At 69.7% G+C, this 57377-nt stretch carries 50 protein-coding genes (1 of these 50 running past the window's edge); 27 read left to right on the top strand and 23 right to left on the bottom strand.

Features of this window, described 5'->3' with window-relative positions; genetic code table 11:
- The 5 genes in view from CIK71_RS07020 to CIK71_RS07000 are tightly spaced (at most 1 nt apart) and all read right to left on the bottom strand, a layout consistent with a single transcriptional unit that may run on beyond the window.
- Positions 1-1026 carry the 5' portion of an acyl-CoA dehydrogenase family protein gene (locus CIK71_RS07020; protein WP_096164481.1) on the bottom strand. It extends 270 nt beyond the left edge of the window, so 1026 of the gene's 1296 nt are visible here — the first part of the coding sequence; its start codon is at positions 1024-1026; the stop codon falls past the left edge of the window.
- On the bottom strand, positions 1023-2645 hold the full coding sequence (locus CIK71_RS07015) for a dipeptide ABC transporter ATP-binding protein (protein ID WP_217990147.1): 1623 nt from the start codon (positions 2643-2645) through the stop codon (positions 1023-1025). Before CIK71_RS07015 ends, CIK71_RS07020 begins: the two co-directional genes overlap by 4 nt.
- Entirely contained in the window at positions 2642-3532 is an 891-nt protein-coding gene (locus tag CIK71_RS17860) for an ABC transporter permease (protein ID WP_096197000.1), read from the bottom strand. Before CIK71_RS17860 ends, CIK71_RS07015 begins: the two co-directional genes overlap by 4 nt.
- Complete coding sequence (locus CIK71_RS07005; protein WP_096164479.1) at positions 3529-4650, bottom strand: ABC transporter permease; 1122 nt, start codon at positions 4648-4650, stop codon at positions 3529-3531. Before CIK71_RS07005 ends, CIK71_RS17860 begins: the two co-directional genes overlap by 4 nt.
- Position 4651: 1 nt before the next feature.
- On the bottom strand, positions 4652-6307 hold the full coding sequence (locus CIK71_RS07000; RefSeq protein ID WP_241964079.1) for an ABC transporter substrate-binding protein: 1656 nt from the start codon (positions 6305-6307) through the stop codon (positions 4652-4654).
- Between the two features lie 191 nt (positions 6308-6498).
- Between CIK71_RS07000 and CIK71_RS06995 the strand changes: the two genes are divergently transcribed.
- The 15 genes from CIK71_RS06995 to CIK71_RS06925 all read left to right on the top strand — a co-directional run bounded on the left by CIK71_RS06995 (position 6499) and on the right by CIK71_RS06925 (position 24939).
- A complete protein-coding gene (locus CIK71_RS06995) occupies positions 6499-7872 on the top strand; it encodes an NtaA/DmoA family FMN-dependent monooxygenase (RefSeq protein WP_096164491.1) in 1374 nt (457 codons plus the stop codon).
- 160 nt (positions 7873-8032) lie between these two features.
- A complete protein-coding gene (locus CIK71_RS06990) occupies positions 8033-9013 on the top strand; it encodes a helix-turn-helix domain-containing protein (protein ID WP_096164478.1) in 981 nt (326 codons plus the stop codon).
- 299 nt (positions 9014-9312) lie between these two features.
- A complete protein-coding gene (locus CIK71_RS06985; RefSeq protein ID WP_096164477.1) occupies positions 9313-10350 on the top strand; it encodes an iron-siderophore ABC transporter substrate-binding protein in 1038 nt (345 codons plus the stop codon).
- Positions 10351-10383: 33 nt separating this feature from the next.
- On the top strand, positions 10384-11430 hold the full coding sequence (locus CIK71_RS06980) for a FecCD family ABC transporter permease (protein WP_096164476.1): 1047 nt from the start codon (positions 10384-10386) through the stop codon (positions 11428-11430).
- Entirely contained in the window at positions 11427-12542 is a 1116-nt protein-coding gene (locus CIK71_RS06975) for a FecCD family ABC transporter permease (protein WP_096164475.1), read from the top strand. Before CIK71_RS06980 ends, CIK71_RS06975 begins: the two co-directional genes overlap by 4 nt.
- Entirely contained in the window at positions 12539-13360 is an 822-nt protein-coding gene (locus tag CIK71_RS06970; protein WP_096164474.1) for an ABC transporter ATP-binding protein, read from the top strand. The genes CIK71_RS06975 and CIK71_RS06970 overlap by 4 nt, the downstream gene beginning before the upstream one ends.
- Positions 13361-13535: 175 nt before the next feature.
- Positions 13536-14492, top strand: a complete 957-nt coding sequence (locus CIK71_RS06965; protein ID WP_096164473.1) for an ATP-grasp domain-containing protein — start codon at positions 13536-13538, stop codon at positions 14490-14492.
- Between the two features lie 246 nt (positions 14493-14738).
- On the top strand, positions 14739-15845 hold the full coding sequence (locus tag CIK71_RS06960; protein WP_096164472.1) for a baeRF2 domain-containing protein: 1107 nt from the start codon (positions 14739-14741) through the stop codon (positions 15843-15845).
- Between the two features lie 124 nt (positions 15846-15969).
- Positions 15970-16296: a plasmid stabilization protein gene (locus CIK71_RS06955; protein ID WP_096164471.1), complete on the top strand. Its 327-nt coding sequence runs from the start codon at positions 15970-15972 to the stop codon at positions 16294-16296.
- Positions 16297-16571: 275 nt separating this feature from the next.
- On the top strand, positions 16572-17954 hold the full coding sequence (locus CIK71_RS06950) for a TerC family protein (protein WP_096164470.1): 1383 nt from the start codon (positions 16572-16574) through the stop codon (positions 17952-17954).
- Positions 17955-18244: 290 nt separating this feature from the next.
- Positions 18245-19153 carry a macrolide 2'-phosphotransferase gene (locus CIK71_RS06945; protein WP_096164469.1) on the top strand — a complete coding sequence of 303 codons (909 nt, stop codon included), beginning with the start codon at positions 18245-18247 and terminating at the stop codon, positions 19151-19153.
- A 306-nt stretch (positions 19154-19459) separates the two neighbouring features.
- Complete coding sequence (locus CIK71_RS06940; RefSeq protein ID WP_096164468.1) at positions 19460-20470, top strand: transglycosylase family protein; 1011 nt, start codon at positions 19460-19462, stop codon at positions 20468-20470.
- A gap of 615 nt (positions 20471-21085) precedes the next feature.
- Positions 21086-22555, top strand: a complete 1470-nt coding sequence (locus CIK71_RS06935) for an MFS transporter (RefSeq protein ID WP_096164467.1) — start codon at positions 21086-21088, stop codon at positions 22553-22555.
- Positions 22556-22722: 167 nt separating this feature from the next.
- Positions 22723-23904, top strand: coding sequence for a Gfo/Idh/MocA family protein (locus CIK71_RS06930; protein WP_096164466.1), 1182 nt, complete (start codon positions 22723-22725; stop codon positions 23902-23904).
- Positions 23905-24090: 186 nt separating this feature from the next.
- Complete coding sequence (locus CIK71_RS06925; RefSeq protein ID WP_096164465.1) at positions 24091-24939, top strand: sugar phosphate isomerase/epimerase family protein; 849 nt, start codon at positions 24091-24093, stop codon at positions 24937-24939.
- A gap of 130 nt (positions 24940-25069) precedes the next feature.
- Here the strand turns inward: CIK71_RS06925 and CIK71_RS06920 are convergent, their stop codons facing one another.
- Positions 25070-25489, bottom strand: a complete 420-nt coding sequence (locus CIK71_RS06920) for a nuclear transport factor 2-like protein (RefSeq protein ID WP_141393695.1) — start codon at positions 25487-25489, stop codon at positions 25070-25072.
- Between the two features lie 141 nt (positions 25490-25630).
- On the opposite strand from CIK71_RS06920, the gene CIK71_RS06915 reads away from it, so the two are divergent.
- From CIK71_RS06915 to CIK71_RS06905, 3 genes are all read left to right on the top strand, one after another.
- Positions 25631-26416 carry a SurA N-terminal domain-containing protein gene (locus CIK71_RS06915; RefSeq protein ID WP_096164463.1) on the top strand — a complete coding sequence of 262 codons (786 nt, stop codon included), beginning with the start codon at positions 25631-25633 and terminating at the stop codon, positions 26414-26416.
- 118 nt (positions 26417-26534) lie between these two features.
- The gene (locus CIK71_RS06910) at positions 26535-27983 is read left to right on the top strand and encodes an MDR family MFS transporter (protein WP_096164462.1); all 1449 of its coding nucleotides are present in this window, start codon (positions 26535-26537) and stop codon (positions 27981-27983) included.
- Positions 27984-28178: 195 nt separating this feature from the next.
- Positions 28179-28499: a putative quinol monooxygenase gene (locus CIK71_RS06905; protein WP_096164490.1), complete on the top strand. Its 321-nt coding sequence runs from the start codon at positions 28179-28181 to the stop codon at positions 28497-28499.
- Positions 28500-28565: 66 nt separating this feature from the next.
- Here CIK71_RS06905 and CIK71_RS06900 read toward each other — a convergent pair whose 3' ends face one another.
- The 4 genes from CIK71_RS06900 to CIK71_RS06885 all read right to left on the bottom strand — a co-directional run bounded on the left by CIK71_RS06900 (position 28566) and on the right by CIK71_RS06885 (position 31124).
- Positions 28566-28784 carry a hypervirulence associated TUDOR domain-containing protein gene (locus CIK71_RS06900; RefSeq protein WP_096164461.1) on the bottom strand — a complete coding sequence of 73 codons (219 nt, stop codon included), beginning with the start codon at positions 28782-28784 and terminating at the stop codon, positions 28566-28568.
- Positions 28785-28822: 38 nt separating this feature from the next.
- The gene (locus CIK71_RS06895; RefSeq protein ID WP_096164460.1) at positions 28823-29125 is read right to left on the bottom strand and encodes a DUF3072 domain-containing protein; all 303 of its coding nucleotides are present in this window, start codon (positions 29123-29125) and stop codon (positions 28823-28825) included.
- Between the two features lie 88 nt (positions 29126-29213).
- On the bottom strand, positions 29214-29891 hold the full coding sequence (locus CIK71_RS06890; RefSeq protein WP_096164459.1) for an HhH-GDP family DNA glycosylase: 678 nt from the start codon (positions 29889-29891) through the stop codon (positions 29214-29216).
- Between the two features lie 168 nt (positions 29892-30059).
- Entirely contained in the window at positions 30060-31124 is a 1065-nt protein-coding gene (locus CIK71_RS06885; RefSeq protein ID WP_245857364.1) for a tellurite resistance/C4-dicarboxylate transporter family protein, read from the bottom strand.
- Positions 31125-31498: 374 nt separating this feature from the next.
- Between CIK71_RS06885 and betT the strand changes: the two genes are divergently transcribed.
- From betT to CIK71_RS06870, 3 genes are read left to right on the top strand one after another with little or no spacing between them, the layout of a single operon-like run.
- Entirely contained in the window at positions 31499-33751 is a 2253-nt protein-coding gene (betT, locus tag CIK71_RS06880) for a choline BCCT transporter BetT (RefSeq protein WP_096164458.1), read from the top strand.
- Complete coding sequence (locus CIK71_RS06875) at positions 33744-35228, top strand: aldehyde dehydrogenase family protein (RefSeq protein WP_096164457.1); 1485 nt, start codon at positions 33744-33746, stop codon at positions 35226-35228. Before betT ends, CIK71_RS06875 begins: the two co-directional genes overlap by 8 nt.
- 46 nt (positions 35229-35274) lie before the next feature.
- The gene (locus CIK71_RS06870; protein WP_096164456.1) at positions 35275-36867 is read left to right on the top strand and encodes a GMC family oxidoreductase; all 1593 of its coding nucleotides are present in this window, start codon (positions 35275-35277) and stop codon (positions 36865-36867) included.
- Between the two features lie 133 nt (positions 36868-37000).
- On the opposite strand, the gene CIK71_RS06865 is transcribed toward CIK71_RS06870, so the two are convergent.
- Entirely contained in the window at positions 37001-37915 is a 915-nt protein-coding gene (locus tag CIK71_RS06865; RefSeq protein WP_096164455.1) for an NADP-dependent oxidoreductase, read from the bottom strand.
- Between the two features lie 122 nt (positions 37916-38037).
- On the opposite strand from CIK71_RS06865, the gene CIK71_RS06860 reads away from it, so the two are divergent.
- Positions 38038-38919, top strand: coding sequence for an SDR family oxidoreductase (locus tag CIK71_RS06860; protein WP_096164454.1), 882 nt, complete (start codon positions 38038-38040; stop codon positions 38917-38919).
- Between the two features lie 209 nt (positions 38920-39128).
- Here the strand turns inward: CIK71_RS06860 and betC are convergent, their stop codons facing one another.
- The 6 genes from betC to CIK71_RS06830 form a co-directional block, all read right to left on the bottom strand.
- On the bottom strand, positions 39129-40691 hold the full coding sequence (gene betC / locus CIK71_RS06855) for a choline-sulfatase (protein ID WP_096164453.1): 1563 nt from the start codon (positions 40689-40691) through the stop codon (positions 39129-39131).
- Between the two features lie 82 nt (positions 40692-40773).
- Complete coding sequence (locus tag CIK71_RS06850) at positions 40774-42777, bottom strand: BCCT family transporter (RefSeq protein ID WP_096164452.1); 2004 nt, start codon at positions 42775-42777, stop codon at positions 40774-40776.
- Positions 42778-43027: 250 nt separating this feature from the next.
- Positions 43028-45028 (bottom strand): TRAP transporter permease, encoded by a 2001-nt coding sequence (locus CIK71_RS06845; protein WP_096164451.1) that lies wholly within the window; start codon positions 45026-45028, stop codon positions 43028-43030.
- A gap of 1 nt (position 45029) precedes the next feature.
- Positions 45030-46022: a TAXI family TRAP transporter solute-binding subunit gene (locus tag CIK71_RS06840; protein WP_096164450.1), complete on the bottom strand. Its 993-nt coding sequence runs from the start codon at positions 46020-46022 to the stop codon at positions 45030-45032.
- Between the two features lie 224 nt (positions 46023-46246).
- A complete protein-coding gene (locus CIK71_RS06835) occupies positions 46247-47914 on the bottom strand; it encodes an ABC-F family ATP-binding cassette domain-containing protein (protein WP_096164449.1) in 1668 nt (555 codons plus the stop codon).
- Positions 47915-47976: 62 nt separating this feature from the next.
- On the bottom strand, positions 47977-48291 hold the full coding sequence (locus tag CIK71_RS06830) for a 4a-hydroxytetrahydrobiopterin dehydratase (RefSeq protein ID WP_096164448.1): 315 nt from the start codon (positions 48289-48291) through the stop codon (positions 47977-47979).
- Positions 48292-48503: 212 nt separating this feature from the next.
- On the opposite strand from CIK71_RS06830, the gene CIK71_RS18160 reads away from it, so the two are divergent.
- The 4 genes from CIK71_RS18160 (at position 48504) to CIK71_RS06815 (ending at position 50535) form a co-directional block, all read left to right on the top strand.
- Positions 48504-48626, top strand: a complete 123-nt coding sequence (locus tag CIK71_RS18160; protein ID WP_257007929.1) for a hypothetical protein — start codon at positions 48504-48506, stop codon at positions 48624-48626.
- Between the two features lie 79 nt (positions 48627-48705).
- Positions 48706-49281: a 1-acyl-sn-glycerol-3-phosphate acyltransferase gene (locus tag CIK71_RS06825; RefSeq protein WP_096164447.1), complete on the top strand. Its 576-nt coding sequence runs from the start codon at positions 48706-48708 to the stop codon at positions 49279-49281.
- A gap of 30 nt (positions 49282-49311) precedes the next feature.
- Complete coding sequence (gene arfB / locus CIK71_RS06820) at positions 49312-49752, top strand: alternative ribosome rescue aminoacyl-tRNA hydrolase ArfB (protein ID WP_096164446.1); 441 nt, start codon at positions 49312-49314, stop codon at positions 49750-49752.
- A gap of 21 nt (positions 49753-49773) precedes the next feature.
- Positions 49774-50535, top strand: a complete 762-nt coding sequence (locus CIK71_RS06815) for a helix-turn-helix transcriptional regulator (protein WP_245857362.1) — start codon at positions 49774-49776, stop codon at positions 50533-50535.
- 4 nt (positions 50536-50539) lie between these two features.
- Here the strand turns inward: CIK71_RS06815 and CIK71_RS17680 are convergent, their stop codons facing one another.
- Positions 50540-50698, bottom strand: coding sequence for a hypothetical protein (locus tag CIK71_RS17680; protein WP_176485574.1), 159 nt, complete (start codon positions 50696-50698; stop codon positions 50540-50542).
- An 83-nt stretch (positions 50699-50781) separates the two neighbouring features.
- Between CIK71_RS17680 and CIK71_RS06810 the strand changes: the two genes are divergently transcribed.
- Positions 50782-51579 (top strand): VOC family protein, encoded by a 798-nt coding sequence (locus CIK71_RS06810; protein ID WP_096164445.1) that lies wholly within the window; start codon positions 50782-50784, stop codon positions 51577-51579.
- 96 nt (positions 51580-51675) lie between these two features.
- On the opposite strand, the gene CIK71_RS06805 is transcribed toward CIK71_RS06810, so the two are convergent.
- The 5 genes from CIK71_RS06805 to CIK71_RS06785 form a co-directional block, all read right to left on the bottom strand.
- On the bottom strand, positions 51676-52632 hold the full coding sequence (locus CIK71_RS06805) for an ABC transporter permease (protein WP_241964076.1): 957 nt from the start codon (positions 52630-52632) through the stop codon (positions 51676-51678).
- Complete coding sequence (locus CIK71_RS06800) at positions 52632-53567, bottom strand: ABC transporter permease (RefSeq protein WP_096164444.1); 936 nt, start codon at positions 53565-53567, stop codon at positions 52632-52634. The genes CIK71_RS06805 and CIK71_RS06800 overlap by 1 nt, the downstream gene beginning before the upstream one ends.
- The gene (locus CIK71_RS06795) at positions 53564-54703 is read right to left on the bottom strand and encodes an ABC transporter ATP-binding protein (protein ID WP_096164443.1); all 1140 of its coding nucleotides are present in this window, start codon (positions 54701-54703) and stop codon (positions 53564-53566) included. The genes CIK71_RS06800 and CIK71_RS06795 overlap by 4 nt, the downstream gene beginning before the upstream one ends.
- A 49-nt stretch (positions 54704-54752) precedes the next feature.
- Positions 54753-55985, bottom strand: a complete 1233-nt coding sequence (locus tag CIK71_RS06790; protein ID WP_096164442.1) for an extracellular solute-binding protein — start codon at positions 55983-55985, stop codon at positions 54753-54755.
- Positions 55986-56065: 80 nt separating this feature from the next.
- The gene (locus CIK71_RS06785; RefSeq protein ID WP_096164441.1) at positions 56066-57064 is read right to left on the bottom strand and encodes a LacI family DNA-binding transcriptional regulator; all 999 of its coding nucleotides are present in this window, start codon (positions 57062-57064) and stop codon (positions 56066-56068) included.
- Between the last annotated feature and the right edge of the window lie 313 nt (positions 57065-57377).

Genomic DNA, 57377 nt, shown 5'->3' with positions numbered 1-57377 from the left:
CTCGGCCGCATCGGTGAGGCGTTCATGGTCCTCGGTGCCGACTGCGGCCTGCGCGGCTGCGAGGGCCCGCGCCGCGGCGAGGACCGCGTCCTGGGCCGAGGCCACCTTCGCCGAGAGACGTCCTACCACCTGCTGGACCAGCGGATCGGCTGCTGCGCTCGCGCCGCTGCCCTGGGAGTAGACCCGGGTGCGGGAGCGGACGAAGTCGATCCCGTCGCGCAGCGCCGCCCGCCCGGCGCCCGCGAGAGAGGCCAGGAGCACCAGCTGGAGGAAGGAGGTCTGCGTGGTCGGGGCTCCGTCTCCGCGTCCCTCGAGCACCCGCACGTGGGTGGCCGGCACGCTGACGTCGGTGAACAGGGTGGATCCGCTGCCGGTGAGGATCTGCCCGAAGCCGTCCCAGTCGTCGCGGATGTCCACGCCCGCAGCGGTGCTGCCCACGGTGACGCGGGCACGACCGCCGTCCGGGGTGCGGGCCGAGACGTTGATCCAGTCCGCGAAGATCGAGCCGGTCGAGTAGTGCTTCTCGCCCGAGAGGCGGTACTCGCCGTCCGTCGCGGTCACGGTGGTCGCGAGGTCGCCGACGACGGCGGAGCTGCGCTCATGGCTGGCGTTGCCGAACACCGCTCCCTGCGCGATCCGCGTGAACCAGTCGGCGGGGTCGCCCTCCTCGATGCCGATGAGGAAGTCGTTGACGAAGGCGAAGTGCGCCCGCAGCAGCTGCGGGAGGTTCGAATCCGCCTCGCCGAGGTCGATGAGCAGCCGGAAGAACGTCTCGATGTCCGCGCCGGAGCCACCGTACGAGGTGGGCACCGTGAGAGCGGTGAAGCCGGCCTCGGCGAGCGCCCGCACCTCCTCGTGGGGCAGGCGCCGGGTGCGGTCGCGCTCGACCGCGCCCTCGGCGATGTGCGCGAGGACCGGGGCGAAGCGCTCCCTCAGCTCGGCATAGGGAGGAGCTGCGGGGGACTCCGCGTGCATCGGTGCGGTGGGGGATGCGGTGTCGGCGGACACGGCGGAAGCGAAGGTCATGCGATCTCCTCGAGTCGTGGGCTGGGCAGCGCGGAGACGAGCTGCCGGGTGTAGTCGTGCTGAGGGGCGAAGAAGACGTCGTCGGCGCTTCCGGATTCCACGATGCGCCCGCCCTGCATCACGAGGACGCGGTCGCTGAGGTGGTGGATGACGCCGAGATCGTGGGAGATGAACAGGTAGGCGGTGCCCAGAGTGCGCTGGAGGTCCACGAGCAGGTCGAGGACCTGCGCCTGGATCGATACGTCCAGCGCGGAGACCGGCTCGTCCAGGACGAGGATCTCCGGGCCGGTCGCGAGCGCCCGGGCGATCGACACGCGCTGACGCTGCCCGCCCGAGAGGGACAGCGGATGCCGGACCGCGTGGGCACCGGTGAGGCCGACGGAGTCCAGCAGCTCCTCGACACGGCTCGCGTGCTGCGCACGGGGGACGTCGCCGGGGAGGGCGTCGGCGATGATCCGGCCGACGGTCCACCGCGGGTCGAAGGATCCCAGGGAGTCCTGGTGGACGACGGAGATCCGCCGTCGTCGCCCGCGACGGCGCCGTTCGGGCAGCCCGGACCAGGGCCGGCCGTCGAGCAGGACCTGACCGGCCGATGGCGCGGTGAGGGCCAGGGACATCCAGGCGGTGGTCGACTTGCCCGAGCCCGACTCCCCCACGATCCCGAGGGTCTCCCCGGCGTGGAGGTCGAAGGAGACGTCGTCGACCACGGTGCGGTGGCGACCGTCGGGCCCGCGATAGCGCTTGGTGACCCCCTGGACCGACAGCACCGGGCCCGCTTCAGCGGGGCGCGGGATCGCTGCGGACCGGATCTGCAGCGGCTGCGGCGGGGTGTCCGACAGTCGCTCCCCGCGGGAGTGCGCCGACGGGACGGCGGAGAGGAGACGCTGGGTGTACTCGTGCTGCGGATGCGTGAGGACCTCGTGGGTGGGGCCCTGCTCCACCACCCGACCGTGCTTCATGACCAGCACGTGATCGGCCAGGCGCTCCACCACTGCGAGGTCGTGGCTGATCAGGATGATCGAGCGGCCCTGCGCGAGGCTGTCCTCCAGCAGCGAGAGGATCTCGGCCTGCACGGTGACGTCGAGCGCCGTGGTGGGCTCGTCGGCGATGAGGATCTCGGGGTCCAGGGCGAGCGCGGCGGCGATCAGCGCACGCTGGCGCAGCCCGCCGGACAGCTCGCTGGGCCGCTGACGTGCCCGCAGCTCGGGCTCGGGGATCCCGGCGGCGGCGAGGAGATCCTGCACCCGACCGGGGCGCTCGGCGCGCGGGACGCCGTGCAGCCGCAGCGGTTCGGCGACCTCGGCGCCGACCCGTCGGATCGGGTCCAGCGAAGTCAGGGCGTCCTGGAGGACGTACCCGATCCTGCTCCCCCGCAGTCGGCGGAACTGCTCCTCCGTGGCGGAGCGCAGGTCTCCGCCGATGTCGAGCGTGGTGGCGGTGACCGTGGCGTTCTCGCCGTTCAGCCCCAGCAGACTGCGTGCGGTGACGGACTTGCCCGAGCCGGACTCCCCCACGATCCCCAGGCAGCTGCCGGCCCGCAAGGTGAAGGAGACGTCGTGGACGACCGGCGTGCCGTCGAAGGAGACCGCGAGGTTCTCGGCGGTGATCAGGGGCTTCATCGGGCGGCTCCGGAATCGGTGGCGCGCTGGAGGTGACGGCCGATCACGGTCAGCGACAGGGTGAACAGGACGATCGTGATGCCCGGGAAGAAGTCCATCCACCAGGCCATCTGGATGTAGTTGCGGCCGGCGTTGAGCATCGCTCCCCATTCGGCGGTGGGCGGCTGGACACCCATGCCGAGGAAGCCGAGCGCTGCGGCCCAGACGATCGCCTGGCCGATGCCCAGCGTGATCAGCACGGTCAGCGGTCGGAAGGTGTTGGGGAGGATCGTGCGCAGCAGGATCCTCAGCGGCGAGTGCCCGAGGGAGCGGGCGGCCTCGACATACAGGGACCCCTTCACCGACAGCACCTGGCCGCGCACCATCCGCGCATAGCCGGGCATCGACGCCACGCCGACCGCGACCATCTGGGTCATCGCACTGTTGCCGTAGACGGCGATGAGGATCAGGGCGAGCAGTATCCCGGGGAAGGCGTAGAGGACCTCGATCACCCGCGTCACGGCGACGTCCGCGAACCGACCGCCCAGGCCGCCGGCCAGTCCCAGGGCGAGCGCGCCGAGCAGTCCGATCGCGGTGGCCCCCAGGCCGATGACCAACGACTGCCCGGCACCGTGGACCACCCGGCTGTACACGTCGCGACCGGACTGATCGGTGCCGAAGGGGTGCTGGAGGCTCGGGGCGTCGAAGCTCTCCGCGAGGTGGATCTCGAGCGGGTCCTGGTGCGCGAGCAGACCGGGGGCGACCGCCGCGAGCGCGACGACTGCGACCGCACCGAGGGCCAGGCAGAAGCCGGGGCTGTGCAGCGGGGTGCGGCGAGCGGGCCGGAATGCCGCCTGCGGGGCCTGGGCGGGGGCGGTGTCCTCGGGAGCGGGGGCGAGGATCGTCATGAGGCACGTCCGATCGAGGCGCGCAGTCTGGGGTCGACCGCGACATAGGCGAGATCCGTGAGGAGGTTGGCGACCACGTAGACCAGGGCGACCACGAAGGTCACGCCGACCACGAGTGGCAGGTCCTGGGAGGTGACCGCGGAGACCAGCACCTGGCCGATGCCCTGACGCGAGAAGATCACCTCGACCACGACGGCGCCGGAGATCAGCGAGCCGAGCCCCCAGCCGGACAGCGCGATGCCGGGCAGGGCCGCGTGGCGCAGGACGTGGCGCCAGCGCACGTCGTGCAGCGTCGCGCCGCGGGAGCGGGCCGAGAGCACGAACGGCTGGCGCAGCGCGGCGTCGAACTCGTCCCGGGTGACCTGGGCGAGAAACCCGCCCAGCGGAATGCCGAGGGTCGCCGCGGGCAGGATCAGACCCAGCGGGCCGCCGTCCACGACCGGCAGCCACTGCAGCACGACGGCGAAGACCACGAGCAGGACGACTCCGAGCCAGAAGTGGGGCAGGGCCGCGAAGACGACCTCGATCGAGGAGCCGATCCGGCCCGCGAGGCCCGAGCGGCCGGCGCTGACCAGGGTCAGCGTCAGGGCGATGACCCAGGCGAGCACGAGCGCGGAGGCGGTCAGCTGGAGCGTCGGCACGATCTGCTCGCCGATGACCGTGACCACGGATTCCTTCATCGTGTACGACTCCCCGAGATCCAGCTGCACGAGCCCACCGAGGAAGGCGGCGTACTGCACGAGGAGCGGCTGGTCGAAGCCGTACTGCTCCCGGACTGCCTGGACGGTCTCCGGGGGCGGGTTCGACGAGGCGCCGCCGAGGATGGCGAGCGCCGGGTCGCCGGGGACCATGTGCTGGAGGAAGAACACGATGGTCGCGACCGCCCACAGCAGGAGGACCGCCGATCCCAGCTGTGAGGCCGCGCGCCGTGCCAGAGCGCGCCATCGGGAACCGGGACGCTGCGTGCCCGCGCCGGATCCCGGCGCGGGGTCGGATCCGGGCGCTGGGTCGGATCCTGCGGTGGGGTCGAGCGGGGGTACGACACCGGGTGCCGTCGCGGGCGCGGCACCGCCCACGGCCGACGCCGACGCTGTCTCATCACGGGTGTGCACGGTCATCTCAGAGCCCTTCTCGCAGGAGGTAGGCGTCGTGGAGGACGGGCTCGCCCTCGCTCGGCTCGATCCAGATGCCCTCGACCAGGTCGGAGCGGGTGGCCAGGCGGGTCTGGATCGGATACAGCGGGATGTGCCAGGCCTGCGCGGTGAGGCGCTCCTGGGCCGCGGTGTAGAGGGCGTCCTGCTCCGCGGGGTCCGTGGTGGCGGCGGCCTCGAGCAGGGTCTCGTCGAGCTCCTCGTCGGCGACCCGCGACACGTTCTGCCCGTTGTCGATGTCCAGGGTCTCCTGGGAGTACTTGATGTACATGACGTTGGGGGTGGGGCTGTTCCAGTAGCGGCCCTGGATGTCGTACTTGGTCGGGTCCTGCTTCACCGCCGTCATGGTCGCGGCGTCCGCCGGGATGAGCTCGACCTCCACGCCGACGCGCTTCTCCATCGCCTGGAAGTTCTGATAGATGGTGAGGTCGGCCGGAGGGGTCTCGCCCGGATCGGAGTTGTACGGCAGGCGGAGGGTGAGGGTCTTCCCGTCCTTCGTGCGGTATCCCTCCTCGTCGCGGCCGGTCCATCCCGCGTCGTCCAGCAGCGCGTTCGCGGTGTCCTCGTCGTAGGGGTAGGGCTCCTGAAGGGTCTCGTCGTAGGTGGGGGTCCCCGAGGAGATCGAGTTGCCCTCGTACGGGAACACGCCGGCGTAGGCGCTCTCGACGATCCCGCGCGCGTCGGAGGCGTGGACGACCGCCTTGCGCACCCGGACGTCGGACAGCGCCGGCCCTTCGGTGTTGAGGTCGAGGGAGAAGGGCACGCCGGCGTGGACGAAGTCGTCGGTGGCGATCGTCGGATCAGCGGTGGCCGTGGGCACGGACTCGGGCGGGACGTTGAAGATCGCGTGCGCCCGGCCCGACTGCAGGGCGCCGAAGCGCGCGGTGTTGTCCTTGAGGAACCGCCAGGTCACCTTCTCCAGGTAAGCGGGCCCCTGGTGCTTCGCATCGGCCGGCGCCGAGGTGTAGTTCTCGTTGCGGTGCATGACGACCTCGCGGCCGCGCTTCCACTCGCTGACGACGAACGGTCCGGTGCCGACCGGGGACTGGCAGTTCTCCTCGAGCCCCCGCGCCATGGCCTTCGGGGACTCGATCCCGAAGAAGGCCTGGGAGAGGACGGTCAGCAGCGGCGAGTAGGGGCGCTTGAGATGGATCCGCACGACATGCTCCGAGACGGCCTCGGCGGAGTCGAAGTACGGCGAGAGGTACAGCAGGTCGGTCGAGGACTGCGTGGCAGGATCCATGATCTGCTCGAAGTTCGCGACCACCGCCTCGGCGTCGAACGGCTCGCCGTCCGTGAACTCGACACCCTGCTTGAGGGTGAAGTCATAGGTCCGCCCGTCCTCGGAGATCTCCCACGAATCGGCGAGCCAGGGGACCACGCTGCCGTCGGCCTGCATGGACACGAGCGAATCGAGGTACTGGCGTGCGATGTAGGTCTGCGGCATGTCCCCGTTGTTGTGCGGGTCCAGGCAGGTCGGCTCACGATCGGTCGCGTAGACCAGCTCGCCGCCCTCCTTCGTGCCTGCAGGCAGCGAGTCGGTGGCCCCCGCCGCACCGCACGCGGCGAGCAGCGTGCCCGCGCAGGCAGCGGCGAGCGCTGCGGCCAGTGGTCGTCGTCGCACAGTCGTCTCCTCGGTCGGATCGGTCTCCTTGGACCATAAGCGCGCCCTTGGGGCAGCCAAAGAAGTGTGAACCCCCGCGAACTCGACCGCGCTGTCCGGAGCGCCGTCGGCGTCGTCGCGTCACGCTGGTTCACGGGAGATGCGCACCTCGGCCCCGAGCGCGGATCGTGCGGGATGACATCGACCACCCCATGATCGGAGTTCCCGTGGCCCCCAAGCCGCTGATCCTCAACCTGTTCGAGATGAACTGCGTCGGCCACATCACCCATGGCCTCTGGCGGCTGCCCGGGAACAACCGGCACCGCTACACGGACGTCACCTACTGGACCGAGCTCGCGCGCCTCGCCGAGGACGGAGGCTTCACCGCGATCTTCATCGCCGACGTGGTCGGTGCCTACGACGTGTACGGCGGCTCCGCCGAGACCGCGCTGCGCGAGGGGATGCAGATCCCCAACAACGATCCGATGATGGTCGTGCCGGCCATGGCCGCGGTCACCGAGCGCCTCGGCTTCGGGATCACCTTCTCCACCAGCTACGAGCCGCCCTTCTCCTTCGCGCGGCGGATGTCCACACTCGACCATCTCACCGGCGGCCGTGTGGGCTGGAACATCGTCACCTCGTACCTGCCCAACGCCGCCCGGAACTTCGGGCTCGCCGAGGAGATCGACCACGATCACCGCTACGAGATCGCCGACGAGTACCTCGAGGTCCTCTACAAGCTGTGGGAGGGCTCCTGGGACGACGGGGCCGTGCTGCGCGACGCCGAGCACAACGTCTACACCGACCCCTCCAAGGTGCACCGCATCAACCACCAGGGCACGAACTTCTCGGTGGCGGGCCCTCACCTCTCCGAGCCGTCGCCGCAGCGCACCCCCACGCTGATCCTCGCCACGGCCTCCCCCGCCGGTGCCGTCCGGGCGGGGCAGAACGCCGAGGTGGTGTTCACCCACGGGCCGCTGCTGGAGCGGACGGTCCCCGCCGTGCGCGCGGCCGCGGAGGAGGCGGGCCGGGACCCCGCGGACCCGAAGTTCGTCGTGCAGGCCGCAGTGATCACGGGACGCACCCAGCAGGAGGTCGACGAGAAGCTCGCGCAGTACCAGGAGCACCGCTCCGCCGAGGGGATGCTCGTGCACCAGTCGGTGCCGATCCGCGCCCTGGACCATCCCCGCGACCGAACCATCGCCGAGGCGCTCGAGATCGAGGGGCTGCCCGCCGACACCCCCGTCGGCCGCAAGGGCGGAGCCTCCACCATCGGTGAGCTGCTCGACGCCGTGGACGAGGCCTGGCAGGACCGCTTCTTCGTCGCCGGGACCCCGGAGGTCGTGGCCGACGCGATCGAGCACTGGCTGGACGTGGACGGCATCGACGGCATCAACCTGCGCCAGTACCACTCCTACGACACCGTGAAGGACTTCGCCGAGCTGGTCTCACCGATCCTCCGCGAACGCGGCCGCCTGCCGGAGCGGAACGGCACGCTGCGCAGCCAGCTGACCGGCACCGACACGCTGCCCGCGACGCATCCCGCGGCTCGTTTCCGGGGCGCTTTCGCCGACGTCGGCGTCTGAGGCCCGCACTGGACGGACGGACCTCTCACCGCCCGGGTCGAGCCGGGGTCCGAACCCCGGTTCGAGACCCGGCTCGAGCCCGGGGCCGCAGTGCGCCTCGAGCCGCCGCTCGAGGCGCCGTGGGACCGCTGCGCCCGGTGACCCCCGGTACGGTGTCCCCATGGTGAGGACCGGGCCGCGCGCTCGTGCAGGAGACCCCGACGCGGGCGCCGTGCCCGGCGAGCCGGGCACGAGCCCGACACGCTCCCGGGACGACGGGGCGGCCGCTTCCTCGGGCGCCGCTGCACGATGGTCCTCCGCGGTCGCCGCCTCGCGCGCCGCGGAGAGCCGCCGGCTCCCGAGCTATGCGGCGGGGAGCGTCGACGTCCCGTACACGATCCTCGGCGGGCAGGAGATCATCGCCCGCGACACCTTCTGGGCCGAGCACTCCCACCCCACGCATGAGCTGCTGTGGAACGAGCGCGGGGTCTCGACGGCGACCATCGGCCGCCGGGTCTGGACGATCACGCCCGGGGTCGGGCTCTGGATCCCGGCCGGGATGCCGCACAGCGGCTTCACCCCCGCGGGCGTATGGCACCGGGCTGCGCAGTTCTCGACGGCACGCGTCGATCCTCCGTCGACCGCTCCGGTAGCGGTGGACATCACGCCCCTGCTGCGCCTGCTGCTGGATCGCCTGATCTCCGAGCACCTCAGGCCCCGCTCCCGGGAGGTCACCGACGCGATGATCCTCGACGTGCTCGCCCCGTCGGAGCACGAGCTGCTGCTCCCGGTGCCGGACCATCCGCTGCTGGCCCCGATCATCGACGCGCTGAGCACGGACCCGGCCGATGCGACCACGCTCGAGCAGTGGGCCGGGCGACTGGGAGTGAGCTCGCGCACAGTCACCCGCACCTTCGAGGCCGCCACCGGCATGAGCTTCCGAGCCTGGGTGTCGACCGCCCGGGCCCAGCGCGCCGTCGCGCTGCTCGCCGCAGGGGAGACGATCGAGGAGGTCGCGCTCCGGGTCGGGTTCCGCTCGACGAGCGCCTTCACGGCGGCATTCCGGCGGGTCACAGGGCTGACGCCGGGCCAGCACCGCCGTGAGTCCCCGCCGCTCGGCGCGAGCACGCCGGAGCCGGCCGCACCCTCGCACGCCCCCTGAACCGCATCGACCGCGCCCGGGCACTCCTGGGCGCAACAGCTCACACGGCGTCCGAGCCGGCCCGCTCTTGTCCGATCTGCGCCAGGATCTGTCGGTTCTGCGCGATTGCGGACACGAACCCTTCCCGCTTAGTATGGTGAGGCAATCCTTAGCGCATCGAGGTGCCCGCGGAGTGGCAGTCCGTCGGCAGCACTCGAGCCGGGCTCTCCGCGGAGCCCGACCCCGCCGCGGATCGCTCCGAGCACACCGCGGGCTACGGCCCGCCCTGCACCCTGTGCAGGACCTCCTGAAAGGCCACCATGCCCCGCTTCTCACGCCGCACGTTCGCCGGCTCCGCCGCCGTCCTCGCCGCCGTCCTGGCCGGCTGCTCCTCGAACGAGGCGACCGATGCCGTCTCCGGCGCCTCCGACGCAGGCGGCGCCCAGGGCGAGATCACGCTCGAGCACGCCTTCGGGACCACGACGATCCCGGCGAAGCCCCAGGTCATCACCACCGTAGCCTGGGCGAACCATGAAGTGCCGCTCGCTCTCGGCGTGGTGCCCGCCGGCATGGCGGCCGCGAACTTCGGCGATGACGACAGCGCCGGCGTGCTCCCGTGGGTGACAGCGAAGCTCGATGAGCTCGGGGCGGAGACCCCGATCCTGTTCGACGAATCCGACGGCATCGACTTCGAGGGCGTCGCGGACACGGCCCCCGAGGTGATCCTGGCGGCCTACTCCGGCCTCACGCAGGAGGACTACGACGCCCTCACCCAGATCGCCCCGACCGTCCCGTTCCCCGAGACCGCCTGGGGCACCTCCTGGCGCGACATGATCACGGCCAACGCCACCGGCATGGGCATGGCCTCCGAGGGCGAGGCGCTGATCGCCGAGCTCGAGGCGCAGATCGAGGAGGCGGTGGCCGCGCACCCCGCGATCGCCGGGAAGAACGTCATGTTCCTGACCCACGTGGACACCACGGACCTCTCGGAGGTCAGCTTCTACACCGCCCACGACACCCGCACCATGTTCTTCGAGGACCTCGGGATGACCATCGCCCCGAGCGTGAAGGCCGCTTCCGAGGAGACCGACGAGTTCTCCTCGACGGTGAGCGCCGAGCAGGCCGACACCTTCTCGGACGTCGAGATCATCGTGACCTACGGCGACGACTCGCTGCTCGAGGCGCTCGCGGCCGATCCGCTGCTCTCGCAGATGCCTGCCGTCCAGCACGGCGCCGTGGTGAACCTCCCCGGCGACAGCCCCCTGGGCACGGCGGCGAATCCGACGCCGCTGGCGATCTCCTACATCCTCGAGGACTACCTGGCCGAGCTGGACCGCGCGGCCTCGGCCAGCGCCTGATCGGGCCTCTCCGTCGTCCCTGACGCTCCTGCCATGACACGTACCGCGACCGCCGTGCCCGGGACCACCGCCGCTCTGCTGCGGCGGGGGTCCCGGATTCGCACGCTCTGGCTGCTCATCATCCTGGTGGCCCTCACCGCCCTCCTGGCGCTCTCGGTGACCATCGGCTCGCGCGACGTGGGCCTCGACGACATCCTCGCCGCGCTCGGCGGCTCGACCGACGGCTTCGGCCCGGCAGCGGTCGCCAAGCGCATCCCCCGCACCCTGCTCGCCGTGGCCGCCGGGGCCGCCCTCGGCGTCTCCGGGGCCGTCATGCAGGGCGTGACCCGCAACCCGCTCGCGGATCCGGGGATCCTCGGCATCAACACCGGGGCTTCGCTCGCCGTGGTGATCGGCATCGCCCACTTCGGGCTCACCGCCGCCTCGAGCTACATCTGGGTCGCGATCGTCGGCGCCGCGGCCACCGCGGTGCTGGTGTACGTGCTGGGCTCCCTCGGCCGGGGCGGCGCCACCCCGCTCAAGCTCGCCCTGGCCGGAGCCGCCACCGGAGCGGCCCTGACCTCCTTCATCAGTGCCGTCGTGCTTCCACGCTCCGACATCGGCGACAGCGTGCGCTCGTGGCAGATCGGCGGCGTCGGCGGCGGCACCTATGCCTCGCTGCAGCAGGTGGCGCCGTTCCTCCTCGCCGGGCTCGCCCTGGCCCTGCTCAGCGCCCGCGGGTTGAACACCCTGGCCCTCGGCGACGAGCTCGCCGCCGGTCTCGGCGAGCGCGTGGGGCTCACCCGGGCGGTCGCTGCGCTCGGCGCCGTGGTGCTCTGCGGCGCAGCGACCGCGGTGACCGGGCCGATCGGATTCGTCGGCCTCGTGGTCCCGCACGCCTGCCGACTGCTGATCGGTGTGGACCACCGGTGGCTGCTGCCCTTCAGCGCCGTCACCGGTGCTGCTCTGCTGACAGCGGCCGACGTGCTCGGTCGGATCGTCTCGCGACCCGCCGAGCTCGACGTCGGCATCGTCACCGCGCTCCTCGGTGCCCCGTTCTTCCTCGCCATCGTGCGCCGGCAGAAGCTGACGGGCCTATGAGCACCACCACCCGCGACGCCACCGCCGCGAGCTCATCCGCGCCCTCGCCCTCAACCCTGCCCTCGACCTCGACCGTGCCCGCCGGGCGGACCCTCGACCGGGTGCGCACGGTCCGACGCCGTCGCCGTGCCCGTGCGCTCGCCACGATCGGCGTGCTCTCGCTGCTCATCCTCGCCGTGTTCTGCCTCTCCCTCATGGTCGGGCGCACCGTCTACCCGGCGAGCGATGTGGTGCGGGTGCTCGCCGGCCAGGACGTGCCGGGCGCATCCTTCACCGTGGGCACCCTGCGCCTGCCCCGAGCGGTGCTCGCGGCGCTCGCCGGAGCCTGCTTCGGGCTGGGCGGGGTGACTTTCCAGACCATGCTGCGGAACCCCCTCGCCAGCCCGGACATCATCGGGATCTCCTCCGGGGCGAGCGCCGCCGCGGCCTTCGGCATCGTCATCCTGGGGCTCTCGGGCACGGCCGTGTCCCTGCTCGCGATCCTCGCCGGGCTCGGCGTGGCCGTGCTGATCTATGCCCTGTCGTATCGCGGAGGGGTGGCCGGGACCCGGCTGATCCTGGTCGGGATCGGTATCGCGGCGATGCTGCAGTCGGTCACGGACTGGGTGCTGTCCAAGGCCGGGCAATGGGATCTGCAGGAAGCGCTGCGCTGGCTCACCGGCAGCCTGAACAACACCTCCTGGGACCAGGCGCTGCCGGTGCTCGGCGCTCTCGTGGTGCTCTCCCCCGTGCTGCTGTCGCGCGCGAAGGAACTGCGCGTCACCGAGCTCGGGGACGACGCCGCGCAGGCGCTCGGCGTGCGGGTCGACCGCACCCGGTTGATCGTCGTCGTGTCCGCCGTCGGCCTCATCGCCTTCGCCACCGCGGCGTGCGGGCCGATCGCGTTCGTCGCGTTCCTGTCCGGGCCGATCGCCGCGAGGATCGTCGGCCCGGGCTCCTCCGCCCTGGTGCCCGCCGCGCTGGTCGGCGCACTGCTGGTGCTGAGCGCGGACCTCGTGGGCCAGTACGCCACCGGCACCCGCTATCCGGTCGGCGTCGTCACCGGCGTGCTCGGAGCGCCGTACCTGATCTATCTCATCATCCGCGTGAACCGTCGAGGGAGCTCCCTATGACCACCGACCACACCCTGCGCGTGGAGGACTTGACCCTCGGCTACGGCGACCGCACCGTGATCGAGGGCCTCGACCTGTCGGTGCTGCCCGGCAGGGTCACCTCGATCGTGGGAGCCAACGCGTCGGGCAAATCCACCCTGCTGCGCTCCATGTCGCGCCTGCTCACCCCGCGCAGCGGACAGGTGCTCCTGGACGGGGAGCAGGTGCACCGCATGCCCGCCAAGCAGCTGGCACGCACCCTGGGCCTGCTCCCGCAGTCCCCGATCACTCCCGAGGGGATCACCGTCGCGGATCTCGTGGGCAGGGGGCGCCACCCCCACCAGGGGATCTTCTCCCGCTGGAGCGCTGCGGACGACGAGGCCGTGGCGGCGGCGCTGGACACGACCCGCTCCGCCGAGCTCGCGGACCGCCCGGTCGACGAGCTCTCGGGCGGCCAGCGCCAGCGGGTCTGGATCGCCATGGCCCTCGCCCAGGACACCGATGTGCTGCTGCTGGACGAACCCACCACCTTCCTGGACGTCAGTCATCAGGTCGAGGTGCTGGATCTGCTGACGGACCTGAACAGCGCGCGCGGGATCACGATCGTCATGGTGCTGCACGACCTGAATCTCGCCGCACGGTACAGCGACCAGCTGGTCATGATCTCCGCGGGCGCAGTCCGAGCCAGCGGCCCGCCCGCCGAGGTCCTCACCGAGGAGGGCGTCCAGGAGGTGTTCGGTCTGACCAGCCGGGTCATCGACGACCCCGTCTCCGGGCTCCCCCTGGTGCTCCCCATCGGCCGTCACCGCGTCCGGCCCGCACCGCAGAGCAGCCGATGACCGGAACGCCGGGGCGCGGGGACACCGCGACCCCAGCGGCCTCGAGCGCAGCAGCTGCCCCCTCCCTCCGCGGCACGTCTCGGCGCGCTGGGCGGGCCATCGGGGCTCCTGCCGCGCTCGACCCCTCGGGCCACTAGGCTGATAGTCCGCCTTCTGAAGCCCCCAAGGAGAACTGATGTCCAGCTCGTCCGCCGCCGTGCACGTGCTGCACGACAACCCGGAGTGGATCCCGCCGTTCCGTCGCGCCTTCGAGGCCGAGGGGGTCCCGCTCGTGGAATGGCACCTCGGCGACGGAACCCTCGACCTGGACGCGGAACCGCCGCGCGGCGTGATCTGGTCCCGGCTCAGCGCCTCCTCGCACACCCGCGGCGCTCCCCTCGCGAAGGACGCGGCGCGGTCGATCACCGCCTGGGCCGCCTCCTGGGGCCGACGCGTGGTCAATGGGCAGCATGTCGCCGATCTCGAGGTCAGCAAGGTCATCCAGCATGCGACCCTGCGACGCGCCGGCTTCGACGTGCCCCGCACCATCGCGGTGTTCGGCCGCGACGGCCTGATCGGCGCCGCGCAGGACATCGAGGCGCCCTTCATCACCAAGCACAACCAGGGCGGCAAGGGCCTCGGGGTGCGTCGCTTCGATGACCACGGGTCCTTCGCCGCCTATGTGCGTGGGGAGGACTTCGAGCAGGCGGCCGACGGCATCACCCTGCTGCAGGAGCTGCTGGTCGCCTCCGAGCCCGCCATCACGCGCGCCGAGTTCGTGGGCGGGCAGTTCGTCTGCGCGGTCCGCGTGGACACCTCGGCCGGCGGGTTCGAGCTGTGCCCCGCCGAGGCCTGCGCCCTGCCCGGCGCAGGAGACGACGGCGTCGCCCCCGAGCCGATGTTCCGACTCCGCCCCGAGGTCAGTGCCGAGGACCCGCTGATCCAGCGATACGCAGCCCTGCTGACGGACCTCGGGATCGAGATCGCCGGCATCGAGTACATGACGACGACCGATGGGCGCACCGTCACGTACGACGTCAACACGAACACCAACTACAACCCGGACGTCGAAGCGGGTCTCGAGGTCTCCGCCGCACGTCGCATCGCCCGTTACCTCGGCGGCCTTCTGCACGAGGCGGAGCAGGCCCGCTGACGGCGCGAGCACCCCACCGCCCGGGAGCTGGTGCCTGACATCGGGCTCGCCGGTCGGCTCACCGGTCGCGTCGTCGGTCGGGTCATCCGTCGAGTCGTCGGTCGGGTCGTCGGACGAATCGTCGGACGCTTCGCCGTTGCGCTTGCGGCTGACCCTCCCGCATGGAAAGGTGACATGACCCACGCGGCGCAATGAGGCCGAGCTGGGAGCTCGGTCCCCGCACGTCCAGCACGCAGGAGGTCATCCGTGAAACTGCCCTGGCTGAAGTCGGCCCTCGAAACCCCCGGCCCGATCACATCGGTCCACCTGGACACGACCCGCACCGATCCGAACGCCGCCGGCGAGCTGGAGGCCCGCTGGGCCCGGATGCGCTCGGAGCTCTCCTCCTCCGGCACGCCGGACGTGATCCTGGAGCAGATCGAGGAGACCGTCCTGGCCCCGTCGCCCGTCGGCGGACGGAACGGTCGCACCGTCCTGGCCACCGATGCGGAGATCCTCGTGGATCGCGTGCTGGCGGCACCGCCGCTGCAGGAATCCGCGCACCGAGGCGACCACCCCCAGCTGCTGCCCCTGATGCAGCTGATCCCCTTCGCCGTCAGCCAGCTCCTGATCGTCGTGGACCGCGCCGGAGCGGATCTCCACCTGCGCGCCCCGGACAACCCCTCGATCGCGCACGGACCGAACGACCTCGGTGAGGACGCCCACGTCGAGGGCGGCCACGACGAGCTGCACAAGGCGCATGCCGGCGGAGGCACCCAGCACGGGTGGCGCGGCAGCAACTTCGAGGCACGGGTCGAGGACTCCTGGGAGCGCAATGCCGATGCCGTGGCCTCGACCGTCGAGAGGCTGCTGCGCGAGCACTCCCCCGACATGCTCATGCTCAGCGGCGACGTCCGGGCGGTGGGTCTGCTCAAGGACGCGCTGGGCCGGGAGAGCCGGGAGCGGGTGATCGAGGTCCCCGGCGGCACCCGCGGCGTCGCCTTCGACCGCGGCTCGTTCCGCGAGGAGCTGGTGCGCGCCACCGAGCAGTTCGTCGCCGACCGTCAGCAGGATCTGGCGGAGCGGTTCCATGAGAGCCAGGCCCGCGACGGAGCGTCCGTCGGCGGCTCCGCCGAAGTGGCCCAGGCCCTGGGCAGAGGCCAGGTGGAGGAGCTGATCTTCGTCACCGGGAACGCCCCCGCCGGTATCGAGGAGCTGCTGCGACAGTCGCTGCTCACCGATGCCGCCGTCTCCGCCCTCCCGGAGGATGCGGCCGGGATCCCCGAAGGCGTCGGGGCGCTGCTGCGCTGGCGCGATGACAGCACGCCCTCCAACAGCATCGGCAGCATGACGGGAGACTCCCGACGGGAGTGACGGCGCGGCAGGACCGTCCGGTCCGACTCCTCGACGGGCCGCACGTCGCCGCCCACGATGGAGGAGCAGGATCCGCGCGGATGCTGCGCACGCCGGGACCACGGATCGAGAGAGGTGGGACGACATGCCGGAAGCATGGAACGCCAAGCGAGAGCGTCAGTACGACCACGTCAAGAAGAGCCAGATCGATCAGGGACGATCGGAGGATGAGGCCGAGGAGATCGCCGCCCGGACGGTCAACAAGACGCGTGCCCAGGAGGGTGAGTCCGAGGAGTCGAGCAAGACCTCCACACAGGACAAGTCCCCGTCGGAGCGCGGCGGGGAGCGTTCCCACTCGGGCCCGCAGGGCCGCACCAAGGACCAGCTCTACGAGGACGCCAAGCGACAGGGCGTCGAGGGCCGCTCGACCATGGACAAGGACGAGCTGAAGGACGCGGTCGAGGACCGCTGACGCCGGGACCGGACCGGCAGCAGAGCCCGTAGGACCGGCGCGTGGATGCTCCCACGCCCGGATCTGCGGGCTCTGCTGCTTGCTCTACGGCGCCGACGGGGCCTTCAGACCCTCTCGAGGCGGCTGTGTAGACTCTTCGATGGCAACGGGGGAGTATCCGCCACGCTGTGCACGTCATCACGAGGGCCGCCGTCGGCACTCCGGGCGCAGCGGCCTGTCGGGGGTCTCGGCAGGTGGAGAGACCCGGGTCCATTCCGCGACCCGAAAGCAGCACTATGTCCGTCCCCCCTGTCATCTGGATCCTGACGATCGTCCTGATCCTCGGTCTCCTGGCCTTCGACTACGTCTTCCACGTCCGCAAGGCGCACATCCCCACGATCGGCGAGGCCGCACTCTGGACCGGGATCTACCAAGGCATCGCGCTCCTGTTCGGGATCACGGTGTTCGTCGTCGGGGGCCCCACGATGGGCACCGAGTTCTTCGCCGGCTGGGTCACCGAGCTGGCGCTCTCGGTCGACAACCTCTTCGTCTTCCTCATCATCCTGGGCGCCTTCGCGGTGCCCCGTCAGGATCAGCAGAAGGTGCTGCTGTTCGGCATCGCGTTCGCGATCATCGCCCGTGGCGGCATGATCGCCATCGGCGCCGTGGCGATCGATCGTCTGTCGTTCGCGTTCTACATCTTCGGAGCGTTCCTGCTGTACACAGCGGTCAAGATGATCATCGACGAGGTCAGCGGGGACGCCGACGAGGACGAGGAGCAGAAGGACGGCATCTTCGTCCGCCTGGTCAAGAAGGTTCTGCCGGCGAGCGACGAGTTCGATGGCGACAAGCTGTTCACCATCGAGAACGGCAAGCGCGTCCTCACTCCGATGCTGCTGGTCATGGTCGCCATCGGCGGCACCGACCTGCTGTTCGCCCTCGACTCGATCCCGGCGATCTTCGGCCTCACCCAGACCACGTTCATCGTGTTCACCGCGACGGCATTCTCGCTGCTGGGCCTGCGCCAGATGTTCTTCCTCATCGACGGCCTGCTGGACCGGCTCGTCTATCTCTCCTACGGCCTCTCGATCATCCTCGCCTTCATCGGCGTGAAGCTGGTCCTGCACGCCCTGCACGAGAACGAGCTGCCGTTCATCAACGGCGGCGAGCACGTGAGCGTCCCCGAGGTGACCACCGGCCTGTCCCTCACGGTCATCATCGTCACGCTCACCGTGACGGTGCTGGTCTCGCTGCTGTCCCCGAAGGGCCGCGCCCAAGCCGCCGTGAACAAGGCGCACAGCGAGGCCGTCGCCTATGTGGAGATGACCTACGAGAGCTTCGAGCACCGCCGCGACGAGATGTACGAGCGCATGCTCGAGCACGAGCGGATCATCGACGGCCTGCCCGCCAAGTTCCAGGACATGGTGGTCGCCGAGCGCAACGTGGTCGAGCTGCTCGCGGACGCCCACAAGGTGCATCGCCAGCGCGTGGGATTCAACGAGCTCGGCGAGAGGTCCGACGAGCAGCCCGAGGGCCTGGTCGTCACCCGTCCCGACGGCCTGGTCGCGAAGGATCCCAACGACAACGTCATCACGGTTGCCGAGCAGGAGAAGGTGCACGCCAAGAAGCAGGCCAAGCGCCTCGAGCGCGAGCAGGCTCGCGCCGCCTACAGGGCCTGAGCCCCGCGACGTGCCGACGCCGCCCCACAGACCTTCGCAGGGGCGGCGTCGGCAGACGGTCAGCGGAGTCATCGTGCACCGCGAGCACGAGCTGCACCTGCGCGACCAGGTAGGCACTCATCATCCGGAGTCTCTGGCCGGGCACCGTCAGCATTCTGACGGCGCACGGGGCCGCCGCCCGGCCTCGAGCACCACGACAGGTGCCAGGGTGGGAGGACAGGAGGCAACGCCTCGCGCCCCCTCGCGGTATTCCGATCGCCCGCCGCTGCGGCAGATGCCAGACTTGAGCGATGACCTCACCGACACCGCCGACAGATCTGGACGACCTCCTCGAGCTCGCCTCCGCTCACGGGCTCGAGCTCGACGGCTCCACCCTCCGCACGGAGGAGGTCGGGCTGGACTTCAGGGTCGCGTTCGCCCGCTCCGGGACCGAGGACTGGGTGCTGCGCATCCCACGCCGCAGCGACGTGCTCGAGCGCGCCGATGTCGAGGGGCGCCTGCTGGAGACGGTGGCTCCGCGGCTCGATGTACCCGTGCCGGATTGGCGGATCCACACCCCGCAGCTGATCGCCTACCCGCTGCTGCCCGGGATCCCCGGGCTCACCGTCGGCGGTGACGGCACTCTCACCTGGAACATCGACATGGCTTCGCCTGCCTACGCCGCCTCCCTCGGGGACGCCGTGGCGCAGCTGCACGCCGTGGACCCTGACATCGCCGCGGCCACCGGCATCGACGTGCACTCCCCGGCCGAGGTGCGAGAGAACTGGCGGCGCGACCTCGACCGCGTCGCGGCCTCCTTCGAGATCGCCCCGGAGCTGTGGGATCGTTGGAACGCCTGGGTCGCCGACGACTCCTTCTGGCCCACGCGCACCACGCTCACGCACGGCGAGATCTACCCGGGGCACACTCTGGTCCAGGACGAGCGGATCTCCGGGATCCTGGACTGGACCACGGCAGCGATCGACGATCCAGCCAAGGACCTCATGTTTCTCCAGGTCAGCGCCCCGTCCGAGGCTTTCGAGATCGCGGTCGAGCAGTACGTGCGCGGCGGCGGCGAGGTCTGGCCGCGCCTCGCCGAACACTGCACCGAAATGTTCGCGGCCGGCGCCGTCGGATATGGGATCTATGCGCTCCAGACCGAGGACCCGGCCCACCGCGAGGCCGCCGCGACCGCCCTGAACCCATCCACAGAGGCGTGAGTCACGTCGACCGTAATCGTTCCGTGACCTGAGGAACATGTCGTGACCCATGACGCGCCACCTGCATCGCCATGCGCAAACACGGTATCGCCCCAGGCCACAGCATCGAGCGTCGTCCAACTCATCGTCATTTCCCGTCAACGCGAACGTAAAGCCTCCGTCAGGTCTCGGCGCGGGCCTTGCCCCATGGGGGGACCCCGGCCCTAGCGTGGCCGACGTTCCACAGCCGCGAGATTCGCGACGCGGAGACGCCCGGCCCGATGCGAGGCTGGCGAGATCCGCGAGATCTTCGAGAGGACGTTCTCCATGTCCCGTCAGACCATGAACACCCACCGAGCCACCTCCCCGATGCGCCGCTCCCTGATGCGCTCCGTCGTCACCCTCGCCGGCGGCGCCGTCGTCGCCGGCGGCATGCTCGCCACCGGCAGCGCCGCGAACGCGGCCTCCGGCTGGGACGAGGTCGCAGCCTGCGAGTCCGGCGGCGACTGGTCCATCAACACCGGCAACGGCTTCAAGGGCGGCCTGCAGTTCACGCAGGACACCTGGGAGGGCTATGGCGGCACGCAGTACGCCCCGAGCGCTGACCAGGCCTCCAAGAGCCAGCAGATCGCTGTCGGCGAGAAGGTTCTCGCGGGCCAGGGTGCCGGCGCATGGCCGAACTGCGGTTCGGCTCTCTCCGGCGGCTCGGACACCTCCGGCGCCCCCGAGGCCGAGGACAACAGCGGCTCGGAGCAGAACAACCAGAACTCCGACGATCAGCAGGATCAGCAGCAGGGCACGTCGGCCCGCGAGAGCGACCAGAAGTCCGACCGCTCCACCGAGCGTCAGGAGCCCGCCGAGGAGCAGGGCGACTGGAGCTGCAACGGCGATGGCATCCCGAACAACTGCGACGAGAACGGCTTCACCAAGGAGACCGAGCAGAAGCAGCAGGCCGAGGAGCCGGCGCCCGCCGAGACCCAGGAGTCGGACAACTCCGAGCAGCAGGCCGAGCAGGCCCCGGAGCAGCAGTCCGCCGGTGAGCCCGGTTCGAAGGCCAGCGGCGACCTCTCCGTGGCCGGCACCCTCGAGGTCGACGGCAAGGTCGGCCCCAAGACGGTCACCGCGCTGCAGGATTGGCTGGGCGTCGAGCAGACCGGTGAGATGAACGAGGAGACCACCCTCGCGCTCCAGGCCTGGGCCGGCACGTCTCAGGACGGCGAGATCGGCGCGGACACCGTCGCCGGTCTGCAGCACGAGGTCGGCGCCGCCCAGGACGGCTCCGACTCGATCGACGGAGACACCGCGAAGGTCCTCCAGAGCTTCCTCAACCTGTACTGAGCAGACAGCGGCTGAGGGCCGCTGACGCGGACGCACCGGCGGCTGACTGTCGCTGACGCGGACGCACCGCACATCCCGGACGGCCGGGTCACCCGCGAGGGTGGCCCGGCCGTCCGTCGTCCACCTCCCGACGCCTCCTTTTCTCCCCCCTCGCTCCCCGTCCTCCTTCGCGACGCAGGACGCCGGACCGTCCACACGTCCGGCCGTCTGGACACCCAGGCCTCCAGCTCTCCAGGCCCTGGCCTCTGGCCTACAGGCCCCCGGCCCGCTGAACCCAGGACCCAGGACCCAGGACCCATCCTGCAACCGACGGCAACTTTGACCATGCGGCACGGCGGCGACGCCGCACGGCAGCCTGTGACCGGCAACACAATCACGGCAACCGCAGGTCAGAAGCCTTTCTCCGCGAGCGCTCCGGCACCCGTCGGAGTCACAGGACAGTCACGGACTGCAACTCGCGGCAAGAACGACAAAGTTTCACAGGCCGCCGCAAGACTCGCTCCACTCGACCCGTCCGGCTCTCGCAGCCACGGCGACCGGCGAACCTGCGCCGCCTTCCGCACCCCGTGCGCAGGCCGCGACGCCCCTCAACGATGAGACCGAAGGAGCACGACGATGAGCACCATTCCCCCACCCCTGGCAGGTCCCGCGCGGCCTCCTGCGTCGGCAGAGTCCGGGCAGGCCCCGGCACCCGCGAAGCGGCCGTTCAGCTTCCGCGACAAGATCGGCTACATGTTCGGGGACTTCGGGAACGACTTCACGTTCCTCCTGCAGTCCTCCTTCTTCATGATCTTCTACACGAACGTCATGGGCATCAACGCCGGGCACGTCGGCACGCTGCTCTTCCTGGCTCGCATCCTCGATGCCTTCACCGACGTCGGTGCCGGACGCCTCATCGACACCCTGCGACCCGGCCGCACCGGACGCTTCAAGCCCTGGCTGCTGCGGATCATGATCCCGGTCGCCGTCGCAGCCGTGCTGATGTTCAGCCCATTCCTGCAGGACGGCGCCTACGGTGCTCGTCTGGCCTGGATGATCGTCACGTACATCCTGTGGGGTTCGGTCTTCTACACCCTCATCAACATCCCGTACGGCTCGATGGCCTCGGTGATCTCGAACAAGCCCGGCGAACGGTCCTCGCTCTCCGTGTTCCGCTCCCTCGGCGGCACTCTCGCGAACCTCGCGATCTCCGTGATCCTGCCCCTGGTCGTCTACGTGCAGATCGACGGCCGGTCGGAGCTCTCCGGCAACCGGATGATGTTCGCGGCGATCGTCTGCGCCGTCCTCGCGGTGTTCTGCTACCTGCTGTGCTTCGTGAACGTCGAGGAGCGCATCGCCACCCCACCGAAGCCCCAGGGCGAACGGATGGGGTTCGCGAAGACGATGGGAACCCTGATCACCAACCGGGCCCTGACCGGCATCGTCGCCGGGGCACTGCTCATGCTGATCGGCATGATGATGCTGATGGCGATCATGCCGTACGTGTTCAACGAGTACTTCAACCACGGCTCGCTGCTCTCGGTCGTGAACCTCGCCGGGCTTCTCCCCACGCTGCTGCTCGTGCCCTTCGCGACCATGCTCGGCAAGCGGTTCGGCAAGAAGGAGTTCGGGGTGTTCGGCATGGGCATCGCGGTCGTGGCCGGGGTCATCCTGTTCGTGCTGCGCACCGACAGCTCGATCGTCTTCACGTTCGGCTATGCCGTCATGCAGCTCGGCATCGCCTGCATCAACCTGCTCATCTGGGCCCTCATCACCGACGTGATCGACTACCAGGAGATTCGCACCGGGGAGCGCAACGACGCCACCGTGTACGCGCTGTACTCCTGGGCCCGCAAGCTCGGCCAGGCCTTCGCCGGTGGGCTCGCCGGCTGGGCGCTCGCCGCGATCGGCTATCAGTCCGGTGGTGTCCAGCAGAGCGAGGCGGTGCTCGACGGGATCTACGGTCTGGCCACCCTGTTCCCGGCGATCATCTTCGCGCTTGCGGGTCTCACGTTCGCCTTCTGGTACCCCCTGTCCAAGAAGCGCGTCAACGACAATGTTGCGACACTGGAGCGCAAGCACGCCGACGAGGGCCTCCAGGCCTGAGCCCCCGCCGGCCCGTCCAGGCCGGCGGCGGTCGTCGGCCGGGCGTCGGCCGCCGCGTCTCCCACCCCGTCCCGGCCCGCACACGGGCCCTCAACCATTCACGACGAGCAAGCGGCCAAGCCGCCAAGCGAACTGACAAACAGACGAACAGACGAACAGGAGTCACCATGTCGGAGAAGACAGAGAACAACGTACGGCTCGGGATCATCGGGCTGGGGGCGCAGGGCGGCATGTATGCCGGTCTGCTCGCCGACGGCAGGATCCCCGGGATGTCCCTGGGCGCCATCACGGACAACGACCCGGCTAAGAAGGAGCTCGCGACCCAGAAGCACGCAGGTGTCCCCTTCTACGACGACTACATCGCGATGCTGGACTCCGGGGAGGTCGACGCCGTCGTCACGACCGTCCCGCACTTCCTGCACCCCGAGATGACGATCACCGCGATCGGCAAGGGCATCCACACCCTCACCGAGAAGCCGGCCGGCGTGTACACGAAGCAGGTCGAGGAGATGAACGACTTCGCAGCCGCTCACCCCGAGACCACGTTCGCCATCATGTTCAACCAGCGCACCAACCCCGTCTACACGGATCTGAAGGCGCTGATCGAATCCGGCGAGCTGGGGGCGCTGCGCCACACCTCATGGATCATTACCACCTGGTGGCGCCCGCAGGGCTACTACGACCAGTCGGCGTGGCGTGCGACCTGGGGCGGCGAGGGCGGCGGAGTCCTGGTCAACCAGGCTCCCCACCAGCTGGATCTGTGGCAGTGGCTGTGCGGCACCCCGAAGAAGGTCTTCGCGAAGCTGGCCTTCGGCTTCCAGCGCGACATCGCCACCGAGGACGAGGTCAATGCCGTCGTCGACTTCGGCGAGGGCGCGACGGGTCACTTCATGACCTCCACGAACGACATCATCGGCACGGACCGACTCGAGATGCTGTTCGACAAGGGCAAGGTCGTCGTCGACGCCTCGAAGAAGGTCACGATCACCCGGCTCTCGGAGGACGAGCGGTCCCTCAGCGACAAAATGACGATGCAGGACGTCGCCAAGCTCTTCCGCGGCGAGATGGACCCCTCCGACGTGTACACCGTCGAGGAGAAGGAGTACGAGTCGGTCTGGGGACAGCAGCACATCGACGTCCTCACCAACTTCGCGGCCCACGTCAACGACGGGACCCCGCTGATCGCGGACGGCACCGAGGGCATCAACGGCGTGCGCCTCGCCTCGGGCATGCAGCTGTCCGCGTGGACCGGACGGGAGATCGACCTGGTCGACTACCCCGCCGAGGAGTACCTCGCGGAGCTCAACAAGCGCATCAAGGACGAGGGGAAGTTCCCGGCCCGGTCCTGATCGCCCCGCCGACCCGCGAACACGCGTGATCACGGGTCGCTGATCGACGACGCGGGGAGGAGCCGGCGCCGACAGGCCCGTCGCCGACGTGCCCGACGTCGGCTCCTCCCCGCTCCGCCCACACGCAGCTGCACCCTCACGAACCTCACGGCCCTCACGGCCCACACGACCCTCGAAGGAGAGACCATGCCCGTCCTCGGACTCCAGCTCATGATGCTCAAGGACCAGATCAACGAGAAGGGGATGTACGAGGTGCTGCGCCAGGTGCGCGAGCTCGACATCGACGCCGTCGAGGTCTCCCAGGTGGAGATGACCGACGAGCTGATCGAGGATCTCGTGCGCGGCCGGGCCGACTTCGGGGTGGAGACCGCCGCCATGAGCGCCTCGATCGCGCCGGGCGGCAACGGCTTCGCCCTGGAGACCGAGTTCGACCGCGCCGTCGACGCCTGCCGGCGGACCGGATCCCGCTTCCTGCGCATCGGCATGATGCCGTTCTCGGCGATGACCTCCAAGCAGGCCTGCGAGGAGTGGGCCGCGTCGGTGGAGCCCTACGCCGCCCGCCTCGCGGAGCAGGGCGTCACGCTGTGCTACCACAATCACCACGTGGACCTCATCCAGTTCGAGGGCGAGCGGATCTTCGACATCGTGCGCCGCGTCGCCCCGTCCCTGCTGTTCGAGGTGGATCTGCATTGGGTCCAGCGCGGAGGCATGGCCCCGCTGGACATGCTCAAGGCCTACTCCGGCGCCTGCAAGCTCATCCATGTCAAGGACTTCCGCATCGCCCCGCTGCCTGCGGAGACCGTCGAGAGGTTCGAGGCGCAGGACATGGACATGACGGAGTTCTACAGCGTCTTCCTGTCCCTCGCCCAGTTCGCGGAGGTGGGCCAGGGCAACATGAACTGGCCCGAGCTGCTGCCTGCCGCCGAGGAGGCCGGTGCCGAGTACTTCCTCATCGAGCAGGACGACACCTACGGCCGCGACCCGATCGACTGCATCCGGGAGTCCCGCGAGTACCTCGCCTCGATCGGGTACTGAGCGCTCCCCCACGGCGCGACACGATGCCCGGTCCCCCGCGTCGGCGGGTGGCGCCGGGCATCGTGCTGCCGTCACCGAAGATCCGACAGGAGGGCCGTACGGGTGACGCGCCGCGACGGAGCATCGCCCTTCAGGACGCGTCGGATGGCTGGAGATACGTGCGGATCTCACGGATCCGGGACGTCTTCCCGGTGCCCGCGAACCGGATCACATGGCAGAAGTCCACGCGTTCCTCGCCCCGCATCAGGAAGCCGTCGCACGCGGCGAGCCGGCCGTGATTCAGGACGCTGAGGATCTCGCCCGTCTCGGCCTCGAACGGTGCGGGCACCACTGCTGAGCCCCCACGCGACGTCTCGTCGGCGGCGCTCTGGTCACCACCGCGGGCCTCGCGATCGTCCTGGTCAGCCGTGCCGACCAGGGTCCAGCGACTGCCCTCGGCGAGCCACTCCTGCACCGGTGCATGCTCCCCGGATGCCCAGGCCGCCATGAGTTCGGCGACGAGCGCCATCCGTGGGGAGTTGCCGCAGTCCGTCGGAAGAATGAGTGCCATGCCTCGTGAGCCTACGTCCGAAGAGCGGCGAGAGACAGCCCACGGAATGCCTGTTCCTGACCGTGACCTGGTCGATTCCGCAACGCGATTCCAGGTTTCGGGGCGTAGCGTCGCCGTCGCCGCTCAACCCCAGGAGGCACAGTGAAGGTCCCCAGCACCTCTCAGATCCGCCGCTCGCTCGTGGCGGTCTCGTTCGCCGCAGTCGTGGCGCTCACCGGATGCAGTGACGACCAGGCCGCCCAGTCCGGCGCCAGCGATGGCGGCGGCGCACAGCCGGCCGCGAGCGATGGCGGCGGCGCCGAGCAGGCCGCCCCCGAGGCCGACGTCTCCGACGTCCCCGACGTGGTCGCGGAGGTCAACGGCGAGAAGATCACCAAGGACCAGTTCGTCCAGACCTACGAGGCCCAGTTCCAGCAGGCCGCCATGCAGCAGCAGTCCACCGGTCAGGAGACCGACCAGGACGAGCTGAAGAAGCAGGTCGCCGGTCAGCTCGTCGACAACGAGCTGCTGCAGCAGGCGGCGGACGACTCCGGGATCACGGCGAGCGACGAGGACATCGACGCGACCCTCGAGGAGATCGCGGCCCAGAACGGCCTGGGATCCGCCGACGAAGTGGTCCAGGCCCTCGAGGAGCAGGGCATGGACGAGAAGGACGTGCGCGCCGACGCCGCCTCCCAGTACGCGCTGACCACGTATGTCGAGCAGGAGAGCGACATCAAGGAGCCCTCCGACAAGGAGCTCAAGGCGCAGTATGACGAGCTGGTCGCTCAGCAGGACCAGGCCGGCGGCCAGGAGTCCGAGATCCCGCCCTTCGAGGACGTCAAGGACCAGCTCGCCCAGCAGACCGTCTCGCAGCAGCAGGGCGAGGCCGCCACGAAGCTCGCGGCGGATCTCAAGGAGAAGGGTGATGTGACGATCAACCTCTGAGGAGCTCGGCTCCGAATGTTGCAGTCGGTGCAACATCGCGCCTAAGGTGCGAGGGTCGGTCGGCCCTCGCACCGGGGCCGCACGACGCACTCCCCGGAACCGAACAGAGAGGCCTCATGTGACGACGGCGAGCGGAAAACCCGCCCCGTTCAACCGCAACGTCGTGCTGGCGACCCTGGTCTCAGGAGCGTTCATCGTCATCCTGAACCAGACGCTGCTCAATACGGCGTTGCCCGCGTTCATGCGGGATTTCGACATCACCGCCAACTCGGCGCAGTGGGTCACGACGATCTTCATGCTCGTCAACGGGATCATGATCCCGATCACCGCATTCCTGATCCAGAAGTTCACCACCCGCACGCTGTTCTTCACCGCGATGGGGCTCTTCACCGTGGGCACCGTGATCTGCGCCCTCGCGCCGGTCTACCCGGTGCTGCTGCTCGGTCGCGTCGTCCAGGCGTCCGGAGGCGGCATCATCATGCCGCTCATGCAGACGATCCTGTTCGCGGTCTTCCCGCTCGAGAAGCGTGGCAGCGCGATGGGCACCTTCGGACTGGTGATCGCCTTCGCCCCCGCGATCGGGCCCAGCCTGTCCGGCTGGATCGTGGACCATCTGCCGTGGCAGACGCTGTTCATCATGCTGGTGCCGATCGCGATCATCGACATGATCGTCGCCCACTTCATCCTGAAGAACGTCACCGAGCGCACCTTCCCGCGCCTGGACGTCGTCTCGATCATCCTGTCCACGTTCGGCTTCGGCGGCCTCCTCTTCGGGCTCGGCACCGCAGGCAACACCGGATGGGCGAGCACCGAGGTGCTCATCTCCCTCCCCGTCGGCATGGTCTCCCTGGTGTGGTTCATCCTCCGCCAGACGCGTCTTGAGCAGCCGATCCTCGAGTTCCGCGTGCTGCGGTACCGCATGTTCACCCTCGGCACCGCGCTGGGCATGCTCGTGTTCATGGCGATGATCGGCGGGATGCTCCTGATCCCGCTGTACATGCAGAACATGACCGGCCATTCCGCGATGTCCTCCGGGCTGGTCCTCCTGCCGGGTGCTGCGGTCATGGGCCTGATGTCGCCGGTGACCGGGCGGATCTTCGACCGCTTCGGAGCCCGCTGGCTGGCCATCATCGGCTTCGGACTGGTCACCGTCACGACGTTCATGTTCGCGGTGCTCACCCCCACCACGACCTTCGCGTACATCGCCATCGTCAACGGCGTGCGCATGTTCGGCACGGCCATGGTGATCATGCCGGTCACCACGGCCGCGCTGAACCAGCTGCCCCAGCACCTCATCCCGCACGGCACGGCGCTGAACAACACGCTGCGACAGATCGCCGCCTCCGTCGGCACCGCGGTGCTGGTGACGGTGATGACCTCGGCAGCGCTGGACCCGGCGACCCACGGTGCGCAGGGCCCGATCCATGGCGTGAACGTCGCGTTCATCGTGGCCGGTTGCATCGGCGTGCTCGGCTTCATCGGCGCCTTCTTCATCCGCTCGCTGCGCCCGCGAACGGTGACCACCGGCCGCTCGGGGCCGGGCGAGGAGGGCCTCACCGAGGGCTGACCCCGGAGAACAGCTGCGGCCCGTCTCGTCCTGCCGACGCAGGAAGGGACGGGCCGCAGCTGTCGACCTCGGTGTCCTGTTCGCCGTCGCCGTGGGCCTCCCGCAGGCTGGCCCGCTCCTGCGAGAATCAGACGACCGTACGCCAGGCGGGTGGAGCAGGCTGTGCTCACCCGCACGCACCGAAAGGACCTGATGATGATCCTGATTAACGTGAAGTTCCCCGTGAAGCCCGAGTACGCCGACCAGTGGCCGGAGATCTCCCGCGAGTTCACCGAGACCACACTCGCCGAACCGGGCAACCTCTGGTTCGAATGGTCGCGCAGCGTGAAGGAGCCCGACACCTACGTGCTCATCGAGGCGTTCACCGATGAGGGCGCCGGCCCGCATGTGGAGTCCGCCCACTTCAAGGCCATGCAGGAGGACTTCCCTCAGTACCTCGCGGCCACTCCACAGATCGTCTCCCACCAGGTCGAGGGCGACGGATGGGGCCCGATGGGCGAGCTGCAGGTCGACTGACCTCGTCCTCGATCGCCGTGGCGGCGGGGCACGGTCTGCGACCGCTGTGCCCCGCCCCGCTGCGCGTCAGTCGTCCTCGACGAGGCGCAGCGCATCCTCCTTGTGAGCGGCGATGTGGTCGGTCCGGTCGCTCTCGATCTCGTACTGGGGCTCGTCGGCCGAGGCACGACGCTTGTGCCCCTTGTAGGTGAAGTCCTCCGTGTGCACCTTCGTGACGTGCCCCGAGACGTGCCCTGCCTCCGAATTCCAGGTGACGTGATCACCGACGTCGAATCGCTGTGCCATGGTCGTCCTTTCCTGAACCTCGCTCGCCCATGGTCCGGTCAGCCGCCGTCGCGGCCCTGCAGGCGGTCGATGTGCTCGGAGGCCTCCGCCTTGGTGAGATCGGCCGGCAGCGTCTCCCCCGCCCGTTTGGCGAGCGTGTCGAGGTAGGACTTCTGCGAGGCGGTCATCGGGTCGTCGCCGCTGACCCACTCCTCGGGGTCCTTCTCGAGTGCGGGATCGCCCTGGGCATCCCCCGTCGCGCCGATCATCTCCCCCTCGTGGCGGTTCGGCTGCGTCGTCGCTGCGCCGTCCGGGGTCTGCGTTCCGGGGTCCTGTCGGTCGTCGGGCGTCGGCTCTGTCATCGTGAACCTCCTACGGCGTCGGCCACCGGTCGCCGGCGGCTCCTGATCGTGGTCGCATGCTACTGCCGACGCGTTCCAGCGCCCACCGTCACGAGCCCGACGGGCCGTTCGGTCGGTCGGCGCAGTCCTCTCCCGTCAGGTCCGCGGGCCGCACCTTCCGGAGAGCGGCACGCACCAGGGCGGCGGCGAGACGGGCACGATCTGCCGGGTCGATCAGCGTGTCCAGCGTCTCGGGGTCCTCCGGCAGACCGAGTCGGCGAGCACCGTCCAGGGCCTTGCGGTCGAAGAACGGCGCCAGCTCGGGCCAGAGCCCCTGCGCCTCCCTCACGAAGATCGCCGCTCCGGTGGGACCGATGCCCGGGAAGTCCTGCAGCCGCTCGAGCACTCCCTGCGGGCCGTCGCCGGCGCTGCGCAGCGATCGCAGATCCCCGCGATAGGTGTCGAGCAGCAGCTGCGCCCCGTCGCCCAGTCGCGTCGCGGTGGACTCGTCGTATCGGCGGTAGTGGCCTCGTCCCAGTGCGTCGACCCGCTGCTGCCACGTGGCGTCGAGCATTCGCTGCGGGGTGCGGAACCCGGCGGCGGAGAGCTCCCGCGCGGCCGCCACGGCGATGTCGGCATCGATCCGTGTGGACAGCAGGGTGGCGAGGACCAGCAGCCGATACAGCGGCGAGGGCTTGTCCGCGAGGCGGATCCCGGCCTGGTGGGCGTAGGTGGTGCCGTGGTCCTCCAGCAGTGCGGCGGCGATCTGTCGATGCGATCGGGTCATCTCGAGCTCCTCCCTGCGCGGCGGTCCGGTCACGCTACTGCGGCGGGCGTTGGGTCGCCACTGCAGCGTGCGCGAGTGCCGAGGGCGGCATGCGTGTGAGCCGGGGGCAGCACACGCTGGCGCACCGGGGCGCCCGAGATGCGGGCGCGGGGTCCGTCGTGCCGCGGCTCAGGCGTGCTGCCCGCGAGCCCCGCGCACCCCGCGCACCAGCTGCGTCACGAGGCCTGCGGCGACCAGGACCCAGGCCAGCACGGCGACGAGGAGGAAGCCGTTCCCGATGGTCTCCACGAGCGGCAGATGCTCGACCCGTCCCAGCCGCATCGAGGCGACGGCGAACATGCCCAGCGGGAACACCATCGACCACAGGGACGGGCTGTAGCGCAGCGGGACGCGGTGGATCGCGTGACGCCAGATCCCGGCGCCGACCAGCAGCGGCACCAGCCACGCCGCGAAGCACCAGAAGATGACGACGGTGCCTCCGATGAGACCGCGGGCGGCGTCGACCATCGGGGCCGGCCCCATGTCCACGATGCTCGCCCCGGCGACCACCGAGATCGCCAGGGCCCCCATCGCCACCCAGTACGGGGGCTCGAACTGCTGCGGGGTGATGCCGTGGTGCACGACCCGGAGGATCACCAGCACCGCGATCCCGACGTAGAGGATCGTGCCGACGGACCAGAACAGCACCGTGAGGATGCCGACCAGGTCGGCGGAGCGCGGGTTCGCCGGAGCGAGGCTCGAGAGCCCGACCGCGAGGGATTGCGAGCCGACGGACCAGATGAACCAGGTGCCGTTGGTCCGGGCCAGGATCGGCAGGCCGTCGCGGGCCATGAGCACCTGCCAGGGCAGCACGTAGCCCAGCACGAGCCAGACCGTGGCGGCCACGGCCAGCAGCGCGACGGAGAGACCGTCGAACCCGTTCCCCTGCATGCCGACGGCGATCACGCCGGTGCCGGCGACGATCGTGAAGTAGCCGAAGGCCGTCTCCGGGTTGCCGGCGTCCCGGCGCATCCGTCGGCCGTGCCGGACCGCCCGGGTCACGTACAGGGCGACGAGCACGACGTAGGCGAACGCGGCCACCCCGAGAAGCACGCGCGAGGTCACCGGCCAGCCCGCCTCGCGCAGAGCGACCGCCACGATTCCCGTCGCCATCACCAGCGCGAAATAGCCCGGCGAGAGTCCGGCGATCGCGCTGTCGGTCCGACGGGCAAGGGTGGGAGGCGTCCTGGTCACACTCCATTGTGTCCCCAGTCGGCCGGATCCCGACCACCCTCACGACCTCACCGCCCCGCCGACCGCACCAGCCCCGCCGGCCCGGGCCCTCTGGCATCCGGGCCGCTCCGGCATCTGGACAGGCCCTCCGTGCTGGCGCAGACTATGGCCAGCACCAGGCGGTTCAGCGCCCGGCGTGCGCTCTCGCACACGACTCCTGACTGTTCAGTCACCCCTCTGGCCAGGCAGTGGACGCTCCACTGCGCACTTACCTAGGGTGATGAACCGTCTGCAGCCTGAGGGGAGCTCACGGCTGCCGGCACCATCCCACCGCCGGGCCAGCTCGCTCGTGCGAACCGGTCCGCAGCGCTCGCACGTCGATCGAAAGGACCGAGATGGCAGAGGCTGCCAAGATCCCGCGCCCCCTGGAGACCCCCGGAGCCGGGAGGGACCCCGGTGGACGCGGATCGGGATCACCGAGCAGCTCTGCGACCGCACCGACGCCCTCCCCCGTGAACTGGCCCGTGTTCGTGGGCACCGCCGTTCTCATCGTCGCCTTCGTGCTCTTCGCGGCCATCTGGCCGGACACGGCGGAGACCGTCATCTTCGGCTCGATGGGCTGGGTCGCCACGAACTTCGGCTGGTATTACGTGCTGACCGCGACGCTCGTGGTCCTGTTCGTGCTGATCGTCGCGTTCTCCAAGGTCGGAGGAACGCGGATGGGCCCGGACCACTCCGTGCCGAAGTACAACCTGTTCACCTGGGCCGCGATGCTCTTCGCCGCCGGCATCGGCGTGGACCTCATGTTCTTCGGGATCTCCGGCCCCGCCACCAACTTCCTCACCCCGCCGGACGTCCCGGCCGGCTCCGAGGAGGCGGCACGGATGGCGCCGATCTGGACGATCTTCCACTACGGCATCCCCGGCTGGGCGATGTACGCCCTGATGGGCATGGCCTTCGGACTGTTCGCCTATCGGTACCACCTGCCGCTGTCGATCCGTTCCGCCCTGGCCCCGATCTTCGGGAAGCGGATCCACGGCCCCGTGGGCCACGTCGCCGAGATCGGCGCCACGATCGGCACCATCTTCGGCATCTCGGTGTCCCTGGGTATCGGCGTGGTCTTCCTGAACTTCGGCCTCTCCGCCCTCTTCGGGATTCCCAACTCCCTCGGCGTGCAGATCGCGCTGATGGCGCTGGCCGTGTTCATCACGATCCTGTCCACCGTCTCCGGCGTGGACAAGGGCATCCGCCGGCTCTCCGAGCTCAACGTCATCCTCGCGATCATCCTCATGCTGTGGGTGCTGTTCTCCGGCAACACCCATGAGCTGCTGAACTCCCTGGTGCAGAACATCGGTGACTTCTTCTCCCGGTTCCCGTCGATGATGATGAACACCTTCGCCTACACCGACGGCGCCGCCGAGGCCGGCTACTCCTCGGACCAGTGGATGGCGGACTGGACCCTGTTCTTCTGGGCCTGGTGGATCGCCTGGGCGCCCTTCGTGAGCCTGTTCCTCGCGCGGATCTCCCGTGGCCGCACGCTGCGTCAGTTCGTGGTCGGCGTGCTGCTGATCCCGTTCTCGTTCATCCTGCTGTGGGTGTCGATCTTCGGGAACGCGGCACTGAGCTTCTTCGGCGACGCGGAGTTCCTGGACCTCGCGATCAACCAGCCCGAGTCCGGTTTCTTCAACCTGCTGCAGCAGTACCCCGGCGCCACCTTCACCACCGCGGTCGCCCTGGTCACCGGCCTGTTCTTCTACGTCACCTCGGCGGACTCCGGTTCGCTGGTGATGGCCAACATGACGTCCAAGGCCTCGACCACCGACTCCGACGGGGCGCCCTGGCTGCGCATCGTGTGGGCGGTGATCACCGGCGCCCTGACGCTGGTCATGCTGTTCATCAACGGTGTGTACACGCTGCAGGCCGCGACCGTGATGGTGGGCCTGCCGCTGTCGGTGCTCATCTACCTGGTCATGTTCAGCCTGTGGAAGGTGCTGCGCACGGAGAGCATGAACCTCGAGTCGCGCCGCGCGGCCTTGCCGGCGATGCTCACCAGCCGCGTGCGCGACGCCGGGACCGGTGAGCGCGGATCGTGGCGCCAGCGGCTGCACATGCGCATGTCCTACGCCGATGAGGCGAAGGCGCGCGAATACGTCGAGAGCGTCGCCGCTCCCGCGGTCGAGGAGGTCGCGGCCGAGCTTGCGAAGCTCGGAGCCGACGTCTCCTGCCATCGCGGGGACCACCCGGACTGCTCGGTCCCGTTCGTGGACCTCGTGGTCTCCTTCCGGGATGCCGAGGACTTCAAGTACCAGGCCTACCCGGTGGCCTACTCGGTGCCGAGCTTCGCCGCGAACCTCTCCACCGTGCGGGACGTCTACTACCGCATCGAGATCTTCTCGATGCTCGGCTCCCGCGGACGGGACATCATGGGGTACACGAAGGAGCAGGTGATCACCGATGTCCTGGACTCCTACGACCACCACATCATGTATCTCACGATGAGCCAGGAGATCGGCACCGCGACCGGCACCATCCCGGTCACCGCGCCGGAGACCTGGATCGACACCGATCAGATCGACCCGACGGACGACCATCCCACCGACCCCGCGCTCGTCTCCGACGAGATCGGGACCAAGGAGAACAATGACTGACACCTCCGCCACCCTGTTCATCGACGGTCAGTGGGTGCCCTCCTCCACCGGCGCCACCCGCACCGTCACCTGCCCGGCCGACCAGTCCGAGGTCGGCATCGTCTCCGAGGCGAGCGCCGAGGACGTCGAGCGTGCGATCCTCGCGGCCCGTCGGGCCTTCGACTCGCGCGTCTGGGCCGACAAGCCCGCGTCCGAGCGCGGCGATTTCCTGCTGCAGGTCGCCGATGCGCTGCAGGCCCGCAAGGACGAGTTCGCCCGCGCCGAGGCGCTGGACACCGGCAAGCGCCTGGTCGAGGCCGAGGGCGACATGGACGACATCACCGCCTGCTTCCGCTACTTCGGGAAGATCGCCGACCAGAACCCCGGCCGTCTCGTCGACGCCGGCGATGACAGCGTCATCTCCCGCGTGGTGCACGAGCCGATCGGCGTGTGCGGCATGATCACGCCGTGGAACTTCCCGCTGCTGCAGGCCTCGTGGAAGATCGCCCCGGCCCTCGCCGCAGGCAACTCCTTCGTGATCAAGCCCGCCGAGCTCACCCCGCACACCACGATCCTGATCCTGGACGTGCTCGACAAGCTCGGCCTCCCGGCCGGGGTGGCGAACCTGGTGCTCGGCGACGGCGGCGTGGTCGGCGCTCCACTGTCCTCCCACCCGGAGATCGACCTGGTCTCCTTCACCGGCGGCCTGGTCACCGGTCGCAAGATCGCCGAGGCGGCTGCGCAGGGCGTCAAGAAGGTCGCCCTCGAGCTGGGCGGCAAGAACCCCAACGTGGTGTTCGCCGACGCCGACTACGAGGCGGCGCTGGACAATGCGCTCAACGCCGGCTTCCTGGACTCCGGGCTGGTCTGCTCGGCGGGCACTCGCCTGATCGTGCAGGACACCATCGCCGAGAAGTTCGTCGACGAGCTGGTCCAGCGCGCCGAGGGCATCGTCATGGGCGGCCCGCTGGACGAGAAGGCCGAGACCGGCCCGCTGGTCTCGAAGGAGCACCGCGACAAGGTCACCGATTACGTCCAGCGCGGCATCGAGGCCGGGGCTCGCCTGCGCACCGGCGGCAACTGGGGCGGCCCGGAGCACGAGCAGGGCTTCTTCTACGCCCCGACCGTGCTGGACGACTGCAGCTCCGACAACCCGGCCGTGGTCGAGGAGGGCTTCGGCCCGGTGATCACCGTCGAGACCTTCTCCACCGAGGAGGAGGCGATCTCGATCGCCAACGACACCGAGTACGGCCTGGCCGGCGCGGTGTGGAGCTCGGATGCGGGGACCGCGAACCGCGTCTCGCGGCGTCTGCGCCACGGCACCATCTGGATCAACGATTACCACCCCTACCTGCCGCAGGCGGAGTGGGGCGGCTTCAAGATGTCCGGCGTCGGCCGCGAGCTCGGCCCCACCGGTCTCGAGGAGTACACCGAGACCAAGCACATCTACCAGAACACCGAGCCGGCCGTCTCCGGCTGGTTCCCGCGCAAGGGCTGATCAGCCCCTCGCCCATCCCCTCATCCGTCGACAGGAAGCAGAAGCCATGTCCACCCAGGACCTCATGTCCGAGAACCCCGTCTCCGAGTTCGATTACGTCATCGTCGGCGGCGGCTCCGCCGGCGCGGCGCTGGCCTCGCGCCTCAGCGAGGATCCGAGCGTCGACGTCGCCCTGCTCGAGGCCGGCCCCTCCGATCTCGAGCACCAGGAGGTGCTGCAGCTCAAGCGCTGGCCCGAGCTGCTCGAGTCCGGGCTGGACTGGGACTACCCGATCGAGCCGCAGGAGAACGGCAACTCCTTCATGCGCCATGCGCGCGCGAAGGTGCTGGGCGGCTGCTCCTCGCACAACTCGTGCATCGCCTTCCACCCGCCGGCGGAGGACATGGACCTGTGGGAGGAGCTGGGCGCCGAGGGCTGGAACGCCGAGACGATCATGCCGCTGATCGCACGCCTGGAGACGAACATGTCCCGCACCGGCGAGGGCCACGGCACCGACGGTCCCGTGCACCTGATGGACGTCCCGCCCGAGGATCCCGTCGGCGTCGCGCTGCTGGAGGCCTGTGAGCAGGCCGGGATCCCCAAGGCCACGTTCAACGACTTCGAGACCGTCGTCAACGGCGCCAACTGGTTCCAGGTCAACCGCCAGGCCGACGGCACCCGCGCCTCGTCCTCGGTCTCCTACCTGCACCCGAACCTCGAGCGCGAGAACCTGCACGTCCTCACCGGCCTGCAGGTGATGCGGGTGCTGTTCGACGAGGACCAGCGGGCCACGGGCGTGGAGTACATCGACAACGCCTTCGACCGCTCCTCGATCATGCACGCGCGGCGCGAGGTCATCCTCTCCGCGGGGGCGATCGACTCCCCGAAGCTGCTGATGCTCTCGGGCATCGGCCCGGCCGACCATCTGCGCGAGGTGGGCATCGACGTGCGCGTCGACTCCCCCGGCGTCGGCTCGAACCTGCAGGACCACCCGGAGGCCGTGATCTCCTGGGAGTCCAGCCAGAAGATGACCCGCGAGTCCACCCAGTGGTGGGAGATCGGCATCTTCAGCCCCACCCAGGAGGGCCTGGACCTGCCGGACCTGATGATGCACTACGGCTCGGTGCCCTTCGACATGCACACCCGCCGTCAGGGTTACCCCACCTCGCCGGAGTCCTTCGCGCTCACGCCGAACGTCACCCACGCCCGCTCGCGCGGCACGGTGCGTCTGCGCACCATCGACTACCGCGACAAGCCGAAGGTCGATCCGCGCTACTTCACCGACGAGGAGGGCCACGACATGGCCGTCGCCGTCGCCGGTATCCGCAAGGCTCGCGAGATCATCTCGCAGCCCGGCATGGACGCCTACCGCGGCCGTGAGCTGTTCCCCGGCGAGGACGTGCAGACCGACGAGGAGATCGCGGACTACGTCTCCAAGACCCACAACACGGTCTACCACCCCGCCGGCTCGTGCCGGATGGGCGCGGTGGACGACGACATGTCGCCCCTTGATCCGCAGCTGCGGGTCAAGGGCGTGAAGGGCCTGCGCGTGGTCGACGGCTCGGTCATGCCGCAGCTGGTCGCGGTGAACCCCAACATCACCACCATGCTGATCGGCGAGCGGGCGGCGGATCTGATCCGCGGCGAGCACGGCGCCTGATCCTGCTGATTCCGCCGGGGCCGCTGCGGCGGGCGCGCTGAGACGACGACGGGCGGCCCCCTNNAGGGGGCCGCCCGTCGTCGTCCCGTGCCGTCCTGCTCCGCGCGTCACGCTGTCGAGCGGACCATGCGGCTCAGCGGGTCGCGTCGATGAGGATCTTGCCGTTCGCGGTGCCGGACATGCTGGCCTCGAAGGCCTCCGCGACCTCGACCAGCGGGACGGTGCGGTCGATCGTCACCTCGAGGGCGCCGTCGGCGACCTTCTCCAGCAGGGCGGCGAGGCGTGCGCCGTCGGGCCGCACCCACAGCCAGCGCCCGCCGTGCTCCTCGACCGACGGATCGGCGATCGAGATGTGCCGCCCGCCCTCGGTGAGCAGTGCGAGCGTCTCCTCGCGCACACCGCCCACGAAGTCGGCCACGGCGCTCACGCCCTCGGGGGCGATCTCGCGCACCCGCTCGACCAGGCCCTCTCCATAGTTCACCGGGGTGACCCCGATGGCCTGCAGCTTCTCGTGGTTGTGCGAGGAAGCGGTGCCGATCACGCGGGCACCGGCCTCCACCGCGAGCTGCGCGGCGAGGAATCCGACCCCGCCGGACGCGGCATGGATCAGCACCGTGTCATCGCTGCTCAGCTCGAGCGTCTCGACGGAGCGCAGAGCGGTCAGCCCCGTCAGCGGAAGGCCGGCGGCGATCTCGAATTCCACGCCGTCCGGGATCTTCGCGACCGAGGTGGCGGGCAGCGCCACGAACTCGGCGAAGGTGCCGCCGTGGACCACGTCGGTGCGCCCGTAGGAGGCGACGCGGTCACCGGGGGCGAACTCGGGGGAGTCGGGGCCGACCTGCTCGACCACCCCGGACACGTCCCAACCGGGGATCACGGGGAAGACGGCGTCGAGCATCTGGTCCAGGCCGCCCGCCATCACCTTCCAGTCCACCGGGTTCACGGCCGCGCGCTCCACGCGGATCAGCACGTTCCCGGGGCCGACCTTCGGCTGCGGGAGATCGGTGAGCTCGAGGGTCGAAGGGTCGCCGTATTCGGTATAGGTCATTGCACGCATACGAGGAGAACTCCGCGGGGAGCACTCACATTCCTGGGACCGGAAGCCGAGTAGCCTCGAGGGTGAGGCGTCCCACCATCGTGACGCCGTTCGGGAGCACGAGGGGGAGCATCATGCCCGGCCATGAGGGACGGACCTACGTCGTCACCGGAGCCGATTCCGGCATCGGCGAGCACACGGCGCGAACGCTCGAGGAGCAGGGCGGCCGCGTGCTCCGCTGCGGCCTCGGCGCCGAGATGGACGTGCGGGCGAACCTCGGCACCGAGAGCGGCCGCGATCTGCTCATGAAGGAGATCGCCGCTCGCGCGCCGGGCGGTCTGGACGGTCTGGCCCTGGTGGCCGGACTGACCGAGGCCTCGGCCGACGCCGTGCACGTGAACTACTTCGGCACCCTCTCCGTGCTCGCCGGGCTGCGGCCCCTGCTGCGGTTGAAGGAGCAGCCCCGGGTCGTGATCGTCTCCTCCGCGGCCTCGCTCTCCGCCGGGGACGACGACGTCATCACCGCGTGCCTGCGCGGCGACGAGGAAGCTGCGGGCGCCGCCGCCGAGCGCGCTGTGGCCGCCGGGCGCGGCGGGATGCTGTACCGGTCCTCGAAGATCGCGCTGAACCGGTGGGTGCGGCAGTCCGCGACCGCCGAGGAGTGGGCCGGGACCGGCGTGGTCCTGAACGTCGTCGCGCCCGGAGTGGTCGAGACCGACACCGCTCGGGACGAGCTGCTCGCCGCGCCGGACGAGGTGCGGATGCTCAGCGCCGCGCTCCCCCAGCCCCTCGGGTTCCCCGGCCCCGTGCAGGCCGTCGCCGACGCGATCAGCTGGATGATCAGCGCCGAGAACTCGTTCATGGCCGGACAGATCGTCTTCATCGACGGCGGGGCCGATGCCGCGCTGCGCTCGGACAAGCCCTACTCCGACGGGGTCCGCTACGGACCGGCCGCGATGTCGAGGATGCTCTTCTGGGCGCTCAGGGCACGCGTGGCCTCCTGGCGCCGCGACTGAGCTGTCCCCGGCGCCGGCGCGGAGCGGTGATCCGACGTCGATCGGTCCTGCGGCGCCGACGCGGAGCGGTGATCCGACGTGGACCGGTCTCCCGGCCCCGACGCAGACGGCGGCCGGTCTCCGGACCTCGGTGGGACGACAGCGGGGCCGGGGCGGCCATCCGGTCCCGGACGGTTACCTCGGCCCCGCTGTCGTCCACTCGTTCCTGGTCAGCGCCCGGCGGTGCGGATCTGCCCGTAGCCGAGAGCTCCCCAGAAGTCGCCGCGGACGTACCGCTGCTCGGGGTCCGGCTCGTAGTCCCAGGGACGCGAGCGGCCGTTCTGGAGGGCTTGTGCGACCAGACGGCGTCGCGCCTGGCTCGCCAGGACCTTCTCCTCGAGGGCGTCGAGGTCGTACTGCGCCCCGACCGCTGCGCGCAGGTCCGCCACGAGCTCGGCCTGGTCGGGATCGGCCGTGATGCTGCGGAGCTCGTGAGGATCGGTGTCCAGGTCGAACAGCTGATCAGGGTCCCCGGGGCAGACCACGAACTTGTGTCGGCCGCGCACCAGCGTCAGCTGCGGGCGCAGCGTGCCCTCGGCGAGGTATTCGATGATCACGTCGCGGTCCGCCGGACCGGTGGTGCCGCTGCGCTCACGGCGGGCCGACTCGAGCAGGGAGAGTCCCTGCCGTGCGGGGGCGGTCGCCTCGGCCGCCGCGGAGGTGGCGCCGTCGGCCCCGCCGAGCTCGAGCAGCGTGGGCATGAGGTCCAGCAGCGAGACCGGGTTCGCGTAGCGGCCGGCCGGCACGAGGTCCTCGGGTCCGTGGATGATCAGGGGCACCCGCGAGGATTCCTCGTAGGGCGACATCTTGAACCACAGCCCCTTCTCGCCGAGCATGTCGCCGTGGTCGCTGGTGACCACGACGACCGTGTCCTCCCAGAGGCCCAGGCTCTCCAGACGCTCCCGGATCCGACCGATGTGGTCGTCGATGTAGCTGACCGCGGCGTAATAGGAGCGCCGGGCCCGGCGCACCTCCTCGTCGCTGGTCTCGCGCTGGTCGAAGCCGCTCATCGCGCGCAGCCGGTGGCTGTGCGGGTCCTGCGCGGGATCGGGGGCCTCCGGGTGCCGCGGGGCGGGGATGTCCACGTCCGCGAAGCGGTCCCAGTGCTCCTGCGGCGGCTCGTAGGGGTCGTGCGGGTGGATGAAGCTGGTGACCATCAGGAACGGCACCCGCTCCCCCGCCGCCTGGTCGGCGCGCACCCGGTCGTTCAGATGACGCAGCGCGCGGAAGCCCACCTCGTCGTCGAAATCGAGCTGGACTGTGGCCTGGGAGACGCCGGCGGTGTGGACCGCATCGGCATCGTGGTACCACTGCAGCCGGTCGCCGAGGTCCCGCTGCCAGTCCGGGACCATGTCCATGTCCGCCGGGTAGACGTCAGTGGTCAGGCGCTGCTCGAATCCGTGGTGCTGGTCCGGGCCGATGAAGTGCATCCGCCCCACCAGCGCCGTGTGATAGCCGACGGCGCGCAGATGATGGGCGAACGTGGGGATCGACGCGGCGAAGTCGGAACCGTTGTCGTAGCAGTCGATGTCCGAGGGCATGCGCCCCGTCATCATCGAGGCGCGCGAGGGCGCGCACAGCGGAGTGTTGCAGTAGGCGCGATCGAAGACGGCGGCGTCGGCCGCCAGTTCGTCGATGTGCGGGGTGCGAGCGGCGGTGTCGCCGTACGCGCCCAGCGCCTGGGCGGCCATCTGATCAGCCTGGATGACGACGATATTCGGTCTCGTGGTCACGGTTCCTCCTTCATGGTCGATGCGGTCGACGCAGTCGGTGCGGCGCGGCGGTGCCCGTCTCCATCCTGCTGCGGGGACCGGTTCATTCCTTCAGCGGGGACGCGGGCGATGCGCCGTCGTCGGACGACGGCTCGTCGTGCTCGTCGTGCTCGTCCGAGGCGACCGTCTCGATCTCCCCGGTCTCGGGCCTCCACCCGTCGGCCCATTCCCCGGTCGCGAAGTCGAAGCCGACCGGTTCGCCCTCCTCATCGGTGCGCTGGTACCAGTCGGTGTAGTCCTCATGGGTGGAGTCGACATCCGCGCCTGCGCCCTCGCCGGGCTTGGCACGGATCACCTGCAGGCTGAAGTCGTCGTCGAAGCGATCCACCCCGTCGACGACGGCGTTGCTCACCACCACTTCCGCGTACTGCTGGCGCAGGGTCAGCGGATCGGTGCGCAGCTCGCGGACCCAGGCGATGATGATCAGCAGCATCACCAGGGCGAAGGGCACGGCGGTGATGATCACCAGCGACTGCAGCCCCTCCAGGGCGCTCTCGTCGCCCAGCAGCAGCATGACCACGGCGATCCCGCCCATGACCAGGCCCCAGAAGACGACGACGAGCTTGGGCGGGTTCTGGCTGCCGCGCGTGGTGAGGATGCCCATCACCACGGAGGCGGAGTCCGCGGCGGTGATGAAGAAGATCGCGAGGATGATCATGATCAGCACCGGGAGCGCGCCGGACAGCGGCAGGTTCTCCACCATCGAGAACAGCACCTGTGCCGGATTCACCGAGTCCAGCTCCCCGAGCTTGCCCTCGCGGTACATCGAGATCGCGGTGCCGCCCATGATCCCGTAGGCCACGAACAGCAGGGAGGACGGGATGCCGATGACGCCGAGCAGGAACTGGCGGATGGTCCTGCCTCGGGAGATGCGGGCGATGAAGATGCCCACGAAGGGCGACCAGGAGATCCACCAGGCCCAGTAATAGACGGTCCAGGTGGACTGGAAGTCCAGCGTGTCCGAGCCCCAGGAGGCCGAGCGCGCCATCATCGCGAACAGCGATCCGGCGTACTCCATGACGGCCGACGGCAGCAGGTTCAGCAGGAACAGGGTCGGCCCCAGGATGAACAGCATCCCGGCGAAGCCGATCGTGAGGACGATGTTGATATTCGACAGGTAGCGGATCCCGCGCGAGACGCCGGAGACGGCAGAGATCACGAAGCCGGCCGAGAGCACGCCGATGATCAGGATCATCACGGTGTTGGTCAGCTCCGAGGCGCCGGAGACGATCACCACGCCCTCGCCGATCTGCAGCACGGCGATCCCGAGGGCCGCGGCGGTGCCGAAGAGGGTCGCGATGATCGCGAAGATGTCCACCAGCTGACCCGCCCAGCCCTCGGTGAGCTTCTTGCCGAACAGCCGCTCGAAGATCGAGGACATCAGCAGGGTACGGCCACGCCGGTAGGCGGCGTAGGCGACAGCGCCTCCCACCAGGGCATACATCGCCCAGGCGTGGAAACCCCAGTGGTAATAGGTCTGGGCGAGCGCCATGTGCATCGCCTCGACCGTCTCGGGGTCGTTCGTCAGCGGCGGCGGGGTCAGGAAGTAGGTCAGCGGCTCCGAGGGCCCCCAGAACATCACGCCGATGCCGAGGCCGGCGGCGAACAGCATCGCCACCCACGAGAAGGTGGAGAACTCGGGCTTCTCGCCGTCCTTGCCCAGCGGGATCTTCCCGTAGCGGGAGAAGGCCAGGATCAGCAGGGCGACCAGCACCACCGTGGCGACGGCGTTGAACAGCCAGCCCAGGTGCGTCATCGTCCAGGCATAGGCGATGTCGGCGACCTCGCCGACCCCCGCCGGGTCGACGATGCCCCAGATCACGAACGCGACCGTGAGCACGCCGGCCACGCCGAACACGACCTTGTCCACGCTGTAGCGGCGACGCTGCTCATCGATGGCGATACCCGGCACCAGGGCCGGGTGGATGTCATGGGGGTACTGGGGCCGCGAGTAGTCGATGCTCGCCAGCGGATGGCCTGCAGGCCGTTCGGCCCGCTCCTTCCGCACCGTGCTCCGTCGGCCGACATCCTGCTCGTCATCGCTCATCGCGACGCAACTCCGTTCGCTCGGGGACTGGGCAGGCTGAGGCAGCGGCCCGCGCCGCCCCTACGACGAAGGGCACGGCCGTGAAGACGTCTGCCAGGTACAACCTGTGTTCTCACTGTATACAGCGTGGGATTTTCGTCCAGACGGCCCGACGCCCGGGGCGTCGGAGGGTGCTCAATGCCTCTCTTGGTGCCTCTCCCGGTGCCTCACTCGCTCCCCCGATGCCGCATACGGCGAGGGCTCCGGACGCTCAGGCGATGGCTGTCTCCGCCGTCCCGGGGCCGTCTGCGCCGCGGCGGCGCCTGATCACCTGCAGCACCACCACGACCACCGCGAGGACCAGGCCGACAGCGGAGACCGGTATCGAGGGGTACACCATCAGCACGCCGCCGGCGATCAGCAGCACCCGTTCCACGGTTCCGGCTCTCGTGACCAGGAACCCGGCGAGACCGCCGGCGATCGCCGCCATTCCGAGGATTACCGTCACCAGTGCCGGGATCAGCTCCGCGACCGTTCCTTCGAGCAGGAGGGACGGTTCCAGGACGAACACGAACGGGATCAGGAAGCCGGCGATGGCTAACCTGAGGGCCGTGACGCCCGTGCGCAGCGGATTCGACTTCGCGATCCCGGAGCCCGCGTACGCCGCCAGGCACACCGGCGGGGTGATGTCCGCGAGGATGCCGAAGAAGAAGACGAACATGTGCGCGGAGATCAGCGGGACGTCGAAGTTGTTGTAGAGGATCGGCGCGGCGACGGTGGCCGTGACCACGTAGTTGGCCGTCGTCGGCAGTCCCATTCCCAGCACCAGGCTGGCCAGCATGGTGAAGAACAGCACCAGCAGGAAGTTGCCCTGGGCGAGGTCGATGACGCTGTTGCCGAGGCGACCGCCCAGGCCGGTTCCGGTGACCGTGCCGGCGACGATGCCCGCCGTGGCGCAGGCCGCGATCACCGGCAGCGCGGTGCGTGCGGCCGCCTCCAGGGTCTTCACGATCCCCGCGAAGGACATCCGGGTCGACTTCCGCGCGAAGCTCAGCACGAAGGCGACGCCCACGCCCCAGAGCGCAGCACGCGCCGGCGAGAAGCCGGACAGCATCATGTAGACGATGACGATCAACGGGAGGATCAGGTCGATCCTCTTGAGCAGGGACTTCCACGTCGGCAGCTGCGCGAGCGGGAGCCCTTTGATGCCTGACCGCTTGGCCTCGAAGTGCACCGACAGGAAGACGCCGAGGAAGTACAGCAGGGCCGGGATGATCGCGATGATGATGATCTCGCTGTACGGGATCCCGGTGTACTCGGCCATGATGAACGCGGCGGCGCCCATGATCGGCGGCATGATCTGGCCGCCGGTGGACGCGGTCGCCTCCGTCGCCGCGGCGAAGTGCGGGCGGAACCCGGCCTTCTTCATGATCGGGATAGTGAACGAGCCCGAGGCCACGGTGTTGGCCACCGAGGAGCCCGAGATCATGCCCTGCAGCCCGCTGGCCGCGACGGCCGCCTTCGCCGGTCCACCGGTGAAGCGGCCGGTGGCGCGGAACGCCAGATCGTTGAAGAACACCCCGATGTTCGTGTGGATCAGCACCACGGCGAACAGCAGGAACAGGAAGATGAAGGTCGAGGAGACCTGGATCGGCGTGCCGAAGATGCCGGAGCGGGCGGTGAAGAACGTGCCGACGGCGAAGTTCTCCCACGACTGCCCGACGATCAGGGTCGAATAGCCTATCGCCGCCAGCGCGATGAGCACGATCGGCACCCCGACGCAGCGCCTCGTCGCCTCCAGCACCAGCACGATCCCGAGGGTCGCGACGATGTAGTCGAGCTGGCTGAAGCCCAGGATCTGCACCATGTTGCTCGTCAGGTGCGTGTACTGGACGACGATGTACAGGTTCACCGCGAGGGCGGCGACCGCCAGGATCGCGTCGTACCAGGGCACTCCTCGCCGTTCGAGGGAGAGACGCTTGCTGGCCGGGTACAGCAGGAAGATGATCGAAGTGGCCCCGGCCAGGTGGACCGCGCCCTGGATCAGCGAGGGGCGCGATCCGAAGATCCCGGTGTAGAGATGGAAGAGCGTCAGCGCGACGGACAGACCGCCGACGATCCAGGCCCAGACCCCGAGGTGGGTGCGGAACCGGCTGGAGGAGTCGTGCTCGCGCAGCACCTCCTGCGCACGCTCCTCCGCCTCGGCCGTGGCGACCTCGTCGACCTCCAGCTCCGAGGACCCCGGTGCGTGCTCGTGGTCTGCGGAGGTCATGTCAGATGAGCCCCTGTTCCTTGTAGTACTTCTCGGCGCCCGGGTGCAGCGGGACATCGCCCTGACCCGAGAGGGCGAAGTCGTGGGTGATCAGGTCTCCCTGCGGCAGGGTGATCTGATCGGCGTGCTCGAAGGTGGCCGCCGTGAGGTCATAGCCCAGCTCGGGGCTGACCTGCGAGGTGGAGGCGACCAGGGTCGCCGCCACGGACAGAGTGATGACCGGCTCCTCGAGGAAGTCGTAGGAATCGGGCTCGATCGTGTAGGCGTCGAACGAGGTCTCGCCGGCCACCTCATCCGCCTTCTCCTGGTCCATGGAGATCAGAGTGACCTCGTTGGTCGCGGCGAGGTCGCCGAGCGAGCCGGTCGGGGTCCCGACCACGAAGATCGAGGCGTCGATGTTGTTGTCGCGCAGAAGGTCCAGCGAGCTGGCGAAGTCCTGCTCGAAGGGCTCGTAGTCGCCTTCCTCGATGCCGTAGGCGGCGAGGATGGCGTCAGAGGCGGCGCGGGTGCCGGAACCGACGTCGCCGACGGCGATCCGCTTGCCCTTGAGATCCTCCGGGCTCTCGAATCCGCTGCTCGCCAGCGCGACGATGTGCGCGGCCTCGGGGTAGAGGGCAGCGATCCAGCCGACGTTGTCCACCTTCGCGCCCTCGAACTCGCCGGTCCCGGTGACCGCGGTCTGGGCGGTGTCGCTCTGGACGATCCCGAGCTGCCACTCGCCCTGGAAGATCTTGCCGATGTTCTCCACCGAGGCCCCGCTGTCGGTGTAATTCACCGTCACGCCATCGATGCTGTCCTCGTAGATAGTGGCGTACTCGCCGCCCAGCGGGTAGTACACGCCCCCAGTGCCACCGGTGCCGAAGGTCAGGTCGGTGACGAAGTCTTCCTCGTCCCCTCCTGCGGAACCTCCCGAGTCCTCGCTCCCGCAGGCGGCGAGCAGTCCGAGCGCCGCGACCGGGCCCAGCGTGGCGAATGTCCGTCGTCCGATCCTCATGGGTCTTCTCCTCAGTGAGTACGCGCAGCGACGAGGATGTGACCGGACCTATCGGCGACGTCGTCGACGGGTCCCGACCGCCTCGTCAGGGATGTTCGATCACATCACAGATCACGCACCGAGCGCTCCGGTTTCCACACGGTCACGTCATAACGTTTTGGACTCTTTCCCCAGGGCACGATGGGTTCGGCGGACGACGACGGCCGAGAGATCCCACCGGCGCCTCAGACCTCGCGCACCTGACCGTCCTCCACCCGCCACCGTCGATCCGTCCGGACCGTGGCGAGCATGCGCCGGTCATGGGTCACCAGCAGCAGTGTGCCGCTGTACGCCTGAAGTGCCTGCTCAAGCTGCTCGATGGCGGGGAGGTCCAGGTGGTTGGTCGGCTCGTCGAGCACCAGCAGGTTCACGCCCCGGCCCTGCAGCAGCGCGAGGGCCGCGCGGGTCTGCTCCCCCGGGCTGAGCTCGTCGACCGGGCGCCCGACGTGATCCGCGCGCAGTCCGAACTTCGCCAGCAGGGTGCGCACCTCCGAGGGCGACATCTCCGGGACCTGCGCCTCGAAGGCCGCGGTCAACGGACGGGACCCGGCGAGCAGCGAGCGCGCCTGATCGATCTCACCGATCTGCACCCCGGCTCCGAGGCGCGCTGAGCCGTCGTCCGGCGCACGGTGGCCCAGCAGGGCGCGCAGCAGCGTGGACTTCCCGGCCCCGTTCGGGCCCGTGATCCCGATCCTGTCCCCCGCGTCGACCTGCAGGGAGACCGGGCCGAGGGTGAAATCTCCCTGACGGATCACGGCACCGGAGAGCGTGGAGACGACCGATCCCGAGCGGGGTGCCGCCCCGATCGAGAACTCGAGCTGCCACTCCTTGCGCGGCTCCTCGACCTCCTCGAGCCGCGCGATCCGGCTCTCCATCTGCCGCACCTTCTGCGCCTGCTTCTCGCTGGATTCGGACTGCGCCCGGCGGCGGATCTTGTCATTGTCCGGAGCCTTCTTCATCGCGTTGCGCACGCCCTGGCTGGAGCATTCTCGCTGGGTGCGGGCGCGGGCGACGAGCCCTGCCTTCTTGTCGGCGAACTCCTCGTACTGCTCTCGCGCATGGCGGCGCAGCGTCGCCCGTTCCTCGAGATAGGACTCATAGCCGCCGCCGTAGACCTGGTTGCTGCTCTGGGCGAGGTCGAGCTCGAGCACCCGGGTGACGCAGCGGGCGAGGAACTCGCGGTCATGGCTGACCAGGACCGCTCCGCCGCGCAGCCCGCGCACGAACGCCTCGAGCCGTTCGAGGCCGTCGAGATCGAGGTCGTTGGTGGGTTCGTCCAGCAGCACGACGTCGAAGCGGGACAGCAGCAGGGCGGCCAGGCCCACGCGGGCGGCCTGCCCTCCCGAGAGCGTGGTCATCAGGGTCTGCTGGACGTCCTCGCGGCCCACCTCGAGCCCGAGGTCGGCGAGGACCGCCGGGGCCCGATCCTCGAGGTCCGCGGCGCCGCTGGCCAGCCAGCGGTCCAGCGCGGTCGCGTAGACGTCGGCAGGATCAGCGCCTCCCGGACCCGCGGCTTCCGTCTCTGCGAGCGCTGCGGCCGCGGCATCCATGTCGCGCGTGGCCTCGGCGCATCCGGTACGCCGGGCGATGTACTGGGCGACGCTCTCCCCGGGGACCCGCTCATGCTCCTGGGGGAGCCAGCCCACGAAAGCATCCGCCGGGGACAGGGAGACGGTCCCCTCCTGCGGTACGTCGACCCCCGCGAGCAGCCGCAGCAGCGTCGACTTCCCGGCGCCGTTCGCACCGACCACTCCGACGACGTCGGCGGGAGCGACGGTCAGGTCGAGGTGGTCGAAGAGGGTGCGGTGGCCGTACCCGCCGGCCAGGCCATGGGCCACGAGGGTTGCGGTCATACGGCGATTCTCCCACCACCGGGGTGCTCGCCCCGACCGCTGTCAGGGCATGATCGGCATGGTCAGGACTCGTCGGCGGAGACCCCGAGCGCTGCGGCATGCTCGGTGATGGTGCGCGCGAGGTCCACGTCCCGGCTGGTGATGCCGCCGACGTCGTGGCTGGTCAGCGTGATCGCGACGGAGGGGTAGGTGAGGGTGATGTCCGGATGGTGATCGGCGGCCTCCGCGGAGTCGCCGATCCGGTTCACGAACGTCAGGCCGGTCGCGAAGTCCCCGGTGGAGAACTGCGCGGTGATCGTGTCCTCGACCTGCTTCCAGCCGGTGAGCCCGGCGTCGGAGATCTCGGACGAGGTGAGGGGCTGCTTCGGATCCGTCATGACCCCATCGTGCTCCCGGAACCGTGGTGGGTCCACCCTTGCCCCGGTTCGCGTCGGACCGGGCGGTGCATCCATCACCTCGGCCCCGACCCACGTCAGCCCCAGCGCTGCGTACTCCCCGCCGGTCCGTCGGCCCCTTTCGCGGCTTCCATGACGAGCTGTTTGGTGCGCACCGCGTCGATTCCTGCGGCGGCGAAGGCCTCGCCGCCTCCGTGATGCTGCAGCAGAGCATCGATCTCGGGGGCTGCCTGCCCAATGCCCGGCCCACGGACGACGGCACCGCGACGAAAACCGGCGACGAGACGCCCGACGACGGCACCGAGCACCCGGCCTGACCGCTCGGCCGGTTCCTGGCGTCACGGCGAGCGCACCGACGATGACGCTCGAGCGGCCGCTGTGGCTTACATTGCACTCATGTGTCGCCGCCTCCTCGCTCGCGCGTTCTGGACGGTCAGCCGATGGCGGCTGGCGTCCGAGCCGGCGCCGTCCCGGCCCTCGGTGCTGGTCGGCGCCCCGCACACCTCGAACTGGGACTTCGTGTTCATGCTCGCCATCGCCTGGCGCCTGGGCATCACCTTCCGATGGCTCGGGAAGCACACCCTGTTCACGGGCTGGCGGAATCCGCTCATGCGCGCGCTGGGCGGCATCCCCGTGGACCGCGCCGATCCCAGCCGCGTCGTCACCGAGGTGGTGGACCGGATCCGCTCCGGGGAGTCCTTCTGCCTCGTCGTCACACCGGACGGCACCCGCCACGGGAACACGAGCTGGAAATCGGGCTTCTACCGCATCGCTCGGGCGACGGGGATGCCCGTGACCCTCGGCTTCGTGGATCGCACGACGATGACCACGGGCCTCGGCCCCACGTTCGCCCTCACCGGGGACATCAGCGCTGACATGGACCGCATCCGCGCCTTCTACTCCGACAAGAGCGGCCATCACCCCGAGCGCCGGGTCGAGCCCCGGCTGCGCGAGGAGTGCGAGGAGGACTGAGGTCCTCATGCCGTACGGCAGACTCGTCCTATGGAGGATCTGCAGGTGAGCCCTGGCCCCGGCGCACCGGGAGGCCTGATCGTGCCCACCGCCGAGCTACTCGAGCAGTTCTCGCATTCCTCTGGGCCCGGCGGGCAGGGCGTGAACACGACCGACTCCAAAGTGCAGCTGAGCCTCGATCTGGCGACCACCACGGCCCTGGACGACACCCAGCGCAACCGGGTGCTGGCCGCCCTGGCCCCGCGCCTGGCAGGCACGATGCTGATCATCAGCGCCGAGGAGCACCGCTCCCAGCGACGCAACCGGGTGGCCGCCCGCGAGCGGCTCGCCGCGCTCCTGCGCGAGGCGGTCGCCCCTCCCGTGGTGCGCAGGCCCACCAAGCCGACCCGGGGTTCCCAGCGTCGCCGCCTGGCCTCGAAGAAGCGTCGCTCCGAGACCAAGCAGAACCGTCGGCGCCCCGGGATCGACTGACCCTCTCGGTACACTCAGAGTGTGACCCCGCTCACTGCACCGGCGATGCCCGTGCCGCCCCCGACGGAGCCTGCACTGGCCTCCGCACTCGCGCTCGCCCGGGAGCGGCCCGCGGAGCTCAGCGTCAGCGATCTCGCCGACCACGCCGGATACAGCCCCTTCCACTTCTCGCGCCTGTTCACACGGCACGCCGGGATCGGGCCCGGCCAGTACCTCACCGCCCTCCGGATCGATACCGCGAAGCGCCTTCTGCTGACCGACGACGAGGCGGTGATCGAGGTGGCGACCGCCGTCGGGTTCACCTCGCTCTCCAGCTTCACCCGCCGCTTCCGGGAGACCGTCGGAGTGCCTCCGGCCCAGCTGCGCCGCCTCGCTGAGCGCATCAGCGACACACCTCCCCGGCCCTTCTCGCTGCTCCGGCCGGGGACCGGGACAGTGCATGCGGAGATCGAGCTCCCGCCCGCCTTCAGCCCGCGCGGCGATGCCTCGATCTGGGTGGGCTGGTATCCGCATCCGGCGCCGATCGGGCTGCCGCACTCGGGCACGCTGATCTCCGGCTCCTCCACGGTGCAGCTGCCGCTACGCCCGGGAGCGCCCTTCCTGCTGGGCTTCGCCGTGCCGATGCACGCCGATGCGTGGGACCAGCTGGCTCCCTCGGCCCCGATGGTCGCCGTCCACCCCCTGCCGCTCACGCAGCCCGAGCAGGTCACGCTGCGCTTCACACTCCCGGAGATGACCCGGCCGCCGCTGCTGACCGCGCTGCCGAGCCTCTGCAGGCGCTGAGCCGTCAGCGATGCACGCAGGCGTCAACGATGCAGAGAGCCGTCCGCGATGCATAGAGCTTGTCGAGCTGCACGAACGCATGACCCGACCACGCCAGCTCGTCACCACGCCGCCACGCCGCCACGCCGCCACGCCGGGCTCGAGGCTCGAGCAAGGTGCGCACGATCGGACAATCCTTCGCCGACGCCGGCTCCTAGCGTGGAGACAGCAGCCCGGGCCCGCGAGCCCACCATCTCAGGAGGAGACATGACCCGCACCACCGGCACCAGCACCTGGACCGATCTCAGCGTCACCGACCTGCCCGCCGCGAAGGCCTTCTACGCAGGCCTGTTCGACTGGGAGTTCGAGGACCTCGGCGAGGACTTCCACCATTACCACCTGATCCGCCGGGAGGGCGCGCTCGTCGGCGGCCTCATGGACGTCACCGGGATGACCTGCCCGGAGGGCAAGCCTCTCGAGGCCGAATGGGGTGTGTTCCTCGAGGTCGACGACGTCGACTCGCGCGCCCAGAAGGTGACCGCCGCCGGCGGGACCCTCGTGATGCCGCCGGACTCGCTCAGCGACTTCGGGAGGATGTGCGTCGCCCTCGATGCGACCGGGGCGGTCATCGGGCTGTGGCAGTCCGGAACGAATCAGGGCTTCGAGTTCACCGGCGGCCCCGGATCCCCCGTGTGGTTCGAGCTGATGACACACCAGTTCGACACGGCCGCTGCCTTCTACACCGAGGTGTTCGACGCGAACCTCGTACCCATGAGCGACCCCATGGAGGACACCTCGTTCCGGTACTGGACCAACGGCCCCGGGGAGCAGGCCAGCTGGGGACTGGGCGATGCGACCGGGGTGATGCCCGAGGCCGCCGCCGGCTGGCGCGTCTACTTCGGGGTCGAGGCCTCCGAGCCGGCTCTGGCGACGTTGGCCGAGCTCGGCGGCACCGTGCTCGACGGTCCGGTCGACTCCCCCTTCGGACGGATCGCGACCATCGCCGATCCGTGCGGAGCATCGTTCCAGATCAGCGCGATGAGCGAGGCCGTCCCGGAGGGCTGAACTCCGCGTCGACGCACGGCAGGGGCGCCCGGGCATCCGGGCGCCCCTGCCGTGCGTCAGCCGTCCCCGCAGCGCGTCAGTCGCCCCTGCCGTGCGTCAGTCGTCGTCCCCGGCGCTGACGCGCGCGACCAGCTGCGTCGGGTTCACGAAGCGCAGCGCGATGATCAGGGTGATCAGCATCATCGCGGTGTACAGGAACGCCATCGCCGAGACCAGCGGTCGCGGCTCCGAACCGCCGGCCGACGTCATCGCGCGGAAGATGGAGACCACGAGGGTGTCCGTTCCCGGTCCGGAGACCAGGTACGTCAGCTCGAACATCCCCACGGTGCGCACCAGCACCAGGATCGCCGCAGCGAGGATCCCGGGCACCAGGATCGGGCCCAGGATGCGCACGAACACGTGGCGCATCCGGGCTCCGCTCATGCGGGCGGCGTTCTCGATCGCCGGATTGATCTGCTCGATGAACGGGGTCATCGTGATGATCACGAACGGCACCGAGGGCACCAGGTTCACGAGGATCACGGCGAGCACCGTGCGGCCCAGCCCGAAGTTGTACATCACGGTCGCCAACGGGATGCCGAAGGTGATCGGCGGGATGATCACCGGCAGCAGGAACAGCGCCGTGACCGCCTTCTTGAAGGGGAACTGGCGCCGGGCGAGCGTGTAGGAGGCGGGCACCCCGATGAGGATCGACAGCGCCACCACCGAGATGGCGACGACCAGCGTGACCAGGATGACGTGGCCCAGCTCGAAGCGGGACCAGGCCTCCGAGTACCAGCCGGCCGTGAACTCCTCGGGCAGCCACTTGGCGAACCAGGCCGTGCCGAAGGAGTCGATGACGACGCTGATCAGGATGCCCAGCAGGAAGATCAGGAAGGCGGCGATGCCGGCCCACGCCACCCAGGTGCTGGGCTGCGCGGACAGCGCGCGGTCGCCGGGGATGCGGTCGGCCGCCGGATTCGGGGCCGGAGGGGTCGGCGCGGTGAGCGGTCCGACCTCGGTGGTGGTGGGTGCGTCCTCGTGCGGAGCGCTCTCCACGTTCTGCATGGTCATCAGCCCTTGCCCCCTGTCGAGCCCTTGTACAGGAATGAACGGCCCAGCAGCACGATCGCGACCACGGCCAGCTCGGCCAGGCCCATCATGATCGCGACGGTCGAGGCCATCGGATAGTCGAACTGCTCACCGAAGAAGCGGTACGCGACCACGGCGAGCACACGGGTGGATCCGCTCGGGTCGCCGACGAGCGTTGCCGAGGGGAAGATGCTGAAGGCGAGCACGAAGGTGAGGATGAACGTGGTCGCCAGTCCCGGCGCGAGCAGCGGCAGGGTGATGCGCAGGAATCGCTGCGCCCAGCCCGCCCCGAGCGCGCGGGCCGCCCGGTCCAGCGACGGGTCGATCCCCGAGAGGTACGACGAGATCAGCAGGAACGCGAAGGGGAATCCCGAGATGATCAGCGACAGCAGCACGCCGATGTAGTTGTGCACCAGCGTCAGCGGCTGATCGAGGATCCCGAGGTTCATCAGCGTGTGGTTCAACCAGCCCTGGCGGCCCGCGAAGATCAGCAGGCCCTGCGCGGTGAGCACCGTGCCCAGGGTGATCGGCAGGACCAGCAGCGTCGAGATCAGCTGCTTGCCCCGGAACTTCGGCTTGAGCTTGATCGCCAGCGGGATCGACACCAGCACGTTGAACAGCGCGGCGGGGATCGCCAGACGCGCCGTGAGCCACACCGATTCGACCGTGAACGCATCGCCGAAGAAGCGCACGTAATTCGCCAGGATCCCACCGCCCCAGGTGTCCACCGTGTCCTCGGTGGGCTGGAGCGTGAGCCCGAAGCCGTAGGCGAAGGGGTAGACGAACAGCGCCAGGATGAACACGATCGCCGGCACCATCAGCAGCAGCTGGGAGTCGATGCCGCGGTCGGCCAGACGGTGGCGCAGGCTGGCAGTGCCGCGGGTCTGCTTCGTGCCACCCACCGCCGAGGCGGTCATGCCGGCACCGCCGTGTCATGGGCGACGGTCGTCGCGGTGTCGAGATCCTCCTGATAGACCAGCGCCCGCGACGGATCGACGGTGAGCAGCACCTTCGTGCCCACCTCGGGAGCGTGGTCGGAGCGCACGTGCAGGGTGCGTCCTCCGGTGGTGCGCACCTCGACCGCGTAGTCACGCCCCTGGTACTCGACGATCTCGACGTCGGCGGCGATGGTGTTGACCGGGGAGGCCGCCGCGCTCTGCGAAGTCTGCACGACCAGGTCGGTGGGGCGCACGGCCAATCGCACCGTCTCCCCTGCCGCGGTGGGGTTCACCGCGGTGCCGACGAGCTCGAGGTCGTCGGCCCGGATCCGCACCCGGCCCTGTCCGTCGGCGTCCGAGGAGACCGTGGCCTCCAGCAGATTGCGGTATCCCATGAAGTCGGCGACGTGCCAGTTCGCTGGGTTGTCGTGCAGCTCCTGCGGGGTGCCGATCTGCTGGACGCGCCCCGCGCGCAGCACCACCAGGCGATCGGCCAGGGACAGCGCCTCCTCCTGGTCATGGGTGACGTAGACGGTGGTCAGACCCAGCGTCTGGTGCAGGCGCCGGATCTCGGTGCGCATCTCCAGCCGCAGCTTCGCGTCGAGGTTCGACAGCGGCTCGTCCATCAGCACCACGCGCGGCTCGATGACGACCGCGCGGGCGATCGCGACGCGCTGCTGCTGGCCGCCGGAGAGCTGGCCGGGAAGCTTCTTGGCCTGGTCCTCCAGGCGCACCAGGCGCAGTGCCTCGGCGACCCGGCGGGCGGTCTCGCTGCGAGAGACCCCACGCATCTGCAGACCGAACGCCACGTTCTTCTCCACGGTGAGGTGCGGGAACAGGGCGTAGCTCTGGAACACCATCCCGAAGTCGCGCTTCTCCGGGGGCAGCACGTCGACTCGCTGATCGCCGACGTGGATCGACCCGTCGGTGAGCGGGAGCAGCCCCGCCAGACAGTTCAGGGCGGTGGACTTGCCGCAGCCCGAGGGGCCCAGCAGGGCGATGAACTCGCCGCGCTGCACGGTCAGGTCGAAGCCCTGGAGGGCCGTGGTGCCCCCGAATCGCCTGCCCACGTTCTCGATGCGGATGGTGTCGAACTCTTCGGCTGACGTGGTCATCTCGTCGCGCCTCTCCTTCTGCGGTGGTCGTCCGGTCGCGGATGCGCGCTCAGCCCTGGCTGCCGACCTCGCGGTCCCAGAGGTCGAAGGCCTTGACCATGAGGTCCGGCTCGAGCGGGGTCTCCTGCGGGGCGGAGTCGATGAGCTCGTCGTACCAGTCGCGACCGAACTCCTCGACGACCTTCTGGCTCTCCTCGGGAGCGAGGTCGAGGGTGGCGCCCTCGACGGCGGGGCCGGGGTAGAAGTAGCCCTCGTCGTAGGCCATCGCGTTGTACTCGGGCTCGAGGATGCCGTTGAGCAGGTTGAGCAGGGCGGAGATCTTGTCCGCGCTCTGGCCGACCGGGATGACGGCGTAATGAGCGTCGGTGACCCAGGTGAACTCGTCGAACGCGGCGGCCTCGTACTCGGCGGGAAGCTGCCCGGTGGCCCGGGGGTTGATGTCCCAGCCGGTGGTCGTCGGGATCATGTTCCAGCTGCCGTCGGCCATGTTGGAGATGACCTGACCGGTGCCGCTGGGGTAGTTGTCGACGTACTGGCCGAGATCCTTGAGGTACTCCCAGGTCTTCTCCCAGCCGTTCTCGGGGTCCTTGGGATCCGAGTCGCCGAGGATGTACGGCAGCCCCATGAGGAAGGTGCGGCCGGGCCCGGAGTTCGCGGGGCGGGCGTAGCCGAACTCACCGGGGTGCTCCTTCGCCCAGGCCAGCAGGTCCTCGGGGGTGGTGGGGACCTCGTCGACCTTGTCGGGGTTGTACTGCAGCAGCGGACCCGACGGGTAGTAGGAGAGCACGATGCCGTAGCCGGAGGCGAGCTCCTGCATCGAGGCGGCGGCCTCGAGGTAGGTGTCCTGGTTGCCGAGGCGGTCCCCGTAGGAGTCGATCAGCGGGATCCACAGGTCCGAGCCGATCCCGGCGGACAGACCGTCGTTGCCGGTCAGGACCAGGTCGACCTCGAGACGGCCGCTGTCCACCTGCGGCTTGATCTGGCCCACGAGGGACGGGGCGTCGCCGGATTCGAAGTTCACCGAGGAGACGATCTCCGGATGGTCCTCGGCCCACTTCTCGATCATCGGACCGAGCTCCTTCTGGGCACCGGCCACGTCGAAGATGTTCAGCGCGACGGCCTCGGACGGGGTCTCGGGGATCTCCTCGTCCGGAGCGTCGTCGGACTCTCCCCCGCCGGAGCCGGGGGCGGAGCAGGCGGCCAGACCCGCGGCGGCGCCGACGGCGACGAGCCCGACGGTCGCGGTGCGACGGGTGAGGGTGGGGCGAAGGGTGGTGCGCATGACGGGTTCCTCCTGGTGATGTCCCGTCACTGAGGCGTGGCGGGAGCCGGATGCGCAGGCCGTGGCCGACGCGGGGATGGTCACCGGTCGACGACGACCGGTGCGACAGCGGTGGAATCCCGGACGATCAGCTCGGCCGGGAGGATCGGGGACGGGGCGGGCGCCCCGTCGTGCATGGTCGACAGCAGCAGGTCGACGGCGGTGCGCCCCATGCGCACACGCGGGACATCGACCGTGGTCAGGTGCGGGCGGACGTACGTCGCCGCGGACACGTTGTCGATCCCGGTGACGCTCATGTCCTCCGGGACCCGCACGCCGCGTTGCGCGAGCCGGTCGAGGATGCCCAGGGCGAGCAGATCGTTGAAGGCGACGATCGCGGTGACGCCGGCGGCGAGCGCCTGATCGGCGGCGCCCAGGCCGCCGCTGAGGTAGGGCTGGAAGGAGCCGAGGTCGATCAGCTCGACATCGCTCTCCTGCTCGGCGAAGCGATGGACCGCCTGCGCGCGACGGCGATGGGTCCAGGACTGCAGCGGGCCGCCCGCATACGCGATGCGGCGGTGGCCGAGCGCCTGCAGGTGCCGCAGCGAGGACGTCATGCCGCGGTCCTCGTCGAACATCACGCTGGGAACCCCGGTGACCTCGCGGTTCGCGGTGACGGTGGGCACGCGCCGCGCGACGTCGAGGATGTTCTCGTCGTCGCCGCGGGGCGAGCACAGGATCAGTCCGTCCACACCGGAGGCGATCGACTCGAGCATCGTGCGCTCGAGCATGCCGTCCTCCTCGATGTCGCTGACCACCACAAGCATCCCGGCGGATCGGGCGCGGGCCTGCACGCCCTTGGCGATCAGGCCGAAGAAGGGGTTCTCGAGATCGGGGACGACGAGGCCGAGCATCCCGGGGCGGGCCCTGTCGGTGCTCGGACCGAGCGCCGGCCGGTACCGGAGATCGCGGGCGATGGCGAGCACGTGCTCACGGGTCCCGGAGGCGACCAGCTCGGGATGCGCCATCGTGCGGGAGACCGTCGAGATGGAGACCTCTGCCGCGGCGGCGACATCGCGGATCGTGGTGCTGCTGCGCATGCTCGCCCACCTCGCACTCGATCGCCGGTATCGGCCTCGGTGCCGATGACCATAGAGTGCAGTCGTTTCATCGTGGTGTCAATCACATTCACGCATCGGTTCTCGCAGCGCTCGCCGCGCCGCCGTTCCTGCAGGTCAGTCCTCGCCTTCTGGATCGAGAACGCACAGATCACTCCTGAAACACGTTTCATTCGCGGACGACCAGGAGCCTGGAGGAGACGACGCCGGACACGACGAATCCGGCTCTTCGCAGATGAGGGTGTAGCGGTCGGTGGCGGGGTGGGCGCGTCGGTGCGGGGATAGACGTCGAGGT

It is taken from the genome of Brachybacterium alimentarium, assembly GCF_002332425.1.
Classification (GTDB): Bacteria; Actinomycetota; Actinomycetes; order Actinomycetales; family Dermabacteraceae; genus Brachybacterium; species Brachybacterium alimentarium.
The sequence above is the reverse complement of the archived record's forward strand: the minus strand, read 5'-3'. Positions and strand labels throughout refer to the sequence as shown.

Excerpts from the sequence above, each read along its gene's own strand:
- CIK71_RS07015 (WP_217990147.1), bottom strand. The coding sequence starts at position 2,645 with ATGAAGCCCCTGATCACCGCCGAGAACCTCGCGGTCTCCTTCGACGGC.
- CIK71_RS06790 (WP_096164442.1), bottom strand. The coding sequence starts at position 55,985 with ATGCGCACCACCCTTCGCCCCACCCTCACCCGTCGCACCGCGACCGTC.
- CIK71_RS06870 (WP_096164456.1), top strand. The coding sequence starts at position 35,275 with ATGTCCACCCAGGACCTCATGTCCGAGAACCCCGTCTCCGAGTTCGAT.
- CIK71_RS06810 (WP_096164445.1), top strand. The coding sequence starts at position 50,782 with ATGACCCGCACCACCGGCACCAGCACCTGGACCGATCTCAGCGTCACC.
- CIK71_RS06785 (WP_096164441.1), bottom strand. The coding sequence starts at position 57,064 with ATGCGCAGCAGCACCACGATCCGCGATGTCGCCGCCGCGGCAGAGGTC.
- CIK71_RS06795 (WP_096164443.1), bottom strand. The coding sequence starts at position 54,703 with ATGACCACGTCAGCCGAAGAGTTCGACACCATCCGCATCGAGAACGTG.
- CIK71_RS06935 (WP_096164467.1), top strand. The coding sequence starts at position 21,086 with ATGAGCACCATTCCCCCACCCCTGGCAGGTCCCGCGCGGCCTCCTGCG.
- CIK71_RS06895 (WP_096164460.1), bottom strand. The coding sequence starts at position 29,125 with ATGACAGAGCCGACGCCCGACGACCGACAGGACCCCGGAACGCAGACC.
- CIK71_RS06940 (WP_096164468.1), top strand. The coding sequence starts at position 19,460 with ATGTCCCGTCAGACCATGAACACCCACCGAGCCACCTCCCCGATGCGC.
- CIK71_RS06905 (WP_096164490.1), top strand. The coding sequence starts at position 28,179 with ATGATCCTGATTAACGTGAAGTTCCCCGTGAAGCCCGAGTACGCCGAC.
- CIK71_RS06995 (WP_096164491.1), top strand. The coding sequence starts at position 6,499 with ATGATCGGAGTTCCCGTGGCCCCCAAGCCGCTGATCCTCAACCTGTTC.
- CIK71_RS06920 (WP_141393695.1), bottom strand. The coding sequence starts at position 25,489 with ATGGCACTCATTCTTCCGACGGACTGCGGCAACTCCCCACGGATGGCG.
- CIK71_RS06925 (WP_096164465.1), top strand. The coding sequence starts at position 24,091 with ATGCCCGTCCTCGGACTCCAGCTCATGATGCTCAAGGACCAGATCAAC.
- CIK71_RS06835 (WP_096164449.1), bottom strand. The coding sequence starts at position 47,914 with ATGACCGCAACCCTCGTGGCCCATGGCCTGGCCGGCGGGTACGGCCAC.
- CIK71_RS17860 (WP_096197000.1), bottom strand. The coding sequence starts at position 3,532 with ATGACGATCCTCGCCCCCGCTCCCGAGGACACCGCCCCCGCCCAGGCC.
- CIK71_RS06800 (WP_096164444.1), bottom strand. The coding sequence starts at position 53,567 with ATGACCGCCTCGGCGGTGGGTGGCACGAAGCAGACCCGCGGCACTGCC.
- CIK71_RS06860 (WP_096164454.1), top strand. The coding sequence starts at position 38,038 with ATGCCCGGCCATGAGGGACGGACCTACGTCGTCACCGGAGCCGATTCC.
- CIK71_RS06990 (WP_096164478.1), top strand. The coding sequence starts at position 8,033 with ATGGTGAGGACCGGGCCGCGCGCTCGTGCAGGAGACCCCGACGCGGGC.
- CIK71_RS06985 (WP_096164477.1), top strand. The coding sequence starts at position 9,313 with ATGCCCCGCTTCTCACGCCGCACGTTCGCCGGCTCCGCCGCCGTCCTC.
- CIK71_RS06830 (WP_096164448.1), bottom strand. The coding sequence starts at position 48,291 with ATGACGGATCCGAAGCAGCCCCTCACCTCGTCCGAGATCTCCGACGCC.
- CIK71_RS06805 (WP_241964076.1), bottom strand. The coding sequence starts at position 52,632 with ATGACCATGCAGAACGTGGAGAGCGCTCCGCACGAGGACGCACCCACC.
- CIK71_RS06955 (WP_096164471.1), top strand. The coding sequence starts at position 15,970 with ATGCCGGAAGCATGGAACGCCAAGCGAGAGCGTCAGTACGACCACGTC.
- betT (WP_096164458.1), top strand. The coding sequence starts at position 31,499 with ATGGCAGAGGCTGCCAAGATCCCGCGCCCCCTGGAGACCCCCGGAGCC.
- CIK71_RS06875 (WP_096164457.1), top strand. The coding sequence starts at position 33,744 with ATGACTGACACCTCCGCCACCCTGTTCATCGACGGTCAGTGGGTGCCC.
- CIK71_RS06845 (WP_096164451.1), bottom strand. The coding sequence starts at position 45,028 with ATGACCTCCGCAGACCACGAGCACGCACCGGGGTCCTCGGAGCTGGAG.
- CIK71_RS06965 (WP_096164473.1), top strand. The coding sequence starts at position 13,536 with ATGTCCAGCTCGTCCGCCGCCGTGCACGTGCTGCACGACAACCCGGAG.
- CIK71_RS06945 (WP_096164469.1), top strand. The coding sequence starts at position 18,245 with ATGACCTCACCGACACCGCCGACAGATCTGGACGACCTCCTCGAGCTC.
- CIK71_RS06850 (WP_096164452.1), bottom strand. The coding sequence starts at position 42,777 with ATGAGCGATGACGAGCAGGATGTCGGCCGACGGAGCACGGTGCGGAAG.
- CIK71_RS06970 (WP_096164474.1), top strand. The coding sequence starts at position 12,539 with ATGACCACCGACCACACCCTGCGCGTGGAGGACTTGACCCTCGGCTAC.
- CIK71_RS07005 (WP_096164479.1), bottom strand. The coding sequence starts at position 4,650 with ATGACCGTGCACACCCGTGATGAGACAGCGTCGGCGTCGGCCGTGGGC.
- CIK71_RS06975 (WP_096164475.1), top strand. The coding sequence starts at position 11,427 with ATGAGCACCACCACCCGCGACGCCACCGCCGCGAGCTCATCCGCGCCC.
- CIK71_RS06890 (WP_096164459.1), bottom strand. The coding sequence starts at position 29,891 with ATGACCCGATCGCATCGACAGATCGCCGCCGCACTGCTGGAGGACCAC.
- CIK71_RS06825 (WP_096164447.1), top strand. The coding sequence starts at position 48,706 with ATGTGTCGCCGCCTCCTCGCTCGCGCGTTCTGGACGGTCAGCCGATGG.
- CIK71_RS06930 (WP_096164466.1), top strand. The coding sequence starts at position 22,723 with ATGTCGGAGAAGACAGAGAACAACGTACGGCTCGGGATCATCGGGCTG.
- CIK71_RS06950 (WP_096164470.1), top strand. The coding sequence starts at position 16,572 with ATGTCCGTCCCCCCTGTCATCTGGATCCTGACGATCGTCCTGATCCTC.
- arfB (WP_096164446.1), top strand. The coding sequence starts at position 49,312 with ATGGAGGATCTGCAGGTGAGCCCTGGCCCCGGCGCACCGGGAGGCCTG.
- CIK71_RS06980 (WP_096164476.1), top strand. The coding sequence starts at position 10,384 with ATGACACGTACCGCGACCGCCGTGCCCGGGACCACCGCCGCTCTGCTG.
- CIK71_RS06900 (WP_096164461.1), bottom strand. The coding sequence starts at position 28,784 with ATGGCACAGCGATTCGACGTCGGTGATCACGTCACCTGGAATTCGGAG.
- CIK71_RS06840 (WP_096164450.1), bottom strand. The coding sequence starts at position 46,022 with ATGAGGATCGGACGACGGACATTCGCCACGCTGGGCCCGGTCGCGGCG.
- CIK71_RS06865 (WP_096164455.1), bottom strand. The coding sequence starts at position 37,915 with ATGACCTATACCGAATACGGCGACCCTTCGACCCTCGAGCTCACCGAT.